This window comes from Pseudogulbenkiania sp. AW2-16, from assembly GCF_056824575.1.
This window is the reverse complement of sequence record NZ_CP157668.1, coordinates 958,935-1,014,887: the sequence shown is the minus strand read 5'-3', so window position 1 is coordinate 1,014,887 and position 55,953 is coordinate 958,935. Positions and strand designations below refer to the sequence as shown.

General features: G+C 68.9%; 45 protein-coding genes, 2 pseudogenes and 1 riboswitch (2 of these 48 running past the window's edge). Of the genes and pseudogenes, 19 read left to right on the top strand and 28 right to left on the bottom strand.

Annotation, left to right across the window (positions count from 1 at the left end; genetic code table 11):
• Nucleotides 1–1,220 carry the 5' portion of an NAD(P)/FAD-dependent oxidoreductase gene (locus tag ABKF58_RS04910; RefSeq protein WP_482583610.1) on the bottom strand. It extends 397 nt beyond the left edge of the window, so the window shows 1,220 of its 1,617 coding nt (coding positions 1–1,220); the start codon lies at nucleotides 1,218–1,220; its stop codon lies beyond the left edge, outside the window.
• A gap of 409 nt (nucleotides 1,221–1,629) precedes the next feature.
• On the opposite strand from ABKF58_RS04910, the gene ggt reads away from it, so the two are divergent.
• Nucleotides 1,630–3,390, top strand: coding sequence for a gamma-glutamyltransferase (gene ggt, locus ABKF58_RS04905; protein WP_482583607.1), 1,761 nt, complete (start codon nucleotides 1,630–1,632; stop codon nucleotides 3,388–3,390).
• A 191-nt stretch (nucleotides 3,391–3,581) separates the two neighbouring features.
• Here ggt and ABKF58_RS04900 read toward each other — a convergent pair whose 3' ends face one another.
• Nucleotides 3,582–4,148, bottom strand: coding sequence for a helix-turn-helix domain-containing protein (locus ABKF58_RS04900; protein WP_482583606.1), 567 nt, complete (start codon nucleotides 4,146–4,148; stop codon nucleotides 3,582–3,584).
• A gap of 101 nt (nucleotides 4,149–4,249) precedes the next feature.
• Here ABKF58_RS04900 and ABKF58_RS04895 point away from each other — a divergent pair, with 101 nt between their 5' ends.
• The 3 genes from ABKF58_RS04895 to ABKF58_RS04885 all read left to right on the top strand — a co-directional run bounded on the left by ABKF58_RS04895 (nucleotide 4,250) and on the right by ABKF58_RS04885 (nucleotide 5,785).
• Complete coding sequence (locus ABKF58_RS04895; protein WP_008954597.1) at nucleotides 4,250–5,146, top strand: DMT family transporter; 897 nt, start codon at nucleotides 4,250–4,252, stop codon at nucleotides 5,144–5,146.
• Between the two features lie 101 nt (nucleotides 5,147–5,247).
• Complete coding sequence (locus tag ABKF58_RS04890) at nucleotides 5,248–5,655, top strand: hypothetical protein (RefSeq protein WP_482583605.1); 408 nt, start codon at nucleotides 5,248–5,250, stop codon at nucleotides 5,653–5,655.
• A 1-nt stretch (nucleotide 5,656) separates the two neighbouring features.
• Nucleotides 5,657–5,785, top strand: a complete 129-nt coding sequence (locus tag ABKF58_RS04885; protein ID WP_482583604.1) for a hypothetical protein — start codon at nucleotides 5,657–5,659, stop codon at nucleotides 5,783–5,785.
• Nucleotides 5,786–5,934: 149 nt separating this feature from the next.
• Here ABKF58_RS04885 and ABKF58_RS04880 read toward each other — a convergent pair whose 3' ends face one another.
• Complete coding sequence (locus ABKF58_RS04880) at nucleotides 5,935–6,576, bottom strand: M48 family metallopeptidase (RefSeq protein ID WP_482583602.1); 642 nt, start codon at nucleotides 6,574–6,576, stop codon at nucleotides 5,935–5,937.
• Between ABKF58_RS04880 and ABKF58_RS04875 the strand changes: the two genes are divergently transcribed.
• Complete coding sequence (locus tag ABKF58_RS04875; protein WP_482583600.1) at nucleotides 6,575–7,624, top strand: sigma-54-dependent Fis family transcriptional regulator; 1,050 nt, start codon at nucleotides 6,575–6,577, stop codon at nucleotides 7,622–7,624. The two genes, ABKF58_RS04880 and ABKF58_RS04875, sit on opposite strands and share 2 nt — an antisense overlap.
• Nucleotides 7,625–7,731: 107 nt before the next feature.
• Here the strand turns inward: ABKF58_RS04875 and ABKF58_RS04870 are convergent, their stop codons facing one another.
• Nucleotides 7,732–8,796: a porin gene (locus ABKF58_RS04870; protein ID WP_482583598.1), complete on the bottom strand. Its 1,065-nt coding sequence runs from the start codon at nucleotides 8,794–8,796 to the stop codon at nucleotides 7,732–7,734.
• 403 nt (nucleotides 8,797–9,199) lie between these two features.
• Here ABKF58_RS04870 and ABKF58_RS04865 point away from each other — a divergent pair, with 403 nt between their 5' ends.
• Nucleotides 9,200–10,456, top strand: a complete 1,257-nt coding sequence (locus ABKF58_RS04865) for an MFS transporter (protein ID WP_482583597.1) — start codon at nucleotides 9,200–9,202, stop codon at nucleotides 10,454–10,456.
• A 93-nt stretch (nucleotides 10,457–10,549) separates the two neighbouring features.
• Here ABKF58_RS04865 and ABKF58_RS04860 read toward each other — a convergent pair whose 3' ends face one another.
• On the bottom strand, nucleotides 10,550–11,533 hold the full coding sequence (locus ABKF58_RS04860; protein WP_482583595.1) for a serine/threonine protein kinase: 984 nt from the start codon (nucleotides 11,531–11,533) through the stop codon (nucleotides 10,550–10,552).
• A gap of 145 nt (nucleotides 11,534–11,678) precedes the next feature.
• Between ABKF58_RS04860 and ABKF58_RS04855 the strand changes: the two genes are divergently transcribed.
• Nucleotides 11,679–13,013, top strand: coding sequence for an aminotransferase-like domain-containing protein (locus ABKF58_RS04855; RefSeq protein ID WP_482583594.1), 1,335 nt, complete (start codon nucleotides 11,679–11,681; stop codon nucleotides 13,011–13,013).
• Here ABKF58_RS04855 and ccoG read toward each other — a convergent pair.
• Complete coding sequence (gene ccoG / locus ABKF58_RS04850; protein ID WP_482583592.1) at nucleotides 13,000–14,361, bottom strand: cytochrome c oxidase accessory protein CcoG; 1,362 nt, start codon at nucleotides 14,359–14,361, stop codon at nucleotides 13,000–13,002. The genes ABKF58_RS04855 and ccoG overlap by 14 nt on opposite strands.
• A 166-nt stretch (nucleotides 14,362–14,527) precedes the next feature.
• Nucleotides 14,528–15,247, bottom strand: a complete 720-nt coding sequence (locus ABKF58_RS04845; RefSeq protein ID WP_482583590.1) for a GntR family transcriptional regulator — start codon at nucleotides 15,245–15,247, stop codon at nucleotides 14,528–14,530.
• A 468-nt stretch (nucleotides 15,248–15,715) separates the two neighbouring features.
• Between ABKF58_RS04845 and ABKF58_RS04840 the strand changes: the two genes are divergently transcribed.
• The gene (locus ABKF58_RS04840) at nucleotides 15,716–17,053 is read left to right on the top strand and encodes an NCS1 family nucleobase:cation symporter-1 (RefSeq protein ID WP_482583589.1); all 1,338 of its coding nucleotides are present in this window, start codon (nucleotides 15,716–15,718) and stop codon (nucleotides 17,051–17,053) included.
• A gap of 94 nt (nucleotides 17,054–17,147) precedes the next feature.
• Here ABKF58_RS04840 and ABKF58_RS04835 read toward each other — a convergent pair whose 3' ends face one another.
• Together ABKF58_RS04835 and ABKF58_RS04830 are read right to left on the bottom strand one after the other, a co-directional pair.
• Nucleotides 17,148–17,693, bottom strand: coding sequence for a YaeQ family protein (locus ABKF58_RS04835; protein WP_482583587.1), 546 nt, complete (start codon nucleotides 17,691–17,693; stop codon nucleotides 17,148–17,150).
• Between the two features lie 115 nt (nucleotides 17,694–17,808).
• Entirely contained in the window at nucleotides 17,809–18,720 is a 912-nt protein-coding gene (locus tag ABKF58_RS04830) for a LysR family transcriptional regulator (RefSeq protein ID WP_482583585.1), read from the bottom strand.
• Nucleotides 18,721–18,821: 101 nt separating this feature from the next.
• Here ABKF58_RS04830 and ABKF58_RS04825 point away from each other — a divergent pair, with 101 nt between their 5' ends.
• The 5 genes from ABKF58_RS04825 to ABKF58_RS04805 all read left to right on the top strand — a co-directional run bounded on the left by ABKF58_RS04825 (nucleotide 18,822) and on the right by ABKF58_RS04805 (nucleotide 23,598).
• Complete coding sequence (locus tag ABKF58_RS04825; protein WP_482583583.1) at nucleotides 18,822–19,229, top strand: DoxX family protein; 408 nt, start codon at nucleotides 18,822–18,824, stop codon at nucleotides 19,227–19,229.
• Between the two features lie 38 nt (nucleotides 19,230–19,267).
• Nucleotides 19,268–20,050 carry a DODA-type extradiol aromatic ring-opening family dioxygenase gene (locus tag ABKF58_RS04820; protein WP_482583581.1) on the top strand — a complete coding sequence of 261 codons (783 nt, stop codon included), beginning with the start codon at nucleotides 19,268–19,270 and terminating at the stop codon, nucleotides 20,048–20,050.
• Between the two features lie 402 nt (nucleotides 20,051–20,452).
• Complete coding sequence (locus ABKF58_RS04815; protein ID WP_482583579.1) at nucleotides 20,453–22,147, top strand: DEAD/DEAH box helicase; 1,695 nt, start codon at nucleotides 20,453–20,455, stop codon at nucleotides 22,145–22,147.
• A gap of 153 nt (nucleotides 22,148–22,300) precedes the next feature.
• Nucleotides 22,301–22,507, top strand: a riboswitch (cobalamin riboswitch).
• A 148-nt stretch (nucleotides 22,508–22,655) separates the two neighbouring features.
• Entirely contained in the window at nucleotides 22,656–22,853 is a 198-nt protein-coding gene (locus ABKF58_RS04810; RefSeq protein WP_482583577.1) for a CbtB domain-containing protein, read from the top strand.
• A 16-nt stretch (nucleotides 22,854–22,869) separates the two neighbouring features.
• Nucleotides 22,870–23,598, top strand: coding sequence for a CbtA family protein (locus ABKF58_RS04805; RefSeq protein ID WP_482583575.1), 729 nt, complete (start codon nucleotides 22,870–22,872; stop codon nucleotides 23,596–23,598).
• 85 nt (nucleotides 23,599–23,683) lie between these two features.
• Here the strand turns inward: ABKF58_RS04805 and ABKF58_RS04800 are convergent, their stop codons facing one another.
• Nucleotides 23,684–25,570, bottom strand: a complete 1,887-nt coding sequence (locus ABKF58_RS04800; RefSeq protein ID WP_482583573.1) for a ribonuclease catalytic domain-containing protein — start codon at nucleotides 25,568–25,570, stop codon at nucleotides 23,684–23,686.
• 119 nt (nucleotides 25,571–25,689) lie between these two features.
• Complete coding sequence (locus ABKF58_RS04795) at nucleotides 25,690–26,454, bottom strand: DeoR/GlpR family DNA-binding transcription regulator (protein WP_008954616.1); 765 nt, start codon at nucleotides 26,452–26,454, stop codon at nucleotides 25,690–25,692.
• A gap of 113 nt (nucleotides 26,455–26,567) precedes the next feature.
• On the opposite strand from ABKF58_RS04795, the gene glpK reads away from it, so the two are divergent.
• Nucleotides 26,568–28,052 (top strand): glycerol kinase GlpK, encoded by a 1,485-nt coding sequence (gene glpK, locus ABKF58_RS04790; protein ID WP_482583572.1) that lies wholly within the window; start codon nucleotides 26,568–26,570, stop codon nucleotides 28,050–28,052.
• Nucleotides 28,053–28,287: 235 nt separating this feature from the next.
• Here glpK and ABKF58_RS04785 read toward each other — a convergent pair whose 3' ends face one another.
• The 3 genes from ABKF58_RS04785 to ppc all read right to left on the bottom strand — a co-directional run bounded on the left by ABKF58_RS04785 (nucleotide 28,288) and on the right by ppc (nucleotide 33,920).
• Entirely contained in the window at nucleotides 28,288–29,394 is a 1,107-nt protein-coding gene (locus ABKF58_RS04785) for a methyl-accepting chemotaxis protein (RefSeq protein ID WP_294867965.1), read from the bottom strand.
• Nucleotides 29,395–29,583: 189 nt separating this feature from the next.
• Entirely contained in the window at nucleotides 29,584–30,966 is a 1,383-nt protein-coding gene (gene argH, locus ABKF58_RS04780; RefSeq protein ID WP_008954619.1) for an argininosuccinate lyase, read from the bottom strand.
• 248 nt (nucleotides 30,967–31,214) lie between these two features.
• Nucleotides 31,215–33,920: a phosphoenolpyruvate carboxylase gene (gene ppc, locus ABKF58_RS04775; protein ID WP_014085557.1), complete on the bottom strand. Its 2,706-nt coding sequence runs from the start codon at nucleotides 33,918–33,920 to the stop codon at nucleotides 31,215–31,217.
• A gap of 247 nt (nucleotides 33,921–34,167) precedes the next feature.
• Between ppc and hemC the strand changes: the two genes are divergently transcribed.
• From hemC to ABKF58_RS04755, 4 genes and pseudogenes are all read left to right on the top strand, one after another.
• A complete protein-coding gene (gene hemC / locus ABKF58_RS04770; RefSeq protein ID WP_482583571.1) occupies nucleotides 34,168–35,103 on the top strand; it encodes a hydroxymethylbilane synthase in 936 nt (311 codons plus the stop codon).
• Nucleotides 35,100–35,837, top strand: coding sequence for a uroporphyrinogen-III synthase (locus tag ABKF58_RS04765; RefSeq protein WP_482583570.1), 738 nt, complete (start codon nucleotides 35,100–35,102; stop codon nucleotides 35,835–35,837). Before hemC ends, ABKF58_RS04765 begins: the two co-directional genes overlap by 4 nt.
• A pseudogene (locus ABKF58_RS04760) lies at nucleotides 35,816–36,784 on the top strand (uroporphyrinogen-III C-methyltransferase); the annotation flags it as partial. The gene ABKF58_RS04765 and the pseudogene ABKF58_RS04760, both read left to right, overlap by 22 nt.
• Before the next feature lie 85 nt (nucleotides 36,785–36,869).
• Complete coding sequence (locus ABKF58_RS04755; protein ID WP_482583569.1) at nucleotides 36,870–38,078, top strand: heme biosynthesis HemY N-terminal domain-containing protein; 1,209 nt, start codon at nucleotides 36,870–36,872, stop codon at nucleotides 38,076–38,078.
• 236 nt (nucleotides 38,079–38,314) lie between these two features.
• Here the strand turns inward: ABKF58_RS04755 and ABKF58_RS04750 are convergent, their stop codons facing one another.
• From ABKF58_RS04750 to ABKF58_RS04740, 3 genes and pseudogenes are all read right to left on the bottom strand, one after another.
• Nucleotides 38,315–39,025 carry a pseudouridine synthase gene (locus tag ABKF58_RS04750; protein ID WP_041702774.1) on the bottom strand — a complete coding sequence of 237 codons (711 nt, stop codon included), beginning with the start codon at nucleotides 39,023–39,025 and terminating at the stop codon, nucleotides 38,315–38,317.
• Nucleotides 39,026–39,166: 141 nt separating this feature from the next.
• A pseudogene (locus ABKF58_RS04745) lies at nucleotides 39,167–41,011 on the bottom strand (sensor domain-containing diguanylate cyclase); the annotation flags it as partial.
• Nucleotides 41,012–41,058: 47 nt separating this feature from the next.
• Nucleotides 41,059–41,289: a hypothetical protein gene (locus tag ABKF58_RS04740; protein ID WP_482583567.1), complete on the bottom strand. Its 231-nt coding sequence runs from the start codon at nucleotides 41,287–41,289 to the stop codon at nucleotides 41,059–41,061.
• Nucleotides 41,290–41,395: 106 nt separating this feature from the next.
• Here ABKF58_RS04740 and ABKF58_RS04735 point away from each other — a divergent pair, with 106 nt between their 5' ends.
• A complete protein-coding gene (locus ABKF58_RS04735) occupies nucleotides 41,396–41,893 on the top strand; it encodes a TetR/AcrR family transcriptional regulator (RefSeq protein WP_482583566.1) in 498 nt (165 codons plus the stop codon).
• A 37-nt stretch (nucleotides 41,894–41,930) separates the two neighbouring features.
• On the opposite strand, the gene alaC is transcribed toward ABKF58_RS04735, so the two are convergent.
• The 11 genes from alaC to ABKF58_RS04680 all read right to left on the bottom strand — a co-directional run.
• Nucleotides 41,931–43,118, bottom strand: coding sequence for an alanine transaminase (gene alaC / locus ABKF58_RS04730; RefSeq protein ID WP_482583565.1), 1,188 nt, complete (start codon nucleotides 43,116–43,118; stop codon nucleotides 41,931–41,933).
• A 231-nt stretch (nucleotides 43,119–43,349) separates the two neighbouring features.
• Nucleotides 43,350–44,249 (bottom strand): aldo/keto reductase, encoded by a 900-nt coding sequence (locus ABKF58_RS04725; protein ID WP_482583564.1) that lies wholly within the window; start codon nucleotides 44,247–44,249, stop codon nucleotides 43,350–43,352.
• On the bottom strand, nucleotides 44,246–45,355 hold the full coding sequence (locus tag ABKF58_RS04720) for an ABC transporter ATP-binding protein (RefSeq protein ID WP_482583562.1): 1,110 nt from the start codon (nucleotides 45,353–45,355) through the stop codon (nucleotides 44,246–44,248). Before ABKF58_RS04720 ends, ABKF58_RS04725 begins: the two co-directional genes overlap by 4 nt.
• Before the next feature lie 4 nt (nucleotides 45,356–45,359).
• Nucleotides 45,360–46,217 carry a carbohydrate ABC transporter permease gene (locus tag ABKF58_RS04715; protein ID WP_482583561.1) on the bottom strand — a complete coding sequence of 286 codons (858 nt, stop codon included), beginning with the start codon at nucleotides 46,215–46,217 and terminating at the stop codon, nucleotides 45,360–45,362.
• Nucleotides 46,210–47,151, bottom strand: a complete 942-nt coding sequence (locus tag ABKF58_RS04710) for a carbohydrate ABC transporter permease (protein ID WP_014085568.1) — start codon at nucleotides 47,149–47,151, stop codon at nucleotides 46,210–46,212. Before ABKF58_RS04710 ends, ABKF58_RS04715 begins: the two co-directional genes overlap by 8 nt.
• A 208-nt stretch (nucleotides 47,152–47,359) precedes the next feature.
• A complete protein-coding gene (locus ABKF58_RS04705; protein ID WP_482583560.1) occupies nucleotides 47,360–48,604 on the bottom strand; it encodes an ABC transporter substrate-binding protein in 1,245 nt (414 codons plus the stop codon).
• 308 nt (nucleotides 48,605–48,912) lie between these two features.
• A complete protein-coding gene (locus ABKF58_RS04700) occupies nucleotides 48,913–50,349 on the bottom strand; it encodes a sensor histidine kinase N-terminal domain-containing protein (RefSeq protein WP_482583558.1) in 1,437 nt (478 codons plus the stop codon).
• A gap of 33 nt (nucleotides 50,350–50,382) precedes the next feature.
• A complete protein-coding gene (locus ABKF58_RS04695; RefSeq protein WP_008954640.1) occupies nucleotides 50,383–51,066 on the bottom strand; it encodes a response regulator transcription factor in 684 nt (227 codons plus the stop codon).
• Nucleotides 51,067–51,153: 87 nt separating this feature from the next.
• The gene (locus ABKF58_RS04690; protein WP_482583557.1) at nucleotides 51,154–52,197 is read right to left on the bottom strand and encodes a DnaJ C-terminal domain-containing protein; all 1,044 of its coding nucleotides are present in this window, start codon (nucleotides 52,195–52,197) and stop codon (nucleotides 51,154–51,156) included.
• Nucleotides 52,198–52,261: 64 nt separating this feature from the next.
• On the bottom strand, nucleotides 52,262–54,139 hold the full coding sequence (dnaK, locus tag ABKF58_RS04685) for a molecular chaperone DnaK (RefSeq protein WP_482583555.1): 1,878 nt from the start codon (nucleotides 54,137–54,139) through the stop codon (nucleotides 52,262–52,264).
• 123 nt (nucleotides 54,140–54,262) lie between these two features.
• On the bottom strand, nucleotides 54,263–55,953 hold the 3' portion of the coding sequence (locus ABKF58_RS04680; RefSeq protein WP_482583553.1) for a Lon protease family protein. It continues 1,552 nt past the right edge of the window; the window shows 1,691 of its 3,243 coding nt (coding positions 1,553–3,243); its start codon lies off the right edge, out of view; the stop codon is at nucleotides 54,263–54,265.

Genomic DNA, 55,953 nt, shown 5'->3' with positions numbered 1-55,953 from the left:
GTGCCGCCGCCCAGCACGAAGGCGCGCGATTCCAGCTCGCGCTGCAGCACGATGCCGGCCAGCGGGCCGCTGCCGGGGAAGTCGGCCGGGGTGATGCCGACCACGATGCCGGCGTTGGCGTTGCGCTCGGCGCGCGAGTACTGGCTCATGCCATTGGTGACGACGCGGTTGGGTTCGGAAGTGGCGGCCACCACCTGGCCGCCCGGGCACATGCAGAAGCTGTACACCGAACGGCCGTTGCTGGCGTGATGCACCAGCTTGTAGTCGGCCGCGCCCAGAAGGGGGTGGCCGGCGTACTTGCCGAGGCGCGCCTTGTCGATCAGCGTTTGCGGGTGCTCGATGCGGAAGCCCACCGAGAACGGCTTGGCCTCCATGAACACCTCGCGCGCGTGCAGCATCTCGAAGGTGTCGCGCGCGCTATGGCCGAGCGCCATGACCACGTGGTCGGACAGGATCTGTTCGCCGTTGGCCAGCACCAGGCCGCGCATCTGCTTGCCGGTGGGGCCGTCTTCGATCAGCACGTCGGTCACCTTGTGCTCGAAACGGATCTCGCCGCCCAGCGCCTCGATGTTGGCGCGCATCTTTTCCACCATGCTGACCAGGCGGAAGGTGCCGATGTGCGGCTTGTTGACGTAGATGATTTCCTCGGGCGCGCCGGCCTTGACGAACTCTTCCAGCACCTTGCGGCCCAGGTAGCGCGGGTCCTTGATCTGGCTGTACAGCTTGCCGTCGGAGAAGGTGCCGGCGCCGCCTTCGCCGAACTGCACGTTGGATTCCGGGTTGAGCACGTTCTTGCGCCACAGCCCCCAGGTGTCCTTGGTGCGCTCGCGCACTTTCTTGCCGCGTTCCAGGACGATCGGCCGGAAGCCCATCTGTGCCAGGATCAGCCCGGCAAACAGGCCGCACGGGCCGAAGCCCACCACCACCGGTCGGCTGGCCAGGGTGCTGGGCGCCTGGCCGACGAAGTGGTAGCTCATGTCCGGGGTCGGCACGACGTGGATGTCTTTGGCGAATTTCTTCAGCAAGGCGGCCTCGTTGGCGACCTCGACGTCGACGATGTAAATCAGCTGCATCGTCGATTTGCGCGCGTCGTAGCTGCGCTTGAACACGGTGAAGCTGCCCACCTCGGCGTCGGGCACGCCCAGGTAAGCCACGATGGCTTGGCGCAGCGCCGCTTCCGGGTGGTCGAGCGGCAGTTTGATTTCAGACAATCGCAACATGGGTAATCCAGATCCTTGGCTTCGGCGCGCGGCAGAAGCCTTTACCAATCAACAAGGTGGCTATTGTATAGAGAGCCGGGCCCGGCGAGGTAGCTTATTCACCGCGCAGCGGGACGGCGCGTTCGGTTTTCCGTGCGCCATGCCTCGTCAAATGACGGTTATCCGAACGCGTGCCGGTTTCATTCAAAATCTTACGTCATAGAATGAAGAAGTTAGCACCGCCGATGGTGATGTCATGGCGGGCATGAATCATGCAGCGTCGGCGGGGTTGAAATACCAGCAGGCCGCAGAGCCTGCCGCTTCACCGGGCACGTCCGCGCCGTCGCTAGCAGCGCTACGACGCGCCCGCCACCCCTGACCAGGGCGCACCGACGCCCTGGCCGATGCCGTCAACAAAGGAGAGTCATTCATGCTGTCTTCCCGTATCCGTCGTCCCTTCGCGCTCGGCGCCATGGCCTTGGGCTTGGCGCTGGCCTTTGCCCCGGTCGCCTCGCAGGCCGAAGCCCCGGTTGCCGCCCCGGTGGTCAAGTACGACTACGATCAGGACATCTTCCACCCCGTCTACGCCGGGCATGGCATGGTCGCCGCCGAGCAGGAGCTGGCCAGCCGCATCGGCCTGGACGTGTTGAAGCGCGGCGGCAACGCCGTCGACGCCGCGGTGGCGGTGGGCTTCGCGCTGGCGGTGGTGCTGCCCAACGCCGGCAACCTCGGCGGCGGCGGCTTCATGGTGCTGCACGACGCCAAGAGCGGCCATGACGTGGCGCTCGACTTCCGCGAGATCGCCCCGGCCAAGGCCAGCCGCGACATGTACCTGGACGAGAAGGGCAACGTCGCCGAGGGCCGCTCGACCTACACCCACCTCGCCGTCGGCGTGCCGGGCACGGTGGCCGGCATGGAGCACGCGCTCAAGCGCTGGGGCACGATGAAGCTGGCGGACCTGATCGCGCCGTCGATCAAGTTGGCCGAAGGCGGCATCGTGGTGAGCCCGACCATGGCCAAGATGCTGGAAGTGGAGAAGGACAACCTCGGCAAGTGGGACAGCACGCGCGCCATCTTCTTCAAGAACGGCCGCCCGCTGCAGCTGGGCGACAAGCTGGTGCAGAAGGACCTGGCCAAGTCGCTCAGGCTGATCGCCAAGCACGGCAGCAAGGTCTTTTATAACGGCGAGATCGGCGACAAGATCGTGGCCGAGATGGCGCAGCACGGCGGCCTGATCGGCAAGGACGACCTCAGGAACTACAAGGTGGAAGAGCGCGCGCCGGTGCGCGGCGAGTACCGTGGCTACCAGGTGGTGTCGATGCCGCCGCCGAGCTCGGGCGGCACCCACATCATCCAGATCCTCAACATGCTGGAGCGCTACCCGCTGGCGCAGTACGGCGTGAACAGCGCGCAGACCATCCACCATATGGCGGAGGCCATGAAGCTGGCTTATGCCGACCGCGCCGAATACCTGGGCGATCCGGGCTTCGTCAAGGTGCCGGTGAAGGGGCTGACCTCGAAGAAGTACGCCGACGAGCTGGCGCAGAAGATCGACCCGGTCAAGGTGCTGCCGGCCTCCGCCATCAAGCCGGGCAAGCCGCAGCCGTATGAAAGCGACCAGACCACGCACTACTCGATCGTCGACGCCAAGGGCAACGCGGTGGCGGTGACCTACACGCTGAACCTGAACTTCGGCAGCGGCATCGTCGCCCGTGGCACCGGCATCCTGCTCAACGACGAGATGGACGACTTCTCCGCCAAGCCGGGCGTGCCCAACGCCTACGGCCTGATCGGCGGCGACGCCAACGCCATCCAGCCGGGCAAGCGTCCGCTGTCGTCGATGTCGCCGACGCTGGTGCTGAAGAACGGCAAGCCGTGGCTGGTGACCGGCAGCCCGGGCGGTGCGCGCATCATCACCACCACGCTGCAGACCATCGTCAACGCCATCGACTTCGGTATGAACCCGGCGGAGGCGGCGTCGACGCCGCGCGTGCACCACCAGTGGCTGCCGGACGTGCTGCGCGTCGAGAAGGGCCTGAGCCCGGACACCATGGCGATCCTGCAGAAGCAGGGCTACAAGGTGTCGGTGCAGCCGACCATGGGCCGCACCCAGACCATCCAGCTGCGCGACGACGGCCTGTACGGCTACTCCGACCCGCGCAACCCGGACGGCGCCACGCTCGGCTACTGAGCCGGGACCTGTTGGCGGCCAGCCGCGTTCCTGCGGGACGCGGCTTTCCGGCGGCTGACAACGCGCCCTGTTCCGACGCTGCCGGACCCGGCGCAGCCGGGCCGCTCCCGGTCAGTGACGGAATCCGCCGTCTTGCTGTTTGCACGCCAAGCCGCGCTCCCTCGGGACGCGGCTTTTTGCATGCCCGCGCCTCAGCGCGCCAGCAGCACGTTCTTGGTGAAGCGCACCGGCACGGCGCCGGGGTTGAGGTAGGCGTAGCGCTCGTCGGAGGCGAAGGCCAGCGAGTCGCCGGGGGCGAGGCGCTGGCGCGTGCCGGCGCGTTCCAGCTCCAGCTCGCCAGCGATGACGTACAGCATCTCGTGGCTGCCGGCGGGGTCGGCTTCGGCGTCGTAGCGTTCGCCGGCGGCGAGCTGCCAGAGCCACAGCTCGACGGTGCGGCCGGCACTGCCCAGGCTTTGCAGCAGGCTGGCGTGGCTGTCGGGGTGCCGGCCCTGCCACACCGTGACCGGGGCCGCCGGCTGGCGCGGGTTGGCCGCGGGCGGGCGCACCAGTTCGGCGAACGACAGGCCGAGCGCGGCGGCGAGGCGGTCGAGCGTGGCCAGGCTGACGTTGCTGTCGCCGGCCTCGATGTTGACCAGCATGCGGCGACTGACGCCGGCGGCGGTGGCGAGCTTGTCCTGGCTCCAGCCCAGCGTCTGGCGCGCCTGGCGCAGGTTGACCGAAACATCGAGCAGCACTTGCGGGGGAGTGTCGGGCATGGTGTGAGCACTATATTGCACATTGAGCGATATGTGCAGTATAGTGCACTGAGCCGTTTCGCCGCAATCGACCCTCGCTTTCCTTCCCGTGGAGTTCCGTCATGACCTCATCCAGCGCCACCTTGCCCTTGCCTTCCGGGGCGCGTCCCTCGCGCCTGCCGGACCTGGTCTTGCTGCTGATCACGGTGGTCTGGGGCGGCACCTTCCTCGCGGTGCAGACCGCGCTGCAATGGGCCGGGCCGTTCGGCTTCGTCGCGCTGCGCTTCGGCGTGGCCGGGGCGCTGGCCTTGCTGCTGTCGTGGCGCCAGCTACGCGGCCTGACCCGCGCCGAACTGCGCGCCGGGGTGCTGATGGGGGCGGTGCTGTGCGGTAGCTACGGCCTGCAGACCATGGGGCTCGGCCTGATCGCCAGCAGCAAGTCGGCCTTCCTCACCGCGCTTTACGTGCCGCTGGTGCCGCTGATCATGCTGCTGCTGTTCCGCCGTCCGCCGCCGCTGGCGGCCTGGCTCGGCATCGCGGTGGCGTTCGGCGGGCTGGTGCTGCTGTCCGACCCGCGCGGCCTGGAGTGGTCGTTCGGCCTCGGCGAGGCGCTGACCCTGGCCGGAGCGGCGATGATCGCGCTGGAAATCTGCCTGCTCGGCCGCTACGCCGGGGGCTGCGAGCCGCGCCGCATGGCCGTGGTTCAGCTGCTGACGGTGGCGCTGCTGGCGACGCTGTTGATGCTGGCGACCGGCGAGGCCGCGCCGCAGCCGACGCCGGGGCTGATCGGCTGCGTGCTCGGGCTGGGGCTGGCCACCACGCTGATCCAGGTGGCGATGAACTGGGCGCAGCAGACGGTGCCGGCCACGCGCGCCACGCTGATCTACGCCATGGAGCCGGTGTGGGGCGGGCTGGTGGGCTGGCTCGCCGGCGAGCCGCTCACCGTGCCGGCGCTGTGCGGCGCTGCGCTGATCGTGGCCAGCGTGCTGGTGGCCGAGCTGGGCAAGCGGCGGGCTTAACATCCGTTAACAACTATTTACAAGGCATACATATCGTCTCCTTATACTGGCCGTCACCGCCGCCTCTGAAGGCGGATTGCCGACTCTGGAGAATCCCGATAATGAAAAGAATGCTGATCGCCACGCTGCTCGTTGCCGCCGGCAGCGCCCAAGCGATGACCTTTACCGACTACGCCACGGTGCTGAAGAGCGAGCCGCGTTACCAGACCGTCAAGGACGATAACTGCGAGCAGGTCAACGAACCGGTCGCGGCGCCGGCCCCGAGCGGCGGCCTGGAGGGCATGGTGACGGCGGAGAACGGCGGGGCGCTCTTGGGCGGCCTGGTCGGCGGGGTGCTGGGTCACCGAGGTCGGCGGCGGCAAGGGCAAGACCGCGGCCACCATCGTCGGCGCCATCGGCGGCGCCATGGCCGGGCAGCAGATCGCGCGCAACACTCAGGGCGCGCGTCCGACCACGGCGTCGCGCACCGTGTGCCACCCGTCGCAGCGCGAGGAACTGACCGGTTATGAGGTGACCTACGAATACCACGGCCAGCGCAACACCGTGACGCTGCCCAGCGATCCGGGCCGGCGTCTGAAGATGACGGTCAACGCCCAGCCGGCGGCCAGTGCGCCGGCGGCGAACACCACCAACTACTGAGTCGTCAGAACCTGTTCATGCGCTTAGGGCGGCAGCGGCCGGGTACGACCGGCCCCGTGCCGCTCGTCAAAAAATCGTGAGCCGGTTCTGACCAGGGTTGGCCGAAGGCCCGGGTCTTCGGCCAACCTTTTCGCCGTCGCGCCGGGCGCTCAGCCGGGTTGCATCAGGTTCAGCTCGCGCGCGGTGAGCCACAGCCGCAGGTCGAATTCCAGCTGGTGGTAGTCCGGCTCCATGTGGCAGCACAACTGGTAGAACGCCTTGTTGTGCTCCTTCTCCTTCAGGTGCGCCAGCTCGTGCACCGCGATCATCTTCAGGAACTGCGGCGGCGCCTCGCGGAACAGCGTGGCGATGCGAATCTCGTTCTTGCTCTTCAATTTGCCGCCCTGCACCCGCGCCACGAAGGTATTGGTGCCGAGGGTGCCGTGCACCGGGTGCTGGCGGTTGTCGTACAGCACCTTGGCCAGCGGCGTGGCGTTCTTCAGGTAGCGCTGGCGCAGCTCGGCCAGGTACTGGTACAGCGCGCGGTTGGTCTGCACCGCGTGGCGCTCCGGGTAGCGCTCGGCCAGCCAGGTGCCCAGGCGCCGGTCGGCGACCAGCGCACGCACGCGCTCGAGCAGCGCCGGCGGGTAGCCGGCGAGATAGGGAAAGTCGGACATGCGCCATTGTAGCGCGGTGCCACCCATCCCCGACCAAAGATGAATGGTGAGGCGGCGCGCTCCCTTGTACAAAGCAGGAGAGACCGGGCGTCTTTCGCGGAAGACGGCGAGCCCGGCGACAGGGAGAGACTGCATGGCTTATCTGCAACATCACGCGCCGGTCGCGGCGCCGCCTGCGGCGGAGACCGGACGCTCGGCCTTCGGCGGTGGCCGGCCGCGCACGCTGGACGACTTCCTCGCCGGCGACCCCGGGCTCGCGGCGGTGGCGCGCCGCGCGCTGCGCCTGGTCGGCAAGGACATTCCGCTGCTGATCGAAGGCGAGACCGGCACCGGCAAGGAGCTGTTCGCGCGTGCCTTCCACCGCAGCGGGTCGCGCTTCGACCGGCCCTTCGTGGCGGTCAACTGCGCCGCGATCCCGGAAGGGCTGATCGAATCGGAGCTGTTCGGCTACGAGGAGGGCGCCTTCAGCGGCGCGCGCCGGCGCGGCCACGTCGGCAAGCTGCTGCAGGCCAACGGCGGCACGCTGTTTCTCGACGAGATCGGCGACATGCCGCTCGCCCTGCAGGCGCGCCTGCTGCGCGTGCTGCAGGAACGCGAGGTGACGCCGCTCGGCTCCAGTCGTGTCCTGCCGGTCGACTTCTCGCTGCTGTGCGCCACCCACCGCGCCCTGCCCGAGGCGGTGGCGGCGGGCCGCTTCCGCGCCGACCTCTACTACCGCATCAACGGCGTGCGCCTGGCGCTGCCGCCCCTGCGCGAGCGCAGCGACCTGGTGCCGCTGGTGGCGCAACTGCTGGCGGACGAGTGCGGGGGGCGGCCGGTGGCGGTGGCGCCGGCGGTGTGGCAGGCGTTCGCCCGCTACCCCTGGCCCGGCAACCTGCGCCAGCTGCACGGCGTGCTGCGCACCCTGTGCGCGCTGCTGGAACCGGGCGAGACCCTGCTGCCGAGCCACCTGCCCGAGGAGTTGCTGGAGGCCGTGCCGGCGGCCGGGGTCGAGGAGGTCGAGGCACCGTCCGCCGCGCCGCCCCGTGCCAGCGCCCCCCACGGCGAGCGCCTGGCCGAGGTCGAGCTGCAGCTGATGCGCCGCGTGCTGGCCGACTGCAACGGCAACGTCAGCGCCGCGGCGCGCCGCCTCGGGGTCAGCCGTAACACCCTGTACCGCCGCCTCAAGCCGGCGCCGCGCTGACGGCGCGCTTCGCCCCCCAAAACGGCACAAGCCCGACGCTCCGGAGAGGAACGTCGGGCTTGCGGCGTTGGTGCCCCGCCCGCCGCGCGGCGGGCGGGTCATTCGCCTCAGAAGAACAGGATGGCGCCGAGCGACACGCTGTCGGTGTCGATGTCGGTGACCTTGTTGCGGCGGCGGTTCAGTTCGCCCACCAGGGTCAGGTTCGGCGTCAGGCTGTAGTAGGCGCCGAGTGTGGTGCCGGCGACGCGGTTGATGTAGCCGCTGCCTTCTTCGCTGGTGGCCTTGGTGCGGCTCTCGCCGTAGCTCACGCCCAGTTTCAGGTCGTCGATCTTGTAGGTGGCCTGCGCCAGGTAGCCGTTGGAGCGGCGGTTGTTGCCGTCGGCGTCGGTGCCGCCGGAGAACAGGATGGTGTCGCCGATGCCCTTGCCGTTGAAGCCCTGCGCCATCAGCCCGACGTTGCCGATGTCGGCCTTGGCGCCCAGTTCGAAGCCGGTGGCGTTGTTGTCGCGGATGCGGGTGAACTGCTGGTTGACGAAGCCGAGCCAGGCCTTGCCCGAGGCGGCGTTGCTCTTGAAGCCGTACTCGGCCAGCCCCTGGTAGCCGGGATGGCTGCCGGTGGTGCCGGTGCTGTCGACGTCCTTGTTGTCGAACACGCCGAAGCTGGCGTGGAAGCCGTTGTAGTCCGGCGTGGTGTAGGTGATCTGCGGCTGGAACTCGGCGTAGATGTAGCCGGCGCCGATGCCGCCCAGCGTGGTGTTGATGTTGCGCGCCAGCCCGGCGCCGCCGCCGACGCCGATCAGCGTCATGTCGTTGAGGATGGCGTTGGACTGGAACAGGCCGATATCGCGGCCGAACTTGAAGGTGCCGATCTTGTCGTTGCCGAAGCTCAGGTAGTTGGTGCGCGCGTCCACGGTGGACTTGCCGACGCCGGAGGTGGTGCCGGCGAAGGCCGGCGAGTCGGAATCGATGCCCGGCCACATGCCGATCACGCCCTTGATGTCGAGGCCCTTCTGCTTGGTGGCGGCGGTGATGTTGAAGTAGCCCGGCAACAGGCCGTTCTCGATCTGGCTGCTGCGTTCGGCGTTGTCGGCCTTGCTGGTGGTGTAGAAGGCGTTGACCGAGCCGCTGATGTCGAGCGTCCAGCCCTTGTCGTTGTAGATCTCCAGGGCCATGGCACTGGCTGGCGAACAGGGCGGCGACGAGGCTGGCGAGCAGGGTGGTTTGAGTTCTGGTTTTCATGGTTTCTCCATTCCGGTGGCAAACGAGGCGACTGCCGGGCGCCAGCTGCAAGCGCCATTCCCACGCCGGGGAAAACCGTCTACGACTTTGGTATGTGATGCGCTATCTCGTTGAAACCAATGGGGTTTGTGTCGGTCCGACGGCGCCGGGGGCGTTTCCGGCCCGGCCGCGCCGGGCCTGGCGGGGCGCGGCCGCTGTGGCGAAGTGCAACACTGTGTCAGCCTGGTACAGTGTTCCATGCCGGCCGTTGCGCCAGTCTGCAACGCCGTCCCGGGCTGGCGCTCGCGGCGGGGCAAGGGTACGCTGTGGCCTCCCCCGTCATTTCCTTGCCCGCCCATGAACCCTGCCTCGCCGGCCGTGCCGGTTTCGCTGCGTCGTTTCCGGCCGTTCTGGCGGTACTGGCTGACCCGCGTCTGCCTCACCAGCGGTTTCCAGATCCTCACCGTCGCCATCGGCTGGCAGGTGTACTCGCTTACCGGCAGCGCGCTCGACCTGGGCCTGGTGGGCTTGCTGCAGTTCCTGCCGCGGGTGCTGTTGGTGCTGGTGGTGGGCTCGGTGGTGGACCGCTTCGACCGCCAGCGCATCGTCACCGTGAGCCTGCTGGTGCAGGCCGCGGTGGCGGCGCTGCTGGGGCTGGGCAGCGCGCACGCCGGCTTCGCGGTGAGCCGCGAGCTGATCTTCGCGCTGTCGGTGTTGATCGGCACCTGCCGCTCCTTCGACATGCCGGCGATGCAGGCGCTGCTGCCCAACGTGGTGCCGCCCGCGCTGCTGCCGCCGGCGGTGGCGGCGGCCGCTTCGGCCAACGAGGCGGCCACCATCCTGGCGCCGGCGCTGGGCGGCTTCCTCTACGCGCTGGGGGCCGAGTTCACCTACGGCCTCGACCTGACGCTTTACCTCGGCGGCGCGCTGCTGCTGTCGCGGCTGGCGGTGCGCCCGTCGGAGCCCTCGCAGCAGCGCATGACGCTCGATTCGCTGCTGGTGGGGGTGCGCTTCATCAAGAGCCGGCCCGACATCCTCGGCGCCATCTCGCTCGACCTGTTCGCGGTGCTGCTGGGCGGGGCCACCGCGCTGCTGCCGATCTACGCGCGCGACATCCTGCACACCGGGCCGTGGGGGCTGGGGCTGCTGCGCTCGGCGCCGGCGGTGGGCGCGCTGATGATGTCGGCCTGGCTGATGCGCTTCCCGATCGCCGAGCGGGTGGGGCGGGTGATGTTCGCGGCGGTGGCGGTGTTCGGGCTCGCCACCATCGCCTTCGGCCTGTCGACCTCGTTCGGCCTGTCGCTGGCGGCGCTGGCGGTATTGGGGGCGTCGGACATGATCAGCGTGGTGATCCGCACCACCTTCGTGCAGCTGGAGACCCCGGACGAGATGCGCGGCCGGGTCAGCGCGGTCAATTCGCTGTTCATCGGCGCCTCCAACCAGCTGGGCGAGTTCGAGTCCGGCGCCACCGCGGCGCTGTTGGGCACGGTGCCGGCGGTGGTGGCGGGCGGGGTGGGGACGCTGTTGGTGGCGGCGCTGTGGATGCGGCTGTTTCCGACGCTGGCGCAGCGTCACCGCCTGGTGCAGGGGCCCGCCGCCGACGCCGCCGGCTGAGGCCCCGCCTTGCTTCGCGCCGCGTGGCGGGCGCGGCAGGGGGGCGTTGCGGGAGGGCGGCGCGTCGCGCCGCGGCGGCTCAGTGCAATGCGCTCACACCGGCCACAGCGGCGCTTCGTCCATCAGCGCGATCTGCTCGCGCAGCGCCAGGATCTGGTCCTGCCAGTAGCGCGGGCTGTCGAACCACGGGAAGGCGGCCGGAAACGCCGGGTCGTGCCAGCGCCGCGCCAGCCAGGCGCTGTAGTGGATCAGCCGCAGCGTGCGCAGCGCCTCGACCAGGTACAGCTCGCGCGTGTCGAACTCGCAAAAATCCTCGTACCCCGCCAGCAGGTCGGCCAGCTGGGCGCTCTGCTCGCTGCGTTCCCCCGACAGCAGCATCCACAGATCCTGCACCGCCGGCCCCATGCGGCAGTCGTCGAAATCCACGAAGTGCGGCCCGGCCTCGGTCCACAGCACGTTGCCGGCGTGGCAATCGCCATGCAGGCGGCGCAGCGTGATGGCGCCGGCGCGGTCGTAGCCGCGCGCCACGCCGTCCAGCGCCTGGCGCGCCACGCCCAGGTACACCGCGCGCAACTCGTCCGGGATGAACGGGCAGTCGGCCAGGAAGGCCAGCGGCTCCGCGCCGAAGCTCGCCGCGTCCAGCGTCGGCCGCAGCGCGAACGGCGTCACCGCGCCGACGGCGTGGATGCGGCCGAGAAAGCGTCCCAGCCATTGCAGCGTGTCCGGGCGGTCGAGCTCCGGGGCGCGTCCGCCGCGGCGCGGGAACAGCGCGAAGCGGAAGCCGGCGTGCTGATGCAGCGTGCTGCCGGCGATGCCGAGTGCGCCGACCACCGGAATCTCGTGGCCGGCCAGTTCCGCCACGAAGGCGTGCTCTTCCAGGATCTGCGCATCGCTCCAGCGCTCGGGGCGGTAGAACTTGGCCACCAGCGGCGGCGCGTCGTCCAGGCCGACCTGGTAGACGCGGTTTTCGTAGCTGTTGAGCGCCAGGAGCTGGCCGTTCACCGGCAGGCCGAGGCCTTCCAGCGCGTTCAGCAGGCAGTCCGGGGTGAGCCCGGCAAAGGGAGGTGATGTGGTCATGGCTGCATTATACGACCTCCGCCACGCCGAGCGCGGACGCGTCGCGTGGTGGCCGGGCGGGCCTGGCCGGGGCACGCCCCTTGCGGCCGGGACGGGGGATTCTCCGCTACACTGCGGGTCTTTCCCGTTGTCTTGAAGTGGACCGATGTCCAAGTACGCCACGCTGGTCGATTTTTTCGTTGCCGCCATCGAGCACGGCAGCTACCGCGCCGGCGACGCGCTGCCGTCGCTGCGCCGCCTGTGCGAGACCCACGGCGTCGGCATGAACACCGCCAAGCGCGCCTACTACGAGCTGGAGCGGCAGGGCTACGTCGAGGCGCTGCCGCGTGCCGGGTTCCGCGTGGCGCCGGGCGGCGCGGCACCGGCTTCGGCCAACCTGGCCCCGCTGTTGCCGTGGGGGTCGCCGTTCATCAATCCGGCCTTGTTCGACGGCCGCGCGCTGGCGCAGGCCTTCGTGCGCGTGCAACGGCGCTACCCCGAGCTGCTGGCGCGGCACGAACTGCTCGGGCTGGACGCGCTGCGGCGCCAACTGGCGCGCCGCTGCCACGCCGAGGGCATGGCGCTCGACTGGGACCAGCTCGTGATCACCTGCGGCGGCATGGAAGCGCTGGCGCTGGCGGTGCAGGTGGTGACGCACGCGCTGGCGGCGCCGTGCCTGGCGGTGACCACGCCGGCCTTCCCCGGTCTGTTGGGGGTGCTGGCGCAGCACGGCATCGCCACCCTGGCGCTGCCGGTCGGGCTCGACGGCGCGCTCGACCTGGCGCCCTTGGCGCAAGGGTTGGCCGAAGGCCGGGTGCACGGCATCGCGGTGATGGCCAACTTCCAGCATCCCACCGGGCAGTGCCTGAGCGACGCCGCGCGTGACGCCTTGTGGCAGCTCGCCGAGCGCTACGACGTGCCGCTCATCGAGGACGACGCCTACCGCCAGCTGGCGTTCGCGGCGCCGGCCCCGGCGCCGTTCAAGGTGCGCGACACCGCCGGGCGGGTGCTGTACTGCGCCACCTTCTCCAAGTCGTTGGCACCCGGCTACCGCGTCGGCTGGATCGCGCCGGGGCGCTACCTCGACGCGGTGTGCCGGCTCAAGGTCAGCACCACGCTGGCCTCGCCGCTGCCCAACCAGATGGCGATCGCCGAACTGCTGGCCGACGGCGGCGACCCGCCCGGCCTGCGCCGGCTGTGCCAGCAACTGGCCGACCGCGCCGCCGCGCTGCGCCAGGCGCTGGCGGAGCGGCTGCCGCCGACGGTGCGGCTGTCATGCCCGCAAGGCGGCTACTTCCTGTGGCTGGAGCAGGACGCGGGGCCGGACAGCCAGACGCTGCTGGCCGAGGCGCAGGCGCACGGCCTGCACTTCGCGCCCGGCGCGTTGTTCCACCCCGACGGCGCCGGCCGCCACGCCCTGCGCCTCAACCTGAGCTACGTCGAGCCCGGCCGGCAGCTCGCCGCGCTGGACTGGCTGGCGGCGGCGCTCACTCGCCGATGAAGCTGCTGTCGGCGCTGACGTAGCGGTGCGGCGCGTCGACGGCGCGCAGCACGAAGCGCAACGGCTGGCTGCCGCGCTGTACCGTGCCGGGATCGACCGCCACCCGCACCCCGACCGTGGCGACGGTCAGCGCCGGCACCAGCACCGGGGCGTCGTCGCGCAGGCGGGCGCCGGGCAGCCCCGCCACCTCGACACGGAAGCGGTGCGCCTGCTCGTCGCCGTTCATCACCCTGAGGCTGTAGCTGTTTTCCAGCCAGCCGTCGTCGCCCTCCCGCACCAGCGAGGCGCGGTCGCGCAGCACGTCGAGCTTGTACGGCGTGTGGTTCAGCAGGCCGGTCGCCGTCAGCACCAGCAGCATCGCCAGCAGCCCGCCGTAGACCAGCACGCGCGGGCGCTGCCAGAGGCGGCGCGGCCGCCCATCGCCGCCGTCCTCGGCGCGCTGGGTGGTGAAGCGGATCAGCCCGCGCGGCGCGCCGATCTTGTCCATCACCGCGTCGCAGGCGTCGACGCAGGCGGCGCAGCCGATGCACTCGTACTGCAGGCCGGCGCGGATGTCGATGCCGGTGGGGCAGACCTGCACGCACAGCCCGCAGTCGACGCAGTCGCCGCGCGCCACGCCGGGCTGGGCGTCCTTGCGCAAGGCGCCACGCGGTTCGCCGCGCGGCACGTCGTAGGCCACCAGCCGGGTGTCCGGGTCGAACATGGCGCCCTGGAAGCGTGCGTACGGACACATGTGCAGGCACACCTTCTCGCGCAGCACGCCGGCCAGCAGGTAGGTGAAGCCGCCGTAGAGCAGCGCCCAGAACGCCTCCCACGGTCCGATGGCGAGCGTGGGCAGGCCGGCCGCCAGTTCGCGCATCGGGCTGAAGTAGCCGACCAGGGTGAGCCCGGTCCACAGCGAGAACGCCGCCATCAGCACGTGCTTGCCGCCCTTGCGCATCACCTTGTTCAGACGCCACGGCGCGGCGTCGAGGGCGCGGCGCGCCGCCGGCTTGCCCTCGGTCCAGCGCTCGATCCACAGCATGATCTCGGTGTACACCGTCTGCGGACAGGAAAAACCGCACCACAGCCGGCCCGACAGCGTGGTCCACAGGAACAGCCCGAAGGCGCTCGCCATCAACAGCGCGGCGAGGTAGACCATGTCCTGCGGCAGCAGCGTCAGGCCGAACAGGTGGAAGCGTCCGCCCGCCAGGTCTAGCCAGACCGCCTGGCGACCGTGCCATGGCAGCCAGGGCAGGGCGAAGTAGAGCAGCTGGGTGACGACGACGAAGGCGACGCGCCAGGTGTTGAAGCGCCCCCGCGTCAGGCGCGGGTAGAGCTTGATCGGTAGGGCTGGGACTGTGGACATGGCAACACCATCATGAAACGGGATGGCGTCAGGGTAGGCGGGGCGGTGCCGGCGCATAAGGCACAGCGCGCGGGAAAATGACGGACACAGGGCCGAGTGGGGGCTGCGGCAGGGTTTTGCCGGGGTTGGGGGCGGCGCCAGGCCCCCGTGGCGTGCCAGGCGGCCGCTAGCCGTCCATCTCGCTGAAGATCTTCTTGAAATCGGGCTCGCTGTCTTCCTCCGGCGACATGTCGAGCGCCGACTCCACTTCCTTCAGATGCTGCGACATCCACGCCTTGGCCTGGGCCGCGTCGCCGGCCTCGATCAGGGCGATCAGGGCGTCGTGGCTGTCGCATTTGCAGTCGGCGCTCCACGACGAACCGTACACCGCGATGATCAGCGACGAGCGCGACACCAAGCGCACCAGGAAGTCGGTCAGGTCGTCGTTGCCGGCGATGCTCAGCAGGCGCACGTGGAACTGGCCGGACAGCTTGATGGCCTGGCGGTGGTCGCGCACGTGCTGCGCCTCGTGTTCCTGGCGGGCGATCTCCCTGAGCTCGGCGATATCGCTGGGGCGGATGTTCGCGATCACCTGGTCGAGCGTGCCCACCTCGATCAGCTGGCGCGCCGCAAAAATGTTCTTCGCCTCGGCGATGGTGGGTTTGGCCACCGTCGCACCGCGCTTGGGCAGGATCGTCACCAGGCGCTCCAGCGCCAGGCGCTGCAGTGCCTTGCGGATGACGGTGCGGCTGACCTCGAAGCTCTCGGTCAGCGCGTCTTCCGGCAGTTTCATGCCCGGCTGCAGGCGGTGCTCGATGATCGCGGTGAACAGCCGCGCGTATACCAGTTCGTCCTTGGTGCCTTCCTCACCCCGTTGGGGATGAGCGGGTGATAGTCCCCGAAGCATGGTTGCTCACTCCTTGATGTCGTCTATAGGACTCTGGCCACTATCTTAACCCGCAAACGGCGCCGAACCCATGGCGCTGGCAAATTTGTTTGTGTACCAAACTCTATTGAATGGTATACAACTATTTCGACGGTGGCGGCGCGGAATGCCGCTGCCCATGCCCGAGCCGCCCGAGGTGTGTCAGAAAAACCTCAGTAAAAACAGTGCGCTAGCTTGGTTATTACTGCGTATACGAAAATGTTATTGTTGCGTGTACGAAATCTGCTAACAATGAAGAGCAACAAGGCCAGCAAGAGCCTCTAAGACTAGCAAAACTGCAAAGGAGAATTTCGATGCACCAACCGCATTCCCCCGGCCACGCCGGCCAGTGTCCGCAAGGCTACAGCGAGCGGCTCTACAACGAAGACCTCGGTCCGCTCAAGGACCAGCATTGGAACTGGTACAACATCTTCGCCTTCTGGATGTCGGATGTGCACAGCGTCGGCGGCTACGTCTTCGCCGGCAGCCTGTTCGCGCTGGGCACTGGCGAGCTGGCAGGTGCTGGTGTGCCTGCTCATCGGCATCGGCATCGTGCAGTACGTGGCCAACAAGATCGGGCGACCGAGCCAGCAGGGCGGCATCCCCTACCCGGTGGTGTGCCGCATGTCGTTCGGCGTGTTCGGCGCCAACATTCCGGCGGTGATCCGGGGGCTGATCGCGGTGGCCTGGTACGGCATCCAGACCTACCTCGCCTCCTCGGCGCTGGTGATCGTGGTGCTGCGCTTCTTCCCGGAACTGGCGTACCTCGGCCATATCAAGTTCGCCGGGCTGTCGGCGCTGGGCTGGATGGGGTTCATGACGATGTGGGCGCTGCAGGCGCTGGTGTTCTGGCACGGCATGGAGGCGATCAAGAAGTTCATCGACTGGGCCGGCCCGGCGGTTTACGCCGTGATGCTCCTGCTGATGGCGTACATCGTGTACAAGGCCGGCTGGCACAACATCAACTTCGACCTCAGCACCAAGCGCCTGACCGGGCTCGACGCCGCCTGGCAGATGGTGCTCGCCGTGGTGCTGGTGGTGTCCTACTTCTCCGGCCCGACGCTGAACTTTGGCGACTTCACGCGCTACGCCAAGAGCATGGACGAAGTGAAGCGGGGCAACTTCTGGGGGCTGCCGGTCAACTTCCTGCTGTTCTCGATCGTCACCGTGGTGGTGATCTCGGGCACGCTGCCGGTGTTCGGCAAGCTGATCGAGGACCCGATCGAAACCGTCGGCCTGATCGACAACACCACGGCCGCCGTACTGGGCGCGCTGACCTTCATCACCGCCACCATCGGCATCAACATCGTGGCCAACTTCGTGTCGCCGGCGTTCGACTTCGCCAACGTCAACCCGCAGAAGATCAGCTGGCGCATGGGCGGCATGATCGCCGCGGTCGGTTCGATCTTCATCACGCCGTGGAACCTGTTCAACTCGCCGGAAGTGATCCACTACACGCTCGACTCGCTCGCCGCCTTCATCGGGCCGTTGTACGGCATCGTGCTGGTGGACTACTACCTGGTGCAGAAGCGCCGCATCGACGTCGACGCGCTGTACAGCGACAAGCCGGGCAACACCTACTGGTACGAGAACGGTTACAACAAGGCTGCGATCAAGGCGCTGGTGCCGGCGGCCGTGCTCGCCCTGATCTGCTCGCACACCCCGGGCCTGAGAGAGTACCTCGGCCACTTCGCGCTGTTCATCGGCGGTTTTGCCGGGGCGCTGCTCTACCGGAAGCTGGGACGTTGTCCCGAGGCGATCAGCAAGATGGTGTTAAGCCGTTCCTGAGTCTTCTCCTTGGTACCTATCTCGAACGGTGGTTTACGCGGCAGCCCTGGCTGCCGCTTTTTTTATCGGCCGGCGGAGGCGCCCCGGGCGGCGCTCAGTGCGCTTCCTTCAGCGTGACGAACTCCACCAGCACGTTGTGTACGTTGTCCGACAGCCAGATCTGGCCGTCCTGGATCGTCACCTGCAGCTGCATGCTGCGTTCGGCCAGCGCCGCCAGCTGCGCCAGCGTGTCCGGGCTGACGCCGGCGACGTGCAGATGCTCGAAGCGGCTGGCCTTGCCTTCCATGCCCTGCCACCAGATGTCGGCGGCGCGGCCGCCGTAGCTGTAGATCCACACTTGATCGGCACGGCCGCAGGCCTTGCGTAGGCGCTTCTCGTCCGGCTCGCCCAGCTCGATCCACAGCTCGATCTCGTCCGAATAGTTCTTCTGCCACAGGTCCGGCTCGTCGTCCTCGCTGATGCCCTTGGTGAAGGCCAGGGTGTCGCTGGCGTGGCGCGCGAACGCCACCAGCCGCAGCATCATGCGCTCCACCGTTTCCGACGGGTGCAGGGCGAGGGTGAGGTTGTGGCTGGCGTAGTAGCTGCGGTCCAGGTCGGTGATGTTGAGTTCGGCTTTGTAGATGGTGGCTTTGAGCGCCATGGTCGGGTCCGGTTGCAGGCAGTTGAGGGGGAAAGCGCGCTAGTGTAGCGGTTCTGATGGCCGACAACCTACCCCCATCGCTGAGCCGGCCAGAGCGCCACGGCGGCGCGGCGCCTCATGGCGCCGGTGCCCGGTAGGCGTCCCAGTCGGGCTCCCCGGCGAAATGGTCGGCCAGGAAATCGACCAGCGCGCGCACCTTGCGCGGCAGGTACTGGCGGTGCGGGTAGAGCGCGTAGAGGCGGAATTCGGGCAGCGGGTAGCCCTCCAGCAGCGGCACCAGCCGGCCGCTCTTGAGGTCGTCGCCGAGCAGGAAGGTCGGCTCGCAGATGATACCCATGCCATGGCGCGCCGCGTCCACCAGCAGGTCGCCGTTGTTAGCGGCGAGCGGGCCGGAGACCTTGACCCGTTCGCTGCCGAAACGCCATTCGTCCACCGGCTCGCTCAGGGTGTAGCGCAGGCACCGGTGGCGGGCGAGTTCGGCGGGCGTGGCCGGGGTGCCGTGGCGCGCCAGGTAGGCCGGCGCGGCGCACACCACCACCCGTACCGGCGCCAGCGCGCGCGCCACCAGCTGGCTCTGGCCGAGGTCGGTGGTGATGCGCAGGGTCAGGTCGACACCGTCCTCCAGCATGTCGCGCTGGCGGTCTTCCAGCAGCAAATCCACCGTCAGGCGCGGGTAATGGGCGTTGAACTCGGCCAGGATCGGCCCCAGCCGGCGCACGCCGAACGCCAGCGGCGCGCTGACGCGCAGCGTGCCGACCGGCTCGCGGCTGGTTTCGGCGGCCTGCGCCTCGGCTTCGTCGACCTGGGCCAGGATGCTGGCCACCCGCGCCAGATAGTCCGTGCCGCTCTCGGTCAGCGCCAGCCGGCGCGTGGTGCGGTTGAGCAGGCGGGTACCCAGGTGCTCTTCGAGCCAGCTCACGTACTTGCTGGCCATGCCGCGCGACAGGCCGAGCTTGTCCGAGGCCAGGGTGAAGCTGCCGCCGTCGGCCACGGCGTGGAACACGCGCATGGCGGTCATCAGGTCCATGATTGTTTCTTGCAGGGAATCAATATTGTGAAATATGGCGGGTTTATCGAGCGGATGGCAAGCGCTTTAATACGTCCATACCCACCCACTGGAGCACCACCATGATCGATACCCGCACCGCCCCCTACGCCGCCTTTCTGCTGCGCCTGAGCCTGGGCCTGATGTTTCTGGCGCACGGCCTGACCAAGCTGTTCGTGTTCACCCCGGCCGGCACCGCCCAATTCTTCGCCTCGCTCGGCCTGCCCGGCTTCGTCGGCCCGCTCACCATGGTGGCCGAGATCGGCGGCGGTGTGCTGCTGATCCTTGGCGTGGCCGGGCGCCAGGTGGCGCTGCTGTTGAGCCCGGTGCTGGTGGGCGCCACCCTGCTGGTGCATCTGGCCAACGGCTGGGCCTTCACCAACCCGGGCGGCGGCTGGGAATACACCGCCTTCCTGAGCGCGGCGGCGCTGAGCGTGGCCTTGCTTGGCGACGGCGCCTTCGCGCTCAAGCCGCTCGGCCGTCGCGCCTGACGCGGCGTATCATCGACTAACGACCCAAGGAGAACACCATGTCCCGTCTGCCCAGCCTGTTCATCTCGCACGGCGCCCCGACCGTACTGATCGACGGCTCGCCCGCGCCGGCCGCCTGGCGGCGCTGGGCCGACGCCCACGACCGCCCGCGCGCCATCGTCAGCCTGTCGGCGCACCGCCCGGCACGGCAGCCGAGTGCCGGCAGCGCGGCGCACTGGCGCACCGTGCACGATTTCGGCGGCTTCCCGGAACAGCTCTACCGGCTGCAGTACCCGGCACAGGGCGAACGCGCCCTGGCCGACGACATCGACCGCCGTCTCGCCGCAGCCGGCTTCGCGGTGCAGCCGGACGAGCGCCCCGGTCTCGACCACGGTGCCTGGGTGCCGCTGCTGGCGATGTACCCCGACGCCGACATCCCGGTGGTGACCCTGCCGGTGCTGCCGGCGGCGGACGCCGCCACCCATTACCGGCTCGGTCAGGCGCTGGCGGGGCTGGGCGAGGAGGGCGTGTTGCTGGTCGGCTCCGGCAGCCTCACCCACAACCTGTACGAAGTGGCGTGGAACGCCGGCCCCGAAGCGTGGGCGCTGGAGTTCCAGCGCTGGATGCTCGAGCGCTTGGCCGAAGGCGACGTCGACGCCGTACTCGACTGGGAACGGCAGGCGCCGCAGGCGCGGCGCAACCATCCCACCGCCGAGCACCTCTTGCCGCTGTTCTTCGCGCTCGGCGCCGGCGGCACGCCGCTCAGCGTGCTGCATAGCGGTATGGAGCACGGCAGCATCGCCATGGACGCGCTGGCGTTTGGTGAGAACCTACCCCATTAAGCGACTGCGCCTTCGTATCTTGAGTGCCGGCAGTACTGCGTGCGAATTCATCGCTGAGCCAATCTCTGCGTGCAAATCTTTGATTTGCCCAGCGATAGATTTGGCACGCAGGGATTCGCTCAGCGATACGGAATCCTCATGTACTCCATGACCATTCCGGTTCCTGTGCGCTGGCGGCACTCAACCTGCTTTGGCTCGCTCGCCTACTGGGATAGGTTCTGAGCGTTTACTGTCGGCAGCGGGTTCCACTGTCGCGCCAACCCCTGTACACTGTCGCCTTCCCGCGTCGTGCCAATCGGCGCGCGGTCTAGCTTCAACGCCGAAGCCCCCGCATTTTCCATCATCGACGTCTGCCTGGATTGGTGTCGCACAACCTGCGATTGGGCCGTCGCTGGAGTTTTCATGTCCGAAATCAAATTTACCGACCTCGGCCTGTCCGAGCCCCTGTTGCGTGCCGTGGCCGAAACCGGCTACACCACGCCCACCCCGATCCAGGCGCAGGCTATTCCGCAGGTGATCAAGGGCGGCGACCTCTTGGCCGCAGCCCAGACCGGCACCGGCAAGACCGCAGGCTTCACCCTGCCGCTGCTGCACCGCCTCGGCCCGGCGCCGACCCACCTCAAGGGCCGCCCGCGCGCCCTGGTGCTGACGCCGACGCGCGAACTGGCGGCGCAGGTGGAAGAATCGGTGCGCACCTACGGCAAGTACCTGCCGCACAAGTCGATGGTGATGTTCGGCGGGGTCGGGATCAATCCGCAGATCGCCGCGCTCAGGAAGCCGCTGGACATCCTGGTGGCCACGCCGGGCCGTCTGCTCGACCACGCCGGTCAGAAGACCGTCGATCTGTCCGGGGTCGAGATCCTGGTGCTGGACGAAGCCGACCGCATGCTCGACATGGGGTTCATTCACGACATCAAGAAGGTGCTGGCGCTGCTGCCGGCCAAGCGTCAGAACCTGCTGTTCTCGGCGACCTTCTCCGACGAGATCAAGGCGCTCGCCGACCGCCTGCTGAACAACCCGCAGCTGGTCGAAGTGGCGCGCCGCAACACCGCCAACGAGTTGGTCGAGCAGAAGGTGCACCTGGTCGACCGCGACAAGAAGACCGAGCTGCTGACCCACCTGATCAGCCAGGGCGACTGGCACCAGGTGCTGGTGTTCACCCGCACCAAGCACGGCGCCAACCGCCTGGCCGAGAAGCTCGACAAGAGCGGCATCAGCGCTGCGGCGATTCACGGCAACAAGAGCCAGAACGCGCGTACCAAGGCGCTGGCCGACTTCAAGGCCAACACGCTGCAAGTGCTGGTGGCCACCGACATCGCCGCGCGCGGGCTGGACATCGACCAGCTGCCGCACGTGGTCAACTTCGAGCTGCCCAACGTGCCGGAAGACTACGTGCACCGCATCGGCCGCACCGGCCGCGCCGGTAACGAGGGCGAGGCGGTGTCGCTGGTGTGCGTGGACGAGTTCAAGTTCCTCAAGGACATCGAGAAGCTGATCAAGAAAGACATCCCGCAGTTCACCGTTCCCGGCTACGAGGCCGATCTGACGGTGACGCCGGAGCCGATCCTGATGGGTGGCCAGCGTCGTGGCCAAGGCCAAGGTCAGGGGCAGCGTCAGGGCCAGGGAGCGCGTCAAGGCCAGGGAGCCGCGCGTCAGGGCCAGTCCCAGCCGCGTCAGGGTCAAGGCCAGGGCCAAGGCCAAGGCCAAGGCCAAGGCCAGCGCCGTGGCGGCGACGGCCAGGCCGGCAACGCACGTAGTAGCGCCGGCGCCAGCGGCGGCCAGAATGGGCGTCGCCACGAGCATGCCGACGGCGCGCGCCAGCCGGGTGCCCGTCCGCCCAAGAGCAACACCGGTTCCCAGCAGCCCAAGGGGCGCCATACCGCGCCGGCCAACGGCCAGCGTGGCGAGCCCAACGGCAACGTGATGCCGCCGCCGCCGAAAGAGGTGAACGGCAACGTGATGCCGCCGCGCGGCAAGCCCAACAACGGCAACCAGCGTCCGGGCAGCAGCCGCCCGGGCGAGGCGCGCCGCAGCAAGCCGGCGGGCGGTCGCCAGACCGCCGCGCTGTTCGCGCCCAAGCGCGACAGCAACCGCTGACGCTCCGCCCGCGTCCGCACCAGACCGCTACCCGCTTGCCGGGGGCGGTTTTTTTCGCCCGGTCCAACCGGTCCCGCTGCTTCCTATGCATTTTGACCGTGCCGCCGGTGCGCTTCTGCTATCCTTAAGCAGCTTTCGGTGTGCCCCGGTCCGGATCGGCCCGGGGCTTGAGGTTTCCCGCCGTCTGGGGAACTTCAACGGGAAGACGGTGTGCCGATCGGCAAATCCGTCGCTGCCCCCGCAACGGTAATCGAGTCAGCGTCGGCAACACGCCACTGGGGTCGCACCCGGGAAGGCGCCGGCGTGGGAGCGTGCTCCCTGCTCGTGAGCCCGGAGACCGGCCGAAGGCGACGACGCTATGCACCGCGGAGGGCGGTGCGCTTAACGTTTCTTCCAGTGTGCCCCTCCCTTACCCTGCCGCGCCATCGTCGGTCCATCGCTGTGCGGCGGCTTGCCGCCAACCGACACCGCGAGACAGGGGGGCCATGGAAAGACCCAGGAGATAGACATGCAGTTGCACAAATCCGCCGCTCGACCGATCGGCCCGTTCGCCCCCGCCAGCGCCGCGCGCTGGAAAGCCCGCTCCGCCGCCCTGTGCGCCGCGCTGCTGGGCGCGGTGATCCTCTACGGCGTCGGCTTCGCGCCGGGCATCGCCCACGGCGAGAGCCACGATACGCGCCATACCATGGGCTTCGTCTGCCACTGACCGGCGAAGGGTTGTCATGTTTGCACGTATTGTTGCCCTGTCGCTGCTGGCCGGGCTGCTGGCCGGCGTGGTGGCGACGCCGGTCCAGCTGGCGCTGGTCCAGCCGCTGATCGAGCAGGCCGAAGGCTACGAGCAGCAGCTCGAGGCCGCCACCGCCACGGCGCACGTTCACGCGGCGCACGACGCCGTGGCGGCCGAGGGACACTCGCACGAGGCGATGGCGAGCGAGGAGCCGTCCGACGACAAGACGCACCGCGCCGTCGCCACCGCGGTCTCGCTCACGCTGGCGGCGATGGGCTACGCCCTGCTGCTGGGCGCCGTGCTGTCGCAGTTCGGCCACATCGACTGGCGGCGCGGCCTGTTGTTCGGCGCGTTGGGCTTCGTGGTGTTCCAGCTGGCGCCGGCGCTGGGCCTGCCGCCGGAGCCGCCGGGCGTGCCCGCGGCCGACCTGCAGCAGCGCCAGCTGTGGTGGCTGCTCACCGTCGCCTGCACCGCCGGCGCGCTGTTCGGGCTCCATCGTGCCTGGAGCCAGCGCCGCCTGCGGTGGGCGGCGGGCGCGCTGGCGCTGGCGGCGCTGCCGCACCTGGTCGGCGCGCCGGTACTGGCCGAGGTGCACACGCTGGTGCCCGCGCGCCTGATGAGCGACTTCATGCTGGCGGCGCTGGCCTCCGCGGCGGTGCTGTGGCTGGCGCTGGGCGGCGTGCTGGGGGGGCTGTTGCAGCGCTTCCCGGTGGAATCGCGCTAACCGCGCGCTTGTCCCGCAAAGAAAAAGCCCCGGAAGCGATTCCGGGGCTTTTTTGTTTTCAAGGTTGGCCGAAGCCGGCCTGCGGTCACACCGTGCTGTCTTCCTCGACCGGCACGTCCTCGTGGCCGACCTTGCCGGCGTAGCGCAGCTCGATCTCCTGCGTCAGCTCGTCGATGCGGATCACCGCCAGGCGCACCTTGTCGCCGCTCGCCAGTTCCGGCAGGCCGGGCACGCGCAGGCGCAGCGGCAGGCCGTCGATGCGCACCAGGTCTTCCTTGATCAGCGTCGCGGTCGGCTCGGTGACGCCTTCCTGGCTGAACCAGCGCAGGCACCAGAAGTGCTCCATGCGGTCCTGGAAGGCGAGGTAGGCGCTGTAGGTGGCGTCGAAGTCGCGCAGGATGGCGAACAGCATGGCGTTGCCCTGCTCGAACTCGGGCTTGTCGCCGCGGATCATCGCGGTGAGCTGGCGCTGGTTGACGAAGTCGGTGGCACGGCGCAGCGGCGAGGTGGACCAGGCGTACTGCGCCACGCCCAGGCCGATGTGCGGCTCCGGACGGGTGGTCATGCGCACCTTGCCCATGCTCTGGGCACGGTACATCGCCGGGATGTCGGCTTCGGCCAACATGCGGCCCCACTCGCTGTTGGCGAGGATCATCAGCTCGGACACCAGTTTGTCCATCGGCGCGCCGCGCTTGCGCAGCGTGATCAGCACCTTGCCGTCGACCACGTTGAAGTTGTAATCCATCTGCACCGGACGCGTCGGGTCGTACTTGCCGCGGCGCTTCTCCAGCGCGTTGGCGAACTGCCACAGCCAGGTCAGCTCGCGCTTGAACGCGTAGTCCGGTCCGCCGTCCGGGTGCGCCAGGGTCTGTTCGTTGAACACCTGTTCCAGCTGGTCGTGGCGCAGGTTGGCGGCGATGGTCACGCGCTCGATGCGGCTCTCGTAGCCGACCGGCTCGAATTCCGGCGTCACCTCGACGTACAGGCTCACCGCCGGGCAGGCCTGGCCTTCCTTCAGCGTGAACTGTTCGACCAGCTCGTCCGGCAGCATGGTGATCTTGTCGCCGGGGAAGTACACCGTGGAGAGGCGCTGGAACACCAGTTTCTCGATGTCCGAACCGGGCGCCACGCCCAGCGTCGGCGCAGCGATGTGGATGCCGACGCGCTGGTTGCCGTTGGGCAGTGCGACCAGCGACAGCGCATCGTCGATCTCGGTGGTGGCGGCGTCGTCGATCGAGAACGCGGCCACCTCGGCGAGCGGCAGTTCGTCGTCGCCCGGCAGCGTCGGCGCGGCGTACTGGCCGAAACCGGTGCCCTTGGGGAAGTACTCCAGCAGGAAGCCCGCCATCAGGTAGTCCGGCACCGAGGGGATGCCGCCGACCGCGGCCGCCAGCCGCACCGGCGGCAGGTTGCGCTCGCGGCAGGCCTGGTCGAAGGCCTTGAACTCCAGCGTGTTCTTGTCCGGGCGGAACAGCAGCGTCATCAGCTGGGCGCGGATCGCGTCCGGCAGGCGGCCGGATTTCAGCTCGGCCACCCAGGCGTCGATCTGCTCCTGCTCGCGCTTCTTCTTCTCGATGCCGGCCAGCGCCGCCTTCAGCGACTCTTCCGGCGCCGCCTTGAAGCGCCCCTTGCCCTTCTTGTAGAAGTACATCGGCGCCTCGAACAGGCGCTGGATGATGGCGGCGGCCTCGGCCGCGCTCGGGGTGTGGCCCCAGTAGTCGGCGGCCAGCGCCTCGAAGCCGAATTCGTCCTGGCCGCTCACTTCCCACAGGAAGTCGACGTCGATCTCGGCGGCCAGCTTCTCGACCGCCGGCAGGAACTCGGCCAGCGTCGAGTTGAATTCCAGCATCACGTTGGCCGACTTGATCTTGGCGCGTTTGCCGTGGAGGGTGTCGACCTGCAGGCTGGCGTCATTGCGGGACACCACGGCGCCCACCTTGAAGCTGCCGCTTTCTTCGTAAAAAACGTTCATGGCGCGTCAGGCTTGTTGTTGCTTGCAAACGCTGCAGTATACCAGCAGGGGCCGGGGCGCCGCGGCGCCGGCGTAAAAAGCCCGCGCGCGGCGGGCTTTGGCCGGGAGCCGGTTGCCGCCTATTCTGCAAGGTACAGGCGCACGTTGTGTTCGGACATCATCTTGGCCAGCGGCTCGGGCGGGGTTTCGTCGGTGAACACGGCGTGGAATTCGCTGATGTGGCCCATGCGCACCAGCGCGTTGCGGCCGAACTTGCTGTGGTCGGCGGCGAGGTAGCGGTGGCGCGCGTTGTTCATCATCGCCTGCGCCACGCGCACTTCGCGGTAGTCGAAGTCGAGCAGCGAGCCGTCCGGCTCGATGCCGGAGACGCCGAGGATGGCGTAGTCGACCTTGAACTGGTTGATGAAGTCGAGCGTGGCGACCCCGGTGATGCCGCCGTCCGAGGCGCGCACCACGCCAGAGGTGATCAGCACGTTGAAGTCCGGGTTGGTCGACATGATCGATGCCACGTGAATATTATTGGTGATCACGCGCAAGCCCTTGTGGCTGGCGGTGAGCGCCTGGGCCACGGCCTCGATGGTGGTGCCGATGCTCATGAACAGCGAGGCGTGGTCCGGGATGTTCTCGGCGATCATGTCGGCGATGTACGCCTTCTCGCTCTGCAGCTTGCCCTTGCGCGCCACGTAGTCCTCGTTCTCGACGCTGCTGCCGAGCGCGGCGCCGCCGTGGTAGCGGCGCAGCAGGTTTTCCTCGCACAGCTGGTTGATGTCGCGGCGGATGGTCTGCGGCGTGACGTCGAGCAGGCGGGCCAGTTCCTCGATCGGCATGAAGCCGTTTTCGCGGACCAGTTGCAGAATCTTTTCGTGGCGGGGGGAGCGGCTCATGTTGGTTCGATTCCGAAAATCTGTCGTCTGTTAATTAACATATTTCGCCGCCCGCGGGCAAATCGGGGCGCGATTTTGTCGGCGCCGCGCGCCAATCGCAAGGAGTTCGGCCTATGACGGCAACACTGCTGGTAATCGACCAGGGCACCACCAGCACCCGCGCCATGCTGTTCGACGCAGGGGGCCGGGTGCTGGCCCGCGCCCAGCGCGAGCTGCCGCAGCACTTTCCACAGCCGGGCTGGGTGGAGCACGAGCCGGAGGACATCTGGCGCGACACGCTGGCGCTGGCGCGCGAGGTGCTGGCCCACGGGGCCACCCCGGTGGCGCTGGGGCTCACCAACCAGCGCGAGACCACGCTGTTGTGGGAACGCGCCAGCGGCCGGGTGCTGCATCGGGCCATCGTGTGGCAGGACCGGCGCACCGCCGAGCACTGCGCGGCGCTCGCCACGCCGGACAACGCCGCGCTGGTGAGCGCCAAAACCGGCCTGGTGCTCGACCCCTACTTCTCCGCCAGCAAGCTCGCCTGGCTGCTCGACCACATCCCCGGCGCGCGCGAACGCGCCGAGCGCGGCGAGCTGGCGTTCGGCACCGTCGATAGCTTCCTGCTGTGGCGCCTGACCGAAGGGCGGGTGCACGCCACCGACGCCAGCAACGCCGCGCGCACCTTGCTGTTCAACATCCACACCCAAGAGTGGGATGACGAGCTGTTGGCGCTGTTCGCCATCCCGCGCGCGCTGCTGCCGGAGGTGCGCGACAACGTCGCCGACTACGGCGTCACCACCTTGTTCGGCCAACCCCTGAAGATCACCGCGCTGGCCGGCGACCAGCAGGCCGCCACCGTCGGCCAGGCCTGCTTCGAGCCGGGCATGATCAAGTCCACCTACGGCACCGGCTGCTTCCTGGTGCAGAACACCGGTAGCGAGGTGCTGGCGTCGCGCCACCGCCTGCTGTCGACGGTGTGCTACCGGCTGGAAGGACGCACCACCTATGCGCTGGAAGGCAGCATCTTCGTCGCCGGCGCCGCGCTGCAATGGCTGCGCGACGCGGTACGGCTCATCCACTCGGCCGGCGAGAGCGAAACGCTGGCACGCCAGCTGGCCGACACCGGCGGCGTCTACCTGGTGCCGGCGTTCACCGGGCTCGGCGCGCCGTACTGGGACCCGCTGGCGCGCGGCGCCATCATCGGCCTGACGCGCGACTCCGGCATCGCCCACATCGTGCGCGCCGCGCTGGAGTCGGTGTGCTACCAGACGCGCGACCTGATGGAGGCGATGCAGGCCGACGGCGCGGCGCGCCCCGCCAGCCTGCGCGTCGACGGCGGCATGGTCGGCAACGATTGGCTGATGCAGTTCCTGGCCGACATGCTGGCGGTGCCGGTGGAGCGCGCGACGGTGAGCGAAACCACCGCGCTCGGGGTGGCGTTCCTGGCGGGGCTGGGGGCGGGGGTGTACGGCTCGCTCGACGAGCTGGCGGCGCTGTGGCGGCGCCAGCAGCGTTTCGAGCCGGGCATGAGCGAGGAGCGGCGCGCGGTGCTGTACCAGGGCTGGCGGGTGGCGGTGGCGCGCACCCTGAGCCAGCCGGAAAGCCTGGCCCGTTAGGCGGTAGCGCCGGCGTCTCGTGAGGCTGGCATCCGGGCGATGGCACCATCGCCACACGATGCGCTGCTTTCCTCGCCACGTCAGTGCCGAACCCCATCGACCATCGTTCGATGGGGTTCGCCTTGCTCTTCCCATCCTACGCTTCAGGCGACGCCCGGCCGGCTTGGGTGCGCGCCGACTGGCATCGACGCTGGCGGGCAAGCGGGCCGGCAGAACGTCGGCCCGCGGGGCAGGGTCAGCGGCCGGCCGGCGCCTGCTCGGACAGCATGCGGGTAAGGCCGCTCATCACCGCGGCGTTGGCCTGTTCCATCGCCGCCAGTTCGGTCAGCGCCTGCTCGAAGCGCCCGGCGTAGAACAGCTCCACGGCGCGGCGGGCGTGCTCGTGCACGTTGCGGTGCGGCGCTTCCAGCGCGGCGTAGCCCGGCAGGCGCGAGAAGCTTTCCTTGCCCTCGCCGCCGTAGTACCACTGGCCGAGGCGGCACTGCGTTTCGTCCGGCAGCGCTTCCGGGCGCGTCTTGGCGATGCCCATGAACACCTTGTACACCTCGAGCTTCACGGTCAGTTCGTCGAGGTTGGCGAGTTCGACGCCGGACAGCTGTGCCGCCGCGGCGATCGCCTTTTCCATCTGCTGCGACAGCGCGAACAGGCGCTGCATGCTGCCCACCGCCTCCTGGCTCTCCGCCGAGAAGCGGCTGGCGTCGTCGGCGCCCAGCTGCATGGTCTGCTTGGCGCTCTGCGTTTCGCCCTGGATGGTGCCGACCAGCCCGGCGATCTCGGTGGTGGCCTTGGCGGTGCGTTCCGCCAGCTTGCGCACCTCGTCCGCCACCACGGCGAAGCCGCGGCCCGATTCACCGGCGCGGGCGGCTTCGATCGCGGCGTTCAGTGCCAAGAGGTTGGTCTGGTCCGCGATGTCCTTGATCAGGCGCACGATGCCGCCGATCTCCTCGGCCTGCTGGTAGAGCGCCTCGACGTTGGCCGAAGCCTGCTGGATGCGCTCGAACATGCTTTTCAGGTTGGTGGCGATGCGCTCGAACCCCTGGCGGTTGGCGTCCGATTGCGCCGCCACGTCGCGCGCCGAGCGCTTTTCCTGGCTCAGCGAGTCGGCCAGCTCGAGGAAGGACTGGCGCACGCCGTCGAGGGTGTCGCCGAAGCGGCCGACGTTGGTGAACACCCCTTGCAGCATGGTGCGCTCGCGCTGCAGCCGGGCCAGTTCCTCGGCCTGCTCGGCGTGGGCGCTTTCCATCTGGGCCAGCCGCTGCTTCAGCAGGGCGTTCTCCTGCTGCAGGCTGGCGTTGGTGGTTTCGGATTGCTGCAGGGCGGTGCGGGTTTTGCTGAATAACACGGTGTCTCCCGGGTGCAAGGCGCGGTGGTGACGCGTCGAATAGGCATTCATCTTACCGAGTTATGCGGCGGAAGAAATTGACCCGGATAAAATAATCCCGGACCGTTGCGGTTTCGCGACCGGCGCGCAAGAAAAAGGCCGGGAGACGACTCCCGGCCTGTGTCCTTGTCCTGCTCGTATCGCAGCGCTTCAGCCGGCCAGGCGCGCGCGGTGGCGGGCGATCTGCGCCCGCACCTGGTTCGGCGCGGTGCCGCCGACGTGGTCGCGCTGCGCCAGCGAGCCTTCCGGCGTCAGTACCGTGAACACGTCCGCCTCGATCAGCGGCGAGAACTCGCGCAGCTTGTCCAGGCTCAAGTCGGCCAGATCGACGCCTTGGCCTTCGGCAAAGCGTACCGCCAGCGCCACCACTTCGTGGCTGTCGCGGAACGGCAGGCCCTTCTTCACCAGGTAATCGGCCAGGTCGGTGGCGGTGGCGAAGCCCTGCAGCACGGCGGCGCGCATCGCCTCTTTCTTCACCGTGATGCCGCGCATCATGTCGGCGTAGATGCGCAGCGTGTCGATCAGCGTGTCGGCGGTGTCGAACAGCGGCTCCTTGTCTTCCTGGTTGTCCTTGTTGTAGGCCAGGGGCTGCGCCTTCATCAGCGTCACCAGCGCGATCAGGTGGCCCACCACGCGGCCGGATTTGCCGCGCACCAGTTCCGGCACGTCCGGGTTCTTCTTCTGCGGCATGATCGACGAACCGGTGCAGAAGCGGTCGGCGATGTCGATGAAGCCGACGCGCGGGCTCATCCACAGGATCAGCTCTTCCGACAGGCGGGACAGATGCACCATCACCAGCGAGGCGGCGGCGGTGAATTCGATGGCGAAGTCGCGGTCGGACACGGCGTCGAGCGAGTTGTGGCAGACGTCGTCGAAGCCCAACAGCTGCGCGGTGTAGTGGCGGTCGATCGGGAAGGTGGTGCCGGCCAGCGCGGCGGCGCCCAGCGGCAGGCGGTTGACGCGTTTGCGGCAGTCGGTCATGCGCTCGGCGTCGCGGGAGAGCATCTCGACGTAGGCCAGCATGTGGTGGCCGAAGGTCACCGGCTGCGCCACCTGCAGGTGGGTGAAGCCCGGCATCACGGTGTCGGCGTTGGCTTCGGCCAGGTCCAAGAGGCTCTGTTGCAGTTCGGCGATCAGCACCACGATGGCGTCGATCTGGGCGCGCAGCCACAGGCGGATGTCGGTGGCGACCTGGTCGTTGCGCGAGCGGCCGGTGTGCAGGCGCTTGCCGGCGTCGCCGATCTTGTCGGTCAGGCGGCGCTCCACGTTCATGTGCACGTCTTCCAGGTCCACGCTCCATTCCAGGCGCCCGGCACGGATGTCGTCCAGGATCTCGGCCATGCCCTGGCGGATCGCCGCCACGTCGTCGTCGGACAGTACCCCGGCCTTGTTCAGCATGGTGGCGTGGGCCAGCGAGCCCTCGATGTCGAACTCGGCCAGACGTTTGTCGAAGTCGACCGAGGCGGTGTATTTCTTGACGAGTTCGGAGACCGGCTCGGAGAAGCGGCCGGACCAGGCGTGGCTGTCTTGCATGGCGGTGGATACCCAGGGTTTCGCAAAGGGAAGCGGTGATTATAAGCCAAAAGCCCGTTGCTACGGGGAGTCGTGCCGGCGGGCTGGCGCACCGTGGCCATTCGGGCGGAGGCGTCGGCGGCGGCGCGGCGTGTGGCCTTGGCGTATTGCGTCGAGGAGTCCGTGCCCCGGTCGTCGATCACGACGTGCCGGCAAGAAAAAACGGCAGCCCGCGGGCTGCCGTCGTGTGTGCAGGTTGGCCGAAGAGCTCAGCCGCTGTTCCTCAGCCCGGCCGAGATGCCGTTGATGGTGAGGTGGATGGCATACAGCGCCTCGGCGTCCTCGGGCTGCTCGCGCAGGCGGCGCAACAGCTCGGTCTGCAGCAGGTTGAGCGCGTCGAGGTAAGGCAGGCGGATATCCAGGCTGCGCCCCAGCGTCGGGTTCTTCTCCAGCAGCTTCTGCTGGCCGCTGATGGCGAAGAACGCCTGCTGGGTCTTGTGCCACTCCTCGCTGATGCGGCCGAACAGGTTGTCGGCCAGGCGGCGGTCCGACACCAGGTCGGCGAAGCCCTTGGCGATGTTGAGATCGCCCTTGGCCATCACCTGCTCCATGTTGGACAACACCACCTGGAAGAACGGCGAGGAGGCGTAGGCCTGCTGCAGGCGCGCCAGCCCTTCGTCGCCGTGGCGGCCGAGGTAGGCCGACACCGCCGAGCCGAAGCCGTACCAGCCCGGCAGCATCACGCGCGACTGCGCCCAGGAGAACACCCACGGGATCGCGCGCAGGTCGCGGATCGAGTTCAGGCTCTTGCGCGAGGCCGGGCGGCTGCCGATGTTGAGCTTGGCGATGGCGCTGATCGGCGTGGCCTCGAGGAAGTACTGCATGAAGCCCGGGGTCTCGACCAGTTCGCGGTAGGCGGTGAAGGCGTGGCCGGAGAGTTCGTTGAACACCTCCTCGTCCACCGCGTGGCAGGCGTGCGGCGACAGGCTGGCCTCCAGCGTGGCGGCCACCAGCGCCTCGAGGTTGCGCGCGCCGATGTCCGGGTCGGAGTACTTGGAGGCGATCACCTCGCCCTGTTCGGTGATGCGGATGCGTCCGGCCACGCTGCCGGCCGGCTGCGCCATGATGGCCTCGTAGGACGGGCCGCCGCCGCGCCCGACCGAACCGCCGCGGCCATGGAACAGCTTGAGCTTGACGCCGGCGGCGGCAAAGCTCTGCACCAGGCGCTGCTCGGCCAGGTAGAGCTCCCACTGGCTGGTGAGGTAGCCGCCGTCCTTGTTGCTGTCGGAGTAGCCCAGCATCACCTCCTGGATCATGCCGCGGCTCTTCAAGAGCTGCTGGTACCACGGCAGCGCGAACAGCGCGTCCATCACCAAGGTGGCGTTCTGCAGGTCGGCGATGGTCTCGAACAGCGGCACCAGGTTGATGCTGGCCTGCGGGATGCCGTTGTCGAGGCGGATCAGCCCGGCTTCCTTCAACAGCAGCGCCAGCGCCAGGATGTCGCTCACCGTGGCGCAGTTGGAGATGATGCTCTGGGCAATGGCATCCACGCCGAATTCGCGCTGGATACGCGCCGCCTCGCGGAAGATCGCCAGTTCCTTCTCGGCCTCGGCGCTGTAGGTCAGGTAGGGCGAGTAGAGCAGGCGCGGCGTGGCCAGCTCGCGCAGCAGCACGCGCACCCGTGCCGCCTCGTCGAGCGCCACGTATTCTTCCAGCCCGGCGCGCGCGAACAGTTCACCCACCACCGCCTCGTGGATGGCGGCGTGCTGGCGCATGTCGAGCGGCATCAGGAAGAAGCCGAACACGTCGAGGCTGCGCAGCAGGCGGCCCAGGCGGCCTTCGGCCAGCAGGCCGCTGCCGTGTTCCCTGAGCGAGTCGACCAGCGCCTGCAGGTCGGCCACCAGCGCGGCGCAGTCGGCGTAGGGCTCGCCCAGCGTCCAGCGCCCGCGCGCCTCGACGCCGAGGCGTGCGGCGCTGGCCGAGAGCCGGCCTTCGATGGTGGCGAGCGCGCGGCGGTACGGTTCCTCGCGGCGGCTCTCGGCCAGGTCCGGCGAGGCCGCCGACAGTGCTTGCACCGCGGCGCTGACGCTGACGTGGCGCTCGGACAGCGACAGCTCGCGATACAGCCCGGCCAGCTCGTAGAAGTAGTGGCGGAACGCTTCCTCGGCCTGGCGCGTGATGGCGTGGCGCATCACGCCGGCGTCGACGTTGGGGTTGCCGTCGCGGTCGCCGCCGATCCAGCTGCCGACGCGCAGGAAGGAGGGCAGTTCGACCTGTTGCTCCCAGTGATCGGCGATGAGACGGCCGAGGCGCTCGTACAGCTTGGGCATGGCGCTGAAGAAGGTCAGCGGATGGTAGGCCACGCCGTTTTCGATTTCGTCGCGGATCGACAGCTTGAACGGACGGATCTCCGAGGTCTGCCACAGCGTCAGCATGACGCGCTTGAGCTTGGCTTCCAGCTCGCTTTCTTCTTCCGGGGTCAGCTCCGGCGAGTTGAGCTGGGAGAGGAACTTGCGCACCGCGCGGTGGCCGTCGAGCACGCTCTGGCGCTGCACTTCGGTGGGGTGCGCGGTCAGCACCGCCACCACCGAGGCGTCGGCCAGGGTGGCCGCCAGTTGGCCGAAGCCGACGCCGTCCTGCTTGAGGCGCGCCAGGGCGCCGGCCAGGCTGCCTTGTTGCGGCGCCGAGCCGGCGATCTGGTGGGCGCGGCGGCGGCGCGTGTGGTGCAGGTCCTCGGCGATGTTGAAGAGCTGGGAATACAGGCCGCAAGCGCGTACCAGCGCGGTGGTGGCGCCGGGCGACAGGCGCTCCAGCACCGAGCGGCTACGCTCGCCGCCAGTCAGCGCGTCGGCCGGAATGGCGCGCACCTCTTCGTATACCTGCTCGCCTTCCTGTTCGAGCAAGACCTCGCCGAGCAAGCGCTCCAGCCGCGCGATGCTCGCTCGTAGGGGGAGGTCCTTGTCCTGGTCCGTCATTCGTTTACTCCGTCTGTAGTGTGAAGTGTGAAGTTATTTTTGTCGCTTGCGGCTTGCTGTCCGGGCGCCGTCGCCCCGACGGTCGTGTGGCGTCACTCTAATTATGTCAAGAATAGTGCCATGTCCCCCGCCCTCCTGCTACTCCCGCGTCGCCCGCGTGGCCGGCTCACCCTTTTGGGCTAGGGTTGGCGGCCGGGCGGCCGTGCTAGAATCATTGGCAATCGTTTCCCTCTACAGGACCGCGTCCATGGACAAAATCGTCATCGCCAGCCGCGAGAGCAAGCTCGCCATGTGGCAGGCCGAGCACATCAAGGCCCGGCTCGAGCAACTCTATCCGCAGCTCGCCGTCGAGATCCTCGGCATGACCACGCAGGGCGACCAGATTCTCGACAAGACGCTGTCGAAAATCGGCGGCAAGGGCCTGTTCGTCAAGGAGCTGGAGCTGGCCCTGCAGGAAGGCCGCGCCGACCTCGCGGTGCACTCCATCAAGGACGTGCCGATGAACCTGCCGGAAGGCTTCGCGCTGGCCGCCATCTGCGAGCGCGAGGACCCGCGCGACGCCTTCGTGTCCAACCGCTACGCCAGCCTCTCCGAGCTGCCGGACGGCGCCGTGGTTGGCACCTCCAGCCTGCGCCGCGAGTCGCAGCTGCGCGCGCGCTTCCCGCGCCTCACCATCAAGCCGCTGCGCGGCAACGTGCAGACCCGACTGCGCAAGCTGGACGACGGCGAGTTCGACGCCATCATCCTCGCCGCGGCCGGCCTCAAGCGGCTGGAACTGAGCGAGCGCATCCGCTGCGAGCTGGCGCCGTCGGAAAGCCTGCCGGCGGTCGGCCAGGGCGCGCTGGGCATCGAGATCCGCGCCGACCGCACCGACCTGATGCAACTGCTGGCGCCGCTCGACCACGCCGACACCCACGCCTGCGTCAGCGCCGAGCGTGCGCTGTCGCGCGTGCTGGGCGGCAGCTGCCAGATCCCGCTGGGCGGTTTCGCCACGCTGACCGACGACGTCATCACGCTGGGCGGCTTCGTGGCGCATCCGGACGGCTCGGTGATGCTCACCGCCTCGGCCTCCGCGCCGCGCGAGTACGCCGACGCGCTCGGCCGCGCCGTGGCGCAGAAGCTGCTCGACGCCGGCGCCGCGCCGCTGATCCAGGCCGTCATCGACGAAGGCCAGGGCCGGTGAGCCCGGCCGGGCGGCGCATCCTCGTCACCCGGCCGCCGGCGCAGAGCGCGCGCCTGATGGCGCTGCTCTCTGACGCCGGCGCCGAGCCGTTGCCGCTGCCGGTGCTCGACATCGTGCCCGACGAGCGCGCGCTGGCGGCGCTGCCCACCCTGGCCGAGGCGGCCGACTGGCTGATCTTCGTCAGCCCCAGCGCCATCGACGCCGCCTGGCCGGTGCTGGCGCGGCGCAAGCTCAAGGCCCGGCTCGCCTGCGTCGGCGCCGCCAGTGCCGCCAAGCTGGCGGCCCTGTCCGGCCGCGCCGTGCTGCATCCGCGCGACGGCAGCGACAGCGCCGCGCTGTTGGCGCTGCCGGAACTGCAGCGCCTGGCCGGGCAACGCGTGCTCATTGTGCGTGGCGTCGGCGGCCGGGCGGAACTGGGGGAGACCCTCGCCGCGCGGGGTGCCCGTCTCACCCTGGCCGAGGTTTACCGCCGCGTCGACGGGGAGCCCGACTGGTCCTTGCTGGAGCAGCCGGTGGACGCCCTGGTGCTGACCTCCAGCGATACCGCCGAACGATTATTCCGTCTGGCTGGCCGCTCCCGTAGCCTGACGTTACAATGCCTGCTGTACTGCGTTCCGCATCCGCGCATTGCCGCCACGCTGGCGGCGCACGGCGTGACACGCATCGTGACAACCCAGGCCGACGACGCCGCACTGGTCGCCGGCCTCAGCGAATGGTTCACCCGTCACCCATGAACGAAATCCAGACTGCCGAGATCGGCAAACCGGCCGTGAAGAAGTCCTTCCCGCTGGCGCTGCTGGTGGCGCTGGCGGCGCTGGGCCTGTCCGGCTGGCAGCTTTACTCCACCCAGCAGGAGCTGGCCGCCACGCGCCAGGAACTGGCACGCCGTCTGGCCGAGTCCGGCGGCAGCGCCAAGGAAACCCGTGTGCTGGTCGATCAGGCCCTGGCCACCGTGCGCGCCAGCGACGGCAAGCTGGCCCTGCTCGAGGCGCGCGTCAACGAGTCCGCCGGCCAGTACGCCACGCTCAACGGCATGTACCAGGAACTGACCAAGAACCGCTCCGACTGGCTCTTGTCCGAGGTCGAGCACACGCTCGCCATCGCCAGCCAGCAGCTGCAGCTGGCCGGCAACGTGCCGGCAGCGCTGCAGGCGCTGGAAATGGTCGACGCCCGCCTGGCGCGCTTCGACCAGCCGCAGCTGATCACGGTGAAGAAGGCCGTGGCCACCGACCTGGAAAAACTCAAGGCGTTGCCTTATCTCGACACCGTCGGCCTGACGGTGAAAATCGATCGCCTGCTGCTGGGCGCCGACACCCTGCCCCTGGTGGTGGGGCACCATCGCCTGGGCAGCGCCAAGGACGGCCTGATCCAGCCGGCCCGGCCGGCCGCCGACGCGCCGTTCTGGGAGCGCCTGCTGGCCGACATCACCGGCAGCCTGGGCGAGCTGGTGCGCATCCGCCGCATGGACAAGCCGGAGGCGCTGCTGCTGTCGCCGGAACAGTCGTTCTTCCTGCGCGAGAATCTCAAGCTGCGCCTGCTGGACGCCCGCCTGGCGCTGACCCAGCGTGACGGCCAGACCTTCAATTCCGATGTCGAAGCCGCCAAGAGCTACGTCGAGCGCTATTACGACGGCGACGCCGCGGTCACCAAGTCGTGGCTGTCGCTGCTCGCCGAACTCAAGGGCGCGCCGCTGGACGTGGCGCTGCCGGACCTCTCCGCCAGCCTCAAGGTGGTGCGCGAGGCGCAGGGCAGCGCAGGGGTACGCCGTGAAATTCGTGCTGTGGATTACCGGCCTGTTCGCGCTCGCCGTGCTGGTGGGGCTCGCCTCCACGCTGAATACCGGCTACGCCATCCTGTTCCTGCCGCCGTACCGGCTCGAGGTGTCGTTCAACCTGCTGATCGTGGCGGTGATCCTGCTGATCGTGGTGGCGCACCTGGTGTTGCGCCTGATCGGCCTGGCCACCGGCCTGCCCGAGGAAGTACGGCGCTTCCAGCGCCAGAAGAAGCTGAAGGCGGCGCGCCATGCCCTGCGCGAGGCCGGCATCGCCTTCTTCGAGGGGCGTTTCCAGCGCGCCGAACGTGAAGCGGTGCGGGCGCTGGCCGACGAGTCGGCACCGGAAAACAAGGCGCTGGCCCTGTTGATGGCGGCACGCTCGGCGGCCGCGATGCAGGACCTGGACAAGCGCGACGGCTACCTGTCGCAGCTCGACGCCCTGCCGGAGCGGTTGCAGCTGGCGCGCCACATGCTCGACGCCGAACTGAAACTGGAGGCCAAGGATACCCTTGGGGCGCTGTCCGCCATCGAGCGCGCGCGCGCCATCTCGCCCAACCTGACCAATGCCCTCAAGCTGGAGCTCAAGGTGCGCCTGCTGCAGAAGCAGCCGGAAGCGGTGCTGGCGCTGACCGAGAGGCTGCTCAAGGCCGAGGCGCTGGAACCCGATCGTGCACGGCGCTACCGCCTGGCGGCCTACACCCAGCAGCTGGACGGTTTCTCGCAGGGGCAGGAGATTCGCGACTGGCTGCGCCGCGTGCCGGAAGTGGAGCGCAACAATCCGACGCTGGTCAGCCGTATCGTGGAGCGCCTGATCGTGCTGGGCGAGGCGGATTACGCCGCCACACTGATCGCCGGCGCCCTGGGCAACGACGATCAGGCTACTCCGGAACTCGCGCGCGAGCTGGGCCAGCTGGCCGAGCACCTCACCGCCGAGAAGCGCCTGGAGCTCTTGAAGGACGCCGAGAGCTGGCTCAAGCTGCGACCGCGCGACCACCTGTTGCTGCTGGCGCTGGGCCGTCTCGCCCTGGCGCAGCAGTTGTGGGGCAAGGCGCAGAGCTATCTGGAGGCCAGCGCCTCGATCGAGCCGACGCTGTGTGCGCACGCCGAGCTGTCGCGCCTGTTCACCGCCATCGACAAGCCCGAGCTGGCCGAGCGGCATTACCAGCAAAGTCTGGAGTTGGCGTTGCAGCAGGGCTGTTAAGCGCTGTCCAGAAGCAAAAAAGGTCGCCTCGGCGACCTTTTTTCATCTCTGGCATGTGCTGCCTCAGAGCCAGTTCACAATCTGTCGCGAGCCGCCCTCCGCGGGGTGAAGAGCCGCGCAGGAACCGGAATGTACCGGAGTACATGAGGATTCCTGCTCGCTGAGCCAATCGAAGATTGGCACCCGGTGCCCATGAGCCCCGATCAGGGATGCGCAGCAAGATCGGAAACAGGTTCTCAGCGGGTGAAACCCAGCTCGGTCAGCTCGGCGGCATCGAGGTGGCGCCACTCGCCTTCGTCCAGTTCGCCCAATTGCAGCGTGCCCAGTGCGACGCGGTGCAGTTCCTGCACGCGGTTGCCGGCGGCGGCGATCATGCGTTTGACCTGGTGGTACTTGCCCTGGGTGATGGTCATCCGGATGGTGATCTCGTCCACCACCTCGACCTGGTCCGCCACCACCTTCTCGTTGTCGTCTTTCAGAAACACGCCGGCCTTGAGGTGCTTGACCAGCGCCTCGCTCACCGGGTGCTTGAGCGTGACCTCGTAGCATTTCGGCACGTGCTTCTTGGGCGAGGTCAGGGCGTGCACGAACTGGCCGTCGGTGGTCAGCAGCAAGAGTCCGGTGGTATCGACGTCGAGCCGGCCCACGGCGGCGATGCCGAGCTGCGAGAACTGCCACGGCAGCAGCGTGAACACGCTCGGGTTGTGCATCGGCTTGTGCGAGGTTTCGTAGCCGGCCGGCTTGTGGAGCAGGATGTAGAGCGGCAGCATCAGGATTTCCCACGGCTCGCCGTCGATCACCAGTTCGTCGATGGCCGCGGGATCGATCTCGAGGCGGTAATCGTCCACCACCGCGCCATCGAGTTCGACCAGGCCGTGCTCTACCAGCTTGCGGCACTCCTTGCGGCTGCCGAAGCCTTGTTGTTGCATCAGTCGGTAAAGTTCCATGGCCGCGATGGTAGCACGGCGGCAGGGTGCCGGCTCAGCTCGACAGGCTGGCGGGGTGGGGGTCACCCCTGCCGGCGGCTCGGCCACGCAGAGGCGGTCGCGGCCGCTGCTCTTGGCGACGTAGAGCGCGGTGTCGGCGGCGTGCACCAGGCTTTCGGCGTCCTCGGCGTGCAGCGGGCTGCAGGCCACGCCGATCGAGACGGTGACGTTGAGGGTGTGGTCGAGCGCCTCGATCGGCCATTGCTGCACCACCTTGCGCAACTGCTCGGCCTTGGCGATGGCGTGCTCCAGGCTCATGCCGGGCAGCACGATCAGGAACTCCTCGCCGCCGTAGCGGCACACCATGTCGTTGCTGCGCAGGCTGTCGCGCAGGCGCGCGCCCAGCGTGCTCAGCACGCAGTCGCCGGCCTTGTGGCCGTAGGTGTCGTTGATGCGCTTGAAGTGGTCGGCGTCGAGCATCAGGAGCGCCACCGGCTTGCCCAGCGCCAGGGTGTGCGCCAGCACGCGCGGCAGGGCATCGTCGAGGTAACGCCGGTTGAACACCCCGGTGAGCGGGTCTCGCACCAGCTGTTCCTTGAGCCCCGACTGCAGCGACTCGATCTCGTTGAGGTGCTGGCGCAGCGCCTCGTTGGCGGTCTTCAGGCTGTGCTCCAGGCGCTTGCGCTCGCTGATGTCGTTGATGCCGGTGATGACGTGCAGCGTGCCGGCGGAGCGCACCAGGGTGCAGGAAATCAGCGCCCAGAATACCCGGCCGCCGGTGTCCTGCAGGCGCACCTCGTGATCACGCAACTGACCCTTGTCGCGCATCAGCGCGGCGACCTCGTCACGGGTTTGGCTGCTGACGTAGAAGTCGTCCACGGTGAGGCCCTGCGTGCTGCGCAGGCGCCCCTTGAACATGCGCTCGGCGCGCTCGTTGGCGTAGGTGATGACGCCGTCGGAGAGTCGGCTCAGCACCAGCGGGAACGGCGCGGCGTCGACTAGCTGCTTCTGGCGCGCCTCGCTCTCCGCGAGCTGGGCGGTGCGCTCCGCGACTTTCTCCTCCAGGCCGTGGTTGGCGCGCCGCAGGCGCTCTTCGGCGCTGCCGCGCTCGGCGATCAGCGCGCCCATGATCAGCAGCGTCACCGACTGGCTAAGCACCATCATGCCGGCGTTGAGCAAGGCGAGGCCGGGGGTGTCCCCGAAAAACACGCCACGGCCGCTGGCCGCGCCGGCCAGCGCCAGCAGCAGGATGCCGAACGCCAGCCAGTGCGCCGAGCGCAGCGAGATCCGTGCCGCGGTCCACATCAGCGGGATGATCAGCAGGTAGGGCAGCGCGGTGTAGAGGCCGTGGGGGTCGTTCAGGCCGAGGAACAGCAGGGCCGCCGCCAGCAGGGTGGCAGCGCTGCCCGACGCCAGCTCCAGCGGCGAGGCGCGCGCCGGCAGCGGGTCGATATCACCGCGCCGTCGCAGGAACAACAGCGGCGGGGCGAAGAACAATGTGCCGGCGGCGTCGGCGAGCCAGCCGGCGCACAGCTGCTGCAAGGCGGCGCTGGTGCCGGGGTAGTGCCACCAGGCCTGCGCCAGCAGGCTGCCGCTGGCGGAGACCAGCGCGGACAGGCCGACGCCGGCCCAGAGGAAGCGGAACACGTCGCCCAAGCGGTAGAACGGCAGGCGGCCCGAGCAGTGACGGCGGATCTGCATGCCGCCCAGCAGCGGCCCCACGGCGGCGCCCAGTGCGGCCAGCAGCGCGCCGGGCAGCGGGGTGCCGAGGATCAGGGTCTGTAGTGCCAGCGCCCCCAGCAGCAGGGCGGGCCAGACGCGGTGGCCCCAGCGGATCACGGCGGCCACGGCGAGGCCGGCGGGGAGCCACACGGTGAACGGAAAGGGATTGTCGGGCGTGAAGAAGTGGTCGATCAGCCAGCCGCAGGCGCCATACAGCAGTCCGAGGGACAGCAGTACCAGGGCGTAGCGGACCTTCTGTCTGGATGTGTGCGGCGAAGCGAGCATGCGCTTATCCCGGTTGCTCCTCCGTGGCAGCGGGGGCAACCATGTTGTCATAATCCGCCGAGCATATTGGGGTTGCGGACAGAAAGCGAGACTCGGCAGCGAAGAAAGTGCGGCTCTGCGGTTTCTACGGTGCCCGGGGTGTGGCGGAAAAAACACAGCGGCGGCAGCGGTCCCTCGTGCTGGCGTGGCGGCGGCGTGTAGTCCAGTGCGAGGCATGCCGTGAGCGCTTGCGATATCTGTTTGATATAGCGCAAGCTTTTTAGCATGATGGCCATCATGCTAAGGGGCATTTGAAAGGACGGCGATGCGTTATTCCCCCTCCACAAGGCCGACGTCCGGCAGCGAATCATCCGTACGGCGTCCTACCGCTTCCGCTCCGAGGGCATGGACGCGGTCGGCATCGCCAACCTGATGGCAGACCTCGGTCTGACCCATGGCGGCTTCTACAGCCACTTCCGCGACAAGGAGGCGCTGGTCGCCGAAGCCTGCCGGCACGGCTTCGACGAGCTGCAGCAACGGCTCGCCGGGGTGCTGGACGCGGTACCGCCCGAGCAGCGCCTGGCGGCGCTGGTGCAGCATTACCTGAGCTTGGCGCACCGCGACCGACCCGACGACGGCTGCGTGGCGGCGGCGCTGGGGGGCGAGATGGCGCGGCGCGACCAGCCGTCGCGGCAGGCCTTCACCGCGGGAATCGAGGCGCAACTGGCGCTGCTGCAGGAGTGCGTGCCGCCGGGCGAAGAAGGGAGCGCGCCGACGCCCTGCGTGGCGCTGGCGCTGATGGTGGGGGCGCTGCTGCTGTCGCGCGCGGTGAGCGATCCGGTGCTGTCGCAGCGCTTTCTGGAGGAGGCGACACGGGCGCTGGCGCCGCCCAGGCAGGAATAGCCGACGCGGCAGGGTGGCGCCGCGCCGGCCGCCGGGCTCAATGGCCCTTTTGCGGGATCAGGCCGTCGGCGCGGAACATGGTCTTGATGCCGCGCACCGCCTGGCGGATGCGCGCCTCGTTCTCGATCAGCGCAAAGCGCACGTAGTCGTCGCCGTAATCGCCGAAGCCGACGCCCGGCGACACCGACACCTTGGCCTTGTCGAGCAGTTGCTTGGAAAACTCCAGCGAGCCCAGCGCGCGGTAGGGCTCGGGGATGCGCGCCCAGATGTACATCGAGGCCTTGGGCAGGTCGACCTCCCAGCCCGCCTCGCACAGCCCCTTGTAGAGCACGTCGCGGCGCTTCTGGTAGGTGGCGGCGATGTCCTTGACGCACTGCTGGTCGCCTTCCAGCGCGGCGATGGCGGCGATCTGCAGCGGGGTGAAGGTGCCGTAGTCGTGGTAGCTCTTGATGCGTGCCAGCGCCGCCACCAGATCCGGGTTGCCGACCATGAAGCCGATGCGCCAGCCCGCCATGTTGTAGCTCTTCGACAGCGTGAAGAACTCCACCGCGATGTCCTTGGCGCCGGGCACCTGCATGATGGAGGGCGCCTTCCAGCCGTCGAACACGATGTCGGCGTAGGCCAGGTCGTGCACCACGAAGATGTCGTGCTTCTTCGCCAGTGCGATGACGCGCTCGAAGAAGTCAAGCTCGACGCACTGCGCGGTGGGGTTGGACGGGAAGCCGATCACGATCATCTTGGGCTTGGGGTAGCTGCCGCGGATGGTGCGTTCCAGCTCGGCGAAGAAGTCGACGCCGGGGATCAGCGGCACCGAGCGGATGTCGGCGCCGGCGATCACCGCGCCGTAGATGTGGATCGGGTAGCTGGGGTCGGGCACCAGCACGGTGTCGCCGCGGTCGAGCGTGGCCAGCATCAGGTGCGCCAGGCCTTCCTTGGAGCCGATGGTGACGATGGCCTCGCTATCCGGGTCGATCTCGACCTGGTAGCGCTCCTGGTACCAGCGCGCGATGGCGCGGCGCAGGCGCGGGATGCCCTTGGAGGCCGAATAGCCGTGGGTGTCGGGGCGCTGCGCGGCCTCGGTGAGCTTGGCCACGATGTGCGGTGGGGTGGCGCCGTCGGGGTTGCCCATGCTCATGTCGATGATGTCCTCGCCACGGCGGCGGGCGGCCATCTTGAGTTCGGCGGTGATGTTGAAGACGTAGGGGGAGGCGGTCGATGCGCGCAAAGCGGCGCTTGCCCGATGCAGACATGGTTTTTCCTTGAACGTAAGCGCCCGGAACCGTCCGAGCGACGTCCTCCCGACACAGGAGGTGGATCGATACTAAGCGTCCGGCATGGCGCCGTCCAGCGGGGACGTATGGGCTGTGGCGCCGCTGCCGCAGCGGCGGGTGGACCACCGGGCAAAAAAAACGGGACGATCGAGTCGATCGTCCCGGGTGGAGCAAAAACAGCGGGGTCAGGGTACGGCGCGGCCCTGCGCCGCTTCGAGCAGCGCGAACCAGTGCTGGCGTTCGAGCGGCAGCGCGGCGGCGCGCGCGGCGTCGTCGAGCGAGGAGAGCCGGCGCGAGCCGACGATGGGCAGCGGCCGCGCCGGGTGGCGCAGCAGCCAGGCCAGCGCCAGCGTGGCGGGCGTGACGCCGAGCTGTTCGGCCACGTTGGTCAGCGTCCGGTGGAGCGCTGGCTTGGTCGCCGGGTCGAACAGCCGCCCGCCGGCCAGCGGCGACCAGATCATCGGCCGCACGCGTTTCTCCAGGCATTGGTCGAACGTGCCGTCGAACAGCGGATCGAGGTGCAGCAGCGAAGCCTCGACCTGGTTGGTGACGAGCGGGGTGCGGCTGGCCAACAGCGCGAACTGGCTCGGGCTGAAGTTGGAGACGCCGAAGTGGCGCACCTTGCCGGCGGCCTTCAGCGTGGCGAAGGCGTCGGCCACTTCGTCCGGGTCCAGCAGCGGGTCGGGGCGGTGGAGCAGCAGCAGGTCGAGGTAGTCGGTGCCGAGGTGCTGCAGCGACTGCTCGACCGAGGCCAGGATGTGGGCGCGGCCGGTGTCGTAGTGCTTCACCGTCCAGCCGCGTGCCGCGTCCTCCGGCTTGATGCCGCATTTCGTCACCAGCTGGATTTCGCCGCGCCGCGCCGGGTGCGCCTTGAGCCAGCGCCCGAACAGTGCCTCGCAGGTGAAGCCGCCGTAGAGGTCGGCGTGGTCGAAGGTGGTGAGGCCCTGCGCGATGGCGTGTTCGATCCACGCCGCCAGCGCGGCGTCGTCGAAGTCCCAGGCGTCGAGCCGCCACGCTCCGACCGCCAGCGCCGACAGCTGCGGGCCGTGTTCGGCCAACGTTGTGGTGCCGACGGCCGCGCTCATGCGATGCGCACCTCGGTTTTCGGATCGAACAGCACCGCCTTGGAGACGTCGAACACCAGTTGCATGGCGTCGCCCGGGCGCTTGGCCTCGGTGGGGTGGGCGCGGCAGCACACCTTGGTGTCGTTGAGCGTGACGAAGATCAGCGTGTCCGGGCCGGTGGGCTCGATCACTTTCACATGGCAATCCATCTGCGGCAGCCCTTCGCGGTGCGCGGTGCGGGCGTCGGTGATCTGTTCCGGGCGGATGCCGAAGATCACCTCCTTGCCGACCCAGGCCGAGAGCTTGGCGCGGTCGTGCGGCAGCGGCAGCACCACGCAGCCGTGGTCGTCGCACACCTTGACGCCGAGCCCGCCGGGCGCTTCCACCACGGTGGCCGGGATGAAGTTCATCGACGGCGAGCCGATGAAGCCGGCGACGAACAGGTTGGCCGGGTTGTCGTAGATCTCCTGCGGGCTGCCGAACTGCTGCACGATGCCGTCCTTCATTACCGCGATGCGGTCGCCCAGCGTCATCGCCTCGATCTGGTCATGGGTGACGTAGACGATGGTCGACTTCAGGCGCTGGTGCATCAGCTTGATCTCGGTGCGCATCTCGACGCGCAGCTTGGCGTCGAGGTTGGAGAGCGGCTCGTCGAACAGGAAGATCGATGGGTTGCGCGCCAGCGCCCGGCCCATCGCCACGCGCTGGCGCTGGCCGCCGGAGAGCTGCGAGGGCTTGCGGTCGAGCAGGTGGGTGATCTGCAGCATCTCGGCCACGCGGTTCACCGTGGCGTCGATCTCGGCCTTGGGCTGCTTGCGGATCTCCAGCCCGAACGAGATGTTCTGGCGCACGCTCATCGAGGGGTAGAGCGCGTAGCTCTGGAACACCATGGCGATGTCGCGGTCCTTGGGCGAGAGGTCGTTGACGCGGCGCGCACCGATGCGGATGTCGCCCGAGCTGATGTCGTCCAGACCGGCGATCATGTTGAGCAGGGTGGACTTGCCGCAGCCGGAGGGGCCGACCAGGATCAGGAACTGGCCGTCGTCGATGGCGATGTCGATGCCCTTGAGCACGTCGGTGCCGTTGTTGTAGGTCTTGCAAACGTTGTCGATGGAAAGCGAGGCCATTGTCTTAACCTTTCACGGCGCCGGCCGTCAGTCCGCGCACGAAGTAGCGGCCGGCGACCATGTAAACGAACAGGGTGGGCAGGGCGGCGATGATGGCGGAAGCCATGTCGACGTTGTATTCCTTGACCCCGGTGGAGGTGTTGACCAGATTGTTCAGCGCCACCGTGATGGGCTGCGCTTCGCCGGCGGCGAACACCACGCCGAACAGGAAGTCGTTCCAGATCTGGGTGAACTGCCAGATGATGCACACCACGAAGATCGGCCCGGACACCGGCAGCAGAATGCGGAAGAAGATGGTCCAGAAGCCGGCGCCATCGATGCGACCCGCTTTCACCAGCTCGTCCGGCACCGTGACGTAGAAGTTGCGGAAGAACAGCGTGGTGAAGGCGGTGCCGTAGATCACGTGCACCAGCACCAGGCCGGCGGTGGTGTTGGCGATGCCGAGCCAGCCCAAGAGCTGCGCCATCGGCAGCAGCACCACCTGGAACGGGATGAAGCAGCCGACCAGCAGCAGGGTGAACAGGGCATCGGAACCGCGGAAGCGCCACATCGAGACGACATAGCCATTCACCGCGCCGATCATCGTCGAGATCAGCACCGCCGGTACGGTCATCTTCACCGAGTTCCAGAAGAAGCCCTTCATGCCGCCGCATTCGATGCCGGTGCAGGCGGAGGCCCAGGCCTTGGCCCAGGCGCCGCCGTCCCAGGCGTGCGGCAGCGACAAGAGGTTGCCTTGACGGATGTCGTCCAGCGTCTTGAACGAGGTGGTGAGCATCACGTAGAGCGGCAGCAGGTAGTAGAGCGCCACCAGCGCCAGCGCGGCGTAGACCAGCAGCCGGCCGATTGAGAGCTTGTTAGCCACGTTTCGCACTCCTCGTTTCCAGGTACATCAGCGGCACCAGCACCGCCACGATGGTCATCAGCATCATCATCGCCGAGGCCGCGCCGAGGCCGAGCTGGCCGCGCGTGAAGGCGAACTGGTACATGAAGATGGCGGGCACGTCGGACGAGGTGCCCGGGCCGCCGCCGGTGAGTGCCATCACCAGGTCGAAGCTCTTGATGGCGATGTGCGACAGGATCAGCAGCACGCTGAAGAACACCGGGCGCAGCGACGGGATCACGATGCGGCGGTAGATGGTGGGGAGGCTTGCGCCGTCCACCTGCGCCGCCTTGATGATGGAGTCGTCCACGCCGCGCAGGCCGGCGAGGAACAGCGCCATGACGAAGCCGGACGACTGCCACACCCCGGCGATCACCACGGTGTAGATGGCGCGGTCCGGGTCGACCAGCCAGTCGAAGGTGAAGTTGGCGAAGCCCCAGTCGTTAAGCACCTTCTGCAGCCCCATGTCGGGGTTGAGCATCCACTTCCAGGCGGTGCCGGTGACGATGAAGGACAGCGCCATCGGGTACAGGTAGACGGCGCGCAGCGCGCCTTCGGCACGGATTTTCTGGTCGAGCAGCACCGCCAGCAGCAGGCCCACCACCAGCGTGCATAGGATGAACAGGCCGCCGAACACCCCGAGGTTGGCGACGGCGGTCCACCAGCGTTCGTTGTCGAACAGCGCCAGGTACTGGGTCAGGCCGGCCCAGTCGTAGCGCGGCAGCAGGCGCGATTCGGTGAAGGAGAGCCAGGCGGTCCAGGCGATGAAGCCGTAGACGAACACCAGGCTCATGATGATCGTCGGGCTCAGCACCAGCCGGGGCAGCCAGCGGTCGGCCAGGCGCTGGCGACTGGCGGCCGCGGGCGCGGCGTCGGCCAGGGCACGGACTCCGGCCGGAGACGAAGAATGGGACATGGGAATTCCTTAGCGTAGCGAGAGCGGGGAACACGGCGGGGAGGGGCTCCCCGCTTCCGTCATCGGCTGAGAGGCTTTCAGCAGGCGGGCGCGCCATAGCAGGTTGAGTGCCGCCGCCGCACAGGAACCGGAATGGACATCGGGTCCATGAGGATTCCGAGCAGCGCCGGCGCTCAAGATGCAAAGGCGCAGCCGCCTGATGCAGCTCTTACTTGACCTTGCCGGCCTTGGCCAGTCGTTCGGCGGCAGCCTTGGGCGTCATGCTGGAGTTCATGAACTGCGAGATGACGTCCACCATGGCCCCTTCGGTGGCCGACGGCATCGCCATCTTGTGCGCGAAGCTCGGCACCAGCGCGCCGCTCTTGGAGGCGGTGGTCAGGTCGGCCTTGGATTTCTTGGCGCAGTCGTCGAACTTGTCCATCGGCGTGTCGAGACGCGCCGGGATCGAGCCCTTGTTGAGGTTGAAGGTTTCCTGGAACGCCGGGCTCATCACCGTGGCGGCGAGGTCGGCCTGCGCCTTGACCGAGGCCGGGTCCTTCTGCTGGAACATCGCCAGGCTGTCGATGTTGAAGGTGAACATGCCGGCGGTGCCCGGGGCGTCGACGCACAGGTAGTCCTTGCCCGGCTGCTTGCTGGCGGCGGTGAATTCACCCTTGGCCCAGTCGCCCATGAACTGCATGCCGGCCTTGCCGGTGATGACCATGTTGGTGGCCAGGTTCCAGTCGCGGCCGGCCGCGCCCTTGTCGATGTAGCCCTTCACGCGCTGCAGGGTCTCGAACACCTTGACCGTGGTCGGGCCGGCCAGCGTGGCCTGGTCGAGCTGGACGAAGGCCTTCTTGTAGTAGCCGGCACCGCCGACGCCGAGCGCGACGGATTCGAACAGGGTGGCGTCCTGCCACGGCTGGCCGCCGTGCGCGACCGGCTGGATGCCGGCCTTCTGCAGCTTGTCGGCGGCGGCGAAGAATTCCGGCCAGGTCTTGGGCACGGTGGCGCCGGCCTTCTTGAAGGCTTCCGGGTTGACCCACAGCCAGTTGACGCGGTGCACGTTGACCGGGGCGGCGACATACTGGCCCTTGTACTTCATGACCTGGCTCACCACCGGCGGCAGCAGCTTGTCCCAGTTGCCGGCCTTGGCCACCGGGTCGATGTTGGCGAGCACGCCTTCGGCGCCCCATTCCTGGATCGCCGGGCCCTTGATCTGGGCCGCGGTGGGCGGGTTGCCCGAGACCACGCGCGTCTTCAGCGCGGTCATGGCGTTGTCGCCGCCGCCGCCGGCCACGGCGAAGTCGCGCCGGGTATGGCCCTTGGCGGTCATCATCTTCTTCAGTTCGAGAGCCGACTTGGCCTCGCCGCCGGAGGTCCACCAGTGCAGCACTTCGACGTTGCCGGCCATCACGGTGGCGGGCAGCAGGCTGGCGGCCAGCAGGGCCGCGCTCAGGCGCTTCAGTTTCATGCTCTATCTCCTCGGTATTGTTGTCGGTCCGTCGCGCGGCGTGTGGGGCGGCCTGCCGTGACGGCTTGCGAAAACTATAGCGGCTTGCTGTAAGTTTTGCGTAAGTTTTGCGTCTGGCTGACGTAAGAACTTGAACGGTTTTGGGTGCGATGCAGCATGAATAAACGGCGAGGCCGGCCGATGCAGGCGGAAACGGATGATGCGATGCAGCACGAGGGGTGCGCCGTAGTGTACCAACTACACGACGGCCGGCCCGGGCACGGGCCGGCGCCGTGCCGGCAAAGCAGCATCGGGACGGAGAACAGGGGTCAGCGGGCGGGGCCGGGGGGCCCGCTCAGGGCAAAGCGCAACGACACGGTGAGACCATGCGGCGGGTGCTCGGACAGCGTGACCGAGGTGCGGTGGCGCCGCGCGATCTCCTGCACGATGGCGAGCCCGAGACCGCAGCCCTTGCCCTTGCCCTCGGCGCTGCCGCGGTAGAAGCGCTCGAACACGCGCTCGCGCTCCGCGGGCGGGATGCCCGGGCCGTTGTCGCTGACGCGCAGCCACACCTCGCCCGGCCCGGGCTGCAGCGCCACGGTGACTTCGCCGCCCATCGGGGTGTACTGGATGGCGTTGTCGAGCAGGTTGGCCACGAGTTCGCGCAGCAGGCCGGCGTGGCCGGCGATGGTCAGCGGCGCGGCGCCGCCCTCCACGCCGAGGTCGATGTCTCGCGCCAGCGCCCGCGGCACCGCCTCGGCGCTCACTTCGCGCACCAGCTGCGCCAGGTCGAGCGGCGCCAGCTGCAGCCCGGCCTCGGGCTCGGCGCGCGCCAGCGCTAAGAGCTGGTTGACCAGGCGGATGGAGCGCTCGACGCTGGTGTGCACCTGCTCCAGCTGGCGGCAGGCGCGCGCCACGTCGGGCTGCGCCTGGTGCAGTTCGCCCTGCGCCAGCTCGCTTTGCGACTTGAGCCCGGCCAGCGGGGTGCGCAGCTGGTGCGCGGCATCGGCGATGAAGCGGCGCTGCTGCGCCACCCGGCCGTGCACCTCGGCCAGCAGGGTGTTGATCGCGGTGGCCAGGGCGCGCACCTCGGATGGGGCGTTTTCCGCCTCGATCGGCGCCAGGTCGCGCGCCGAGCGGTGTTCCACGCTGCGGCGCAGGTTCCTGAGCGGCGACAGGCCGCGGCTGATGCCGGCCCAGACCAGCACGCTGGTGAGCAGCATCAGGCCCAACAGCGGCAGCCCCATGTCGAACAGGATCTTGTGCGCCAGCTCGGCGCTCAGCGCGCGGCTCTTGGCCACCTGCACCAGCATCAGCTGCGGCTGGTCCGGGGTGCCGGCGTTGAGGTAGAGCGCCGCCACGCGCACCCCGAGCTGGTTGCCCTGTTTTGCCATGGCGGCGTTGTAGAAGTAGCTGGCGCCGGCCCGCACCGGCAGCCCGGCGGGTGGGCGCGGCATCGCCGGGTCGCCCAGCAGGAAGGCCTCCGGCGGCGAGCTGACCATGTAGTAGACGCGGTCGTTGGGGTCTTCCTCGAGGATTTCGCGCGCCGCCTGCGGGAAGTCGACGTAGAAGCCGTTGCCGAACGGCTTGACCTGGCGCGCCAGCGCGCGCGAGGACTTGGCCAGGCTGCGGTCGATCACCTCGTTGCTGTAGCCCAGCGCCATGGCGTACGCGAGGTAGGCCGCGGCGAGCCACAGCACCAGCTGCGGCAGCAGCAGCCACAGCAGCAGCTGGCGGCGCAGCGACAACTGGCGGGGAGGGGACATCGGGGCTCCTTGTCGTCGGGCTTCGGCCAACCTTTAGCGCGGCGCGTCGGTGCTGGCCAGCAGATAGCCCAGGCCGCGCACCGCGCGCACGCCGACGCCACTGCCGTCGAGCTTCTTGCGCAGGCGGTGCACGTAGACCTCGACCGCGTTGGCGCCCACTTCTTCCCCGGTGCCGGACAGTTCGGTGGCGATCTGTTCCTTGGTGACGACGCGCTCGGCGTGGCTCATCAGGATGTCGAGCAGCTGCAGCTCGCGTGCCGACAGTTCCAGCGCTACGTTGTCGGCCCAGGCGCGTTGGCCGATGCGGTCCAGGCGCAGGCGGCCGAAGCGCGGCTCGTCGCGCGGGCTGTCGGCGACGCGCTGGCGGCGCAGCAGGGCGCGCAGGCGCGCTTCCAGTTCGGGGAAGTCGAACGGCTTGACCAGGTAGTCGTCGGCGCCGGCGTCGAGCCCGGCGACGCGGTCTTCCATGCTGTCGAGCGCGGTCAGGAGCAGGATCGGCAGCGCCGGCTTGTGCACGCGCACGTTGCGCAGCACGGCCAGGCCGTCCTGCCCGGGTAGCCCGATGTCGAGCACCACGGCGTCGAAGTCCTCGGCGAGCAGGCGCTGCTGCGCGTCGAGGCCGTCGGCGGCGTGCGCGGTGTCGAAGCCGAGCTGGGTGAGGCGGGTGAGCAGGGCGTCCGCCAGGACGGCGTCGTCTTCGGCCAGAAACAGTTTCATGGGAGTCAAAGCCTCGCGGGCTGGCTACGGATCATGCTGCGATGTTAGAAGCTGCGGCGCGGTTTGGCGAGGGGGTGGACGGCGCGTTCAGCGCGCCAGCTGGCGCAATTGCTCGTAGAGCCGGCGCTCGGCCGCGGAGAGCCGTTCGGGAATCTGCACCTGCAGCCGCAGCAGCAAGTCGCCGCGCTCGTCGCGCCCGAAGTAGGGCAGGCCCTTGTGGCGCAGCCGCAGCACGGTGTCGGGCTGGGTGCCGGGCGGCACCGTGACGCGCGCCTCGCCATCCAGCGTCGCCACGGCGAGTTCGGTGCCGAGCACGGCGTCGGTGAGAGGCAGCGGCTGGCGGCACCACAGGTCGGCGCCGTCGCGCTCGAAGCGGGCGTCGGGCAGGGTGCGCACCACCACCAGCAGGTCGCCGGGCGGCACGCCCGCCGGCGTGGCGGCCTGGCCGTGGCCGGGGATGCGCAGCACCATGCCTTCCTCGACGCCGGGCGGTATTTTCACCGTGAGGGTTTCGCTGCGCGTGGTCTGTCCCTCTCCGTGGCACTCGGCACAGGGCTCGTCGATGATGCGGCCGCGCCCGGCGCAGGCGGGGCAGGGCGTGACCTGCTGGAACACGATGCCGCGCTTCTGGCTCTTTTTCACTTCCTGGCCGCTGCCGTGGCACACGGCGCAGACGCGCGGCGCGGTGCCCGGCTTGGCGCCGCTGCCGTGGCAGGTCGGGCAGGGCTCGCGGCGGGCGATCGGCACCGGCTCCTCGCCGCCGTGCAGCGCCCGCTCCAGGGGGATGCGCAGCAGCACCTCGATGTCGTCGCCGTGCGCCGGCGCGGCGCGGCGGCGTCCGCCGAAGAAACGCTCGAACAGCCCGCCGCCCAGGTCGAAGCCCAGCCCGCCGAACAGGGTGTCGAAGTCGACACCGCCGAACAGGTCCTCGGGGGGCATGCCTTCCAGTCCGGCGAAGCCGCCGGCGTCGTAGTCGGCGCGCTTCTTCGGGTCGGACAGCACGGCGTAGGCCTCGGCGATCTCCTTGAAGCGCTGCTCTGCTTCCGGCGCCTTGTTGCGGTCGGGGTGGTACTTCAGCGCGAGGGAGCGGAAGGCGTCCTTGATCGCCTTGGCGTCGGCGTCGCGCGCCACGCCGAGCACCTCGTAGTAATCGCGTTTGGCCGTCCTGGCAGTATCGATGGCGGCACCCGTTCAGCTAGTGGTAGTCGGCGTCCACCACGCGTCCGCGCGGTCCGGCGCCGCTTGGGCGCGGCTCGCCGCCGGTCGAGACCTCGGGCTGGGCGTCGGGGCCGTAGCGTACTTCCTGGTAGGGTCCGGCACCGGAGGGCTGGCTCTGGGCGTAGATCGAGCTGCCGGCCTCCTTGAGCAGCTTGCGCAGCTCGTCGGCCTGGCTCTTGGCGCGCGCCGCGTCATGCTGGGTACAGGCCTCCTTGGTGGCGCGCCGCGCCTGTTCCAGGCGCTGCTTGAGGTCGGCGGTGAGCTTGTCGCCGAAGTCGGCCAGCAGCTTTTCGGCCTGGTAACACAGCCCGTCGGCCTCGTTCAGGGTTTCCGCGTCCTCGCGCCGTTTCTTGTCGGCCTCGGCGTAGTGCTCGGCCTCTTCGACCATGCGCTGCTTGACGTCGTGCGCCAGCCGGGTCGAGCCGCTGATGCGCACCGACTGGCTCTTGCCGCTGGCAATGTCGCGGGCCGCGACGTTGAGCATGCCGTTGGCGTCGATGTCGAAGCTGACTTCGATCTTGGGCACGCCGCGCGGCGCCGGCGGGATGCCGTCGAGGTTGAATTCGCCGAGGCTGACGTTGTCCGCGGCCATGGCGCGCTCGCCCTGGTAGACGTGGATGGTGACGGCGGTCTGCAGGTCGGAGGCGGTGGTGAAGGTTTCGGTCTTCTGCACCGGCACCGGGGTGTTGCGTGCGATCAGCGGGGTTGCCACGCCGCCCAGGGTTTCCACGCCGAGGGTGAGCGGGGTGACGTCGACCAGCACGATGTCGCTGACCTCGCCCGACAGCACGCCGGCCTGGATCGCGGCGCCGCTGGCGACGCATTCCATCGGGTCGACCCCCATCTCCGCCGGCTTGCCGAACAGCTCCTCGAAGAAGGCGCGCACCGCCGGCATGCGCGTCGGCCCGCCGACGAACACCACGCGGTCGACCGCCTGGGGCGTGATGCCGGCGTCGTGCAGCGCCTGCTCCACCGGGCGGCGGCAGCGCTCGATCACCGGCCGCACCAGCCGTTCCAGTTCGGCGCGCCCCAGATCCAGCTCGAGGTGGCGCGGCTCGCCGCCGGCCACGCCGATATAGGGCAGGCTCAAGTGGGTGGTGACGCTGCTGGACAGTTCCACCTTGGCGATCTCGGCGGCCTCCAGGAGCCGCGCCGCCGCCTTGGTGTCGCGCCGCACGTCGATGCCGCTCTGTTCGTAGAAGCGCTGCGCCAGCGCCTCGAAGATCGCCTGGTTCATGTCGGTGCCGCCCAGCCGGGTGTCGCCGCTGGTGGACTTGACCTCGAACACGCCCTGGCCGAATTCCATGATGGTGACGTCGAGGGTGCCGCCGCCCAGGTCGATCACCGCGATGCGCAGCTCCTGGCCGGCGCGGTCTAGGCCGTAGGCGAGCGAGGCGGCGGTGGGCTCGTTAACCGTGCGCACCACGTCCAGCCCGGCGATGGCGGCGGCGTCCTTGGTGGCGCTGCGCTGGTTGTCGTCGAAATAGGCCGGCACGGTGACCACCGCCTTGCTCACCGCTTCGCCGAGAAAGGCTTCGGCATCGCGCTTGATCTTCTGCAGCAGGAAGGCGGAGAGCTGCTCCGGCGAGAACTCGCGGTCGCGCAGCCGCAGGCGCTGGCGCGTGCCCATCTGGCGCTTGAAGGCGGTGACGGTGCCTTCCGGGTTGGCCGCCATCTGGCGCCGTGCCGCTTCGCCCACCAGCATCTGGCCGTCGGCGGTGATCGCGACGTAGCTGGGAAACGCCTTGCCGCCGAGGCTGACGCCCTCGGCGCTGGGAATCAGCACCGGACGGCCGCCGCGCAGCACGGCCGCCGCCGAGTTGGATGTGCCCAGGTCAATGCCGATGATGGCCATGCTGCTCCCTCCCTGTCGGATCGTGTCCGATGGTGTTGTTGTCGCGGCACGGGGCCGTGCATGGCTGAAGTATAGGCAGCCGGCCGTGCCGTCGCGCCCGCGTCCCGGCGGCGGGCGCGCGCCTCAGCTGACCAGGATCACCGGGCAGTCGATGTCGTTGAGCAAGGCGGCGAAGCCCGTGCCGCTGCGCAGCGAGCGGCTGCCGTCGAGCACCAGGCTGGTGGCGTTTTCCTCGCGCACCGCGGCGGCCAGGGCGCGGCTGTCGCCGGGGAGCAGCTGGCGGCAGCTGCCGGCGCTGGCCGGCGCCAGCGCCATGGCGGCGTTGGCGTGGCGCAGGAAGTCGGCTTCGTTGTCGGCCGGGATCAGCACGCGCAGTTCGCCGTCCTGGCTTTGCGCCAGGTCCCGGGCCAGCGCCAGGGCGCGTGCGGCGCCCGGCGAGCCGTTGAACAGCACCAGCAGCCGCGGCCGGGCGGCGCGGCGCGGTGGCGGCGGCGCCTCGCACAGCAGCGTCCACAGCGGCATGGTGCCCATGCGCGCGCTCTTGCCCAGCACCACCAGATCGGGTTCGTCGGCGCGCGCGAACAGTTCGGTGGCGATCTGCCCGCGCGCCAGCTGGAACGACCAGCGCAGTTGCAGCCGGGTGGCGGTGTCGGCGAGCAGGTGGCGCGCCTGCTCCGCCTCGCAGCGCAGGGCGTGCTCCAGCTGTTGCGTGCCCAGCGGTGAGGCGCGGGAAAACTGGCCGATCTCGCGGGTGAAGGGCAGGGCGGCCAGGTGCAGCAGGTTGATGTCCTCGATGAACAATCCCGCCAGTTCGACATCGCGCGCGGCGGCCAGCGCCGCCGCCAGTTCCAGCGCGGCGCGGCTGCGTGGCGAGACGTCGAGCGCCAGCAGCACCTTGCCGGGGCTAGGCTTGTCCATGGCCGTGCCTTGCTTTGGGAGCGGGGGCGGCGCGCTGCCGGCCTGGTCGCCCTTGTCCGGCTGGCTGTAGGCGCGGGCGATGTCGGCCGGGCCATGCAGGCGGTCCGCCACGCGGCGGTTGACGCTGCCCTCCGGGAAGAGGCCGCTCGCGTCCGCGGCGCCGGCCTCCACGCCGGTGAGCAAGGCGATGGCCTCGTCCACGGTGTCCACCGCGTAGACGTGGAACAGTCCGGCCGTCGCGGCCTCGATCACGTCTCGGCGCAGCATCAGGTGCAGCACGTTGGCGGCGGGGATGAGCACGCCGTGCTCGCCGTTCAGGCCGCGCTGGCGGCAGATGTCGAAGAAGCCCTCGATCTTTTCGTTGACGGCGCCGATCGCCTGTACCCGGCCGAACTGGTCGACCGAACCCGTCACCGCCAGCGCCTGGCGCAGCGGCAGGCCGGAGAGCGAGGAGAGCAGGGCGCACAATTCCGCCAGCGAGGCGCTGTCGCCCTCGACCATGCCGTAGGTCTGTTCGAACACCAGGCTCGCCGACAGCGACAGCGGCTGCTCGGCGGCGTAGCGCGTCGCCAGGAGCGAGGACAGGATCAGCACGCCCTTGGAGTGGATCGCCCCGCCCAGCTTGGCCTCGCGCTGGATGTCGACCACTTCGCCGTCGCCCAGGCGCGTGGTGGCGGTGATGCGCGAAGGTTGGCCGAAGGCGAACTGGCCCAGCTCGAACACCGACAGGCCGTTGATCTGGCCGATCTGCTCGCCGCTGCTGTCGATGCGCAGGATGTCGCGCAGGATGGCCTCGTGTACGCGTTCCTTGAGGCGGTCGGCGCGGTGGATCTGCGCCGCGATGGCGCGTTCGACGTGCTCGGCGCCGACGCGGGCAAGGCCGTCCTGCTGCGCCC

Excerpts from the sequence above, each read along its gene's own strand:
- argH (WP_008954619.1), bottom strand. The coding sequence starts at position 30,966 with ATGCAAGACAGCCACGCCTGGTCCGGCCGCTTCTCCGAGCCGGTCTCC.
- ABKF58_RS04860 (WP_482583595.1), bottom strand. The coding sequence starts at position 11,533 with ATGACCACATCACCTCCCTTTGCCGGGCTCACCCCGGACTGCCTGCTG.
- ABKF58_RS04875 (WP_482583600.1), top strand. The coding sequence starts at position 6,575 with ATGGCTTATCTGCAACATCACGCGCCGGTCGCGGCGCCGCCTGCGGCG.
- ABKF58_RS04705 (WP_482583560.1), bottom strand. The coding sequence starts at position 48,604 with ATGAAACTGAAGCGCCTGAGCGCGGCCCTGCTGGCCGCCAGCCTGCTG.
- ABKF58_RS04825 (WP_482583583.1), top strand. The coding sequence starts at position 18,822 with ATGATCGATACCCGCACCGCCCCCTACGCCGCCTTTCTGCTGCGCCTG.
- ABKF58_RS04740 (WP_482583567.1), bottom strand. The coding sequence starts at position 41,289 with ATGATGGCCATCATGCTAAAAAGCTTGCGCTATATCAAACAGATATCG.
- ABKF58_RS04830 (WP_482583585.1), bottom strand. The coding sequence starts at position 18,720 with ATGGACCTGATGACCGCCATGCGCGTGTTCCACGCCGTGGCCGACGGC.
- ABKF58_RS04795 (WP_008954616.1), bottom strand. The coding sequence starts at position 26,454 with ATGAGCCGCTCCCCCCGCCACGAAAAGATTCTGCAACTGGTCCGCGAA.
- ABKF58_RS04810 (WP_482583577.1), top strand. The coding sequence starts at position 22,656 with ATGCAGTTGCACAAATCCGCCGCTCGACCGATCGGCCCGTTCGCCCCC.
- ABKF58_RS04865 (WP_482583597.1), top strand. The coding sequence starts at position 9,200 with ATGAACCCTGCCTCGCCGGCCGTGCCGGTTTCGCTGCGTCGTTTCCGG.
- glpK (WP_482583572.1), top strand. The coding sequence starts at position 26,568 with ATGACGGCAACACTGCTGGTAATCGACCAGGGCACCACCAGCACCCGC.
- ABKF58_RS04870 (WP_482583598.1), bottom strand. The coding sequence starts at position 8,796 with ATGGCCCTGGAGATCTACAACGACAAGGGCTGGACGCTCGACATCAGC.
- ABKF58_RS04695 (WP_008954640.1), bottom strand. The coding sequence starts at position 51,066 with ATGAAACTGTTTCTGGCCGAAGACGACGCCGTCCTGGCGGACGCCCTG.
- ABKF58_RS04895 (WP_008954597.1), top strand. The coding sequence starts at position 4,250 with ATGACCTCATCCAGCGCCACCTTGCCCTTGCCTTCCGGGGCGCGTCCC.
- ABKF58_RS04820 (WP_482583581.1), top strand. The coding sequence starts at position 19,268 with ATGTCCCGTCTGCCCAGCCTGTTCATCTCGCACGGCGCCCCGACCGTA.
- ccoG (WP_482583592.1), bottom strand. The coding sequence starts at position 14,361 with ATGTCCACAGTCCCAGCCCTACCGATCAAGCTCTACCCGCGCCTGACG.
- ggt (WP_482583607.1), top strand. The coding sequence starts at position 1,630 with ATGCTGTCTTCCCGTATCCGTCGTCCCTTCGCGCTCGGCGCCATGGCC.
- dnaK (WP_482583555.1), bottom strand. The coding sequence starts at position 54,139 with ATGGCCATCATCGGCATTGACCTGGGCACATCCAACTCGGCGGCGGCC.
- ABKF58_RS04855 (WP_482583594.1), top strand. The coding sequence starts at position 11,679 with ATGTCCAAGTACGCCACGCTGGTCGATTTTTTCGTTGCCGCCATCGAG.
- ABKF58_RS04840 (WP_482583589.1), top strand. The coding sequence starts at position 15,716 with ATGTGCACAGCGTCGGCGGCTACGTCTTCGCCGGCAGCCTGTTCGCGC.
- ABKF58_RS04720 (WP_482583562.1), bottom strand. The coding sequence starts at position 45,355 with ATGGCCTCGCTTTCCATCGACAACGTTTGCAAGACCTACAACAACGGC.
- ABKF58_RS04890 (WP_482583605.1), top strand. The coding sequence starts at position 5,248 with ATGAAAAGAATGCTGATCGCCACGCTGCTCGTTGCCGCCGGCAGCGCC.
- ABKF58_RS04835 (WP_482583587.1), bottom strand. The coding sequence starts at position 17,693 with ATGGCGCTCAAAGCCACCATCTACAAAGCCGAACTCAACATCACCGAC.
- ABKF58_RS04815 (WP_482583579.1), top strand. The coding sequence starts at position 20,453 with ATGTCCGAAATCAAATTTACCGACCTCGGCCTGTCCGAGCCCCTGTTG.
- ABKF58_RS04805 (WP_482583575.1), top strand. The coding sequence starts at position 22,870 with ATGTTTGCACGTATTGTTGCCCTGTCGCTGCTGGCCGGGCTGCTGGCC.
- hemC (WP_482583571.1), top strand. The coding sequence starts at position 34,168 with ATGGACAAAATCGTCATCGCCAGCCGCGAGAGCAAGCTCGCCATGTGG.
- ABKF58_RS04710 (WP_014085568.1), bottom strand. The coding sequence starts at position 47,151 with ATGTCCCATTCTTCGTCTCCGGCCGGAGTCCGTGCCCTGGCCGACGCC.
- ABKF58_RS04735 (WP_482583566.1), top strand. The coding sequence starts at position 41,396 with ATGGACGCGGTCGGCATCGCCAACCTGATGGCAGACCTCGGTCTGACC.
- ABKF58_RS04845 (WP_482583590.1), bottom strand. The coding sequence starts at position 15,247 with ATGCTTCGGGGACTATCACCCGCTCATCCCCAACGGGGTGAGGAAGGC.
- ABKF58_RS04725 (WP_482583564.1), bottom strand. The coding sequence starts at position 44,249 with ATGAGCGCGGCCGTCGGCACCACAACGTTGGCCGAACACGGCCCGCAG.
- ppc (WP_014085557.1), bottom strand. The coding sequence starts at position 33,920 with ATGACGGACCAGGACAAGGACCTCCCCCTACGAGCGAGCATCGCGCGG.
- ABKF58_RS04700 (WP_482583558.1), bottom strand. The coding sequence starts at position 50,349 with ATGTCCCCTCCCCGCCAGTTGTCGCTGCGCCGCCAGCTGCTGCTGTGG.
- ABKF58_RS04750 (WP_041702774.1), bottom strand. The coding sequence starts at position 39,025 with ATGGAACTTTACCGACTGATGCAACAACAAGGCTTCGGCAGCCGCAAG.
- ABKF58_RS04880 (WP_482583602.1), bottom strand. The coding sequence starts at position 6,576 with ATGCAGTCTCTCCCTGTCGCCGGGCTCGCCGTCTTCCGCGAAAGACGC.
- ABKF58_RS04900 (WP_482583606.1), bottom strand. The coding sequence starts at position 4,148 with ATGCCCGACACTCCCCCGCAAGTGCTGCTCGATGTTTCGGTCAACCTG.
- ABKF58_RS04800 (WP_482583573.1), bottom strand. The coding sequence starts at position 25,570 with ATGAACGTTTTTTACGAAGAAAGCGGCAGCTTCAAGGTGGGCGCCGTG.